Annotated in this window: 55 protein-coding genes, 5 tRNA genes, 1 other RNA gene and 1 pseudogene (2 of these 62 running past the window's edge); 37 read left to right on the top strand and 25 right to left on the bottom strand. The window is 71.7% G+C overall.

Features of this window, described 5'->3' with window-relative positions; all coding sequences use genetic code 11:
- From IE263_RS03225 to IE263_RS03190, 8 genes are all read left to right on the top strand, one after another.
- Positions 1-298, top strand: the 3' portion of a protein-coding gene (locus tag IE263_RS03225) for a histone-like nucleoid-structuring protein Lsr2 (RefSeq protein WP_189931895.1). Its footprint begins 20 nt before the window's first position; the window shows 298 of its 318 coding nt (coding positions 21-318); its start codon lies beyond the left edge, outside the window; the stop codon is at positions 296-298.
- A 148-nt stretch (positions 299-446) separates the two neighbouring features.
- Positions 447-518 (top strand) — tRNA-Gly (locus IE263_RS03220).
- 80 nt (positions 519-598) lie between these two features.
- Positions 599-671: transfer RNA gene (locus IE263_RS03215), tRNA-Gly, on the top strand.
- A gap of 129 nt (positions 672-800) precedes the next feature.
- Positions 801-1,763, top strand: a complete 963-nt coding sequence (locus IE263_RS03210) for an ABC transporter ATP-binding protein (RefSeq protein ID WP_189931893.1) — start codon at positions 801-803, stop codon at positions 1,761-1,763.
- The gene (locus IE263_RS03205) at positions 1,760-2,551 is read left to right on the top strand and encodes an ABC transporter permease (RefSeq protein ID WP_229910770.1); all 792 of its coding nucleotides are present in this window, start codon (positions 1,760-1,762) and stop codon (positions 2,549-2,551) included. Before IE263_RS03210 ends, IE263_RS03205 begins: the two co-directional genes overlap by 4 nt.
- 32 nt (positions 2,552-2,583) lie before the next feature.
- On the top strand, positions 2,584-3,840 hold the full coding sequence (locus tag IE263_RS03200; protein WP_189931891.1) for a sensor histidine kinase: 1,257 nt from the start codon (positions 2,584-2,586) through the stop codon (positions 3,838-3,840).
- Positions 3,837-4,445 (top strand): response regulator transcription factor, encoded by a 609-nt coding sequence (locus tag IE263_RS03195; RefSeq protein ID WP_189931889.1) that lies wholly within the window; start codon positions 3,837-3,839, stop codon positions 4,443-4,445. The genes IE263_RS03200 and IE263_RS03195 overlap by 4 nt, the downstream gene beginning before the upstream one ends.
- 23 nt (positions 4,446-4,468) lie before the next feature.
- Positions 4,469-4,544 (top strand) — tRNA-Gly (locus IE263_RS03190).
- A gap of 67 nt (positions 4,545-4,611) precedes the next feature.
- Here the strand turns inward: IE263_RS03190 and IE263_RS03185 are convergent.
- The 6 genes from IE263_RS03185 to ffs all read right to left on the bottom strand — a co-directional run bounded on the left by IE263_RS03185 (position 4,612) and on the right by ffs (position 14,156).
- Positions 4,612-5,511: a phosphoribosylaminoimidazolesuccinocarboxamide synthase gene (locus tag IE263_RS03185; RefSeq protein WP_189931887.1), complete on the bottom strand. Its 900-nt coding sequence runs from the start codon at positions 5,509-5,511 to the stop codon at positions 4,612-4,614.
- 106 nt (positions 5,512-5,617) lie between these two features.
- Positions 5,618-7,111 carry a N,N-dimethylformamidase beta subunit family domain-containing protein gene (locus IE263_RS03180; protein WP_189931885.1) on the bottom strand — a complete coding sequence of 498 codons (1,494 nt, stop codon included), beginning with the start codon at positions 7,109-7,111 and terminating at the stop codon, positions 5,618-5,620.
- 380 nt (positions 7,112-7,491) lie between these two features.
- Positions 7,492-9,921, bottom strand: coding sequence for a hypothetical protein (locus IE263_RS03175; RefSeq protein WP_189931883.1), 2,430 nt, complete (start codon positions 9,919-9,921; stop codon positions 7,492-7,494).
- Between the two features lie 333 nt (positions 9,922-10,254).
- Positions 10,255-11,505 (bottom strand): phosphoribosylamine--glycine ligase, encoded by a 1,251-nt coding sequence (gene purD, locus IE263_RS03170; protein WP_189931881.1) that lies wholly within the window; start codon positions 11,503-11,505, stop codon positions 10,255-10,257.
- A 134-nt stretch (positions 11,506-11,639) separates the two neighbouring features.
- A complete protein-coding gene (locus IE263_RS03165) occupies positions 11,640-13,955 on the bottom strand; it encodes a DNA polymerase III subunit gamma and tau (protein ID WP_189931879.1) in 2,316 nt (771 codons plus the stop codon).
- Between the two features lie 102 nt (positions 13,956-14,057).
- An RNA gene (ffs, locus tag IE263_RS03160) (signal recognition particle sRNA small type) lies at positions 14,058-14,156 on the bottom strand.
- Between the two features lie 72 nt (positions 14,157-14,228).
- Between ffs and IE263_RS03155 the strand changes: the two genes are divergently transcribed.
- A tRNA-Ser gene (locus tag IE263_RS03155) sits at positions 14,229-14,316 on the top strand.
- A gap of 64 nt (positions 14,317-14,380) precedes the next feature.
- Here the strand turns inward: IE263_RS03155 and IE263_RS49895 are convergent.
- On the bottom strand, positions 14,381-14,671 hold the full coding sequence (locus IE263_RS49895) for a site-specific integrase (protein ID WP_373311850.1): 291 nt from the start codon (positions 14,669-14,671) through the stop codon (positions 14,381-14,383).
- Positions 14,672-15,173: 502 nt separating this feature from the next.
- On the opposite strand from IE263_RS49895, the gene IE263_RS03145 reads away from it, so the two are divergent.
- The 6 genes from IE263_RS03145 (at position 15,174) to IE263_RS03120 (ending at position 18,776) form a co-directional block, all read left to right on the top strand.
- Positions 15,174-15,356, top strand: a complete 183-nt coding sequence (locus IE263_RS03145; protein WP_229910769.1) for a hypothetical protein — start codon at positions 15,174-15,176, stop codon at positions 15,354-15,356.
- A gap of 231 nt (positions 15,357-15,587) precedes the next feature.
- The gene (locus tag IE263_RS03140; RefSeq protein WP_189931874.1) at positions 15,588-16,481 is read left to right on the top strand and encodes a phosphorothioated DNA-binding restriction endonuclease; all 894 of its coding nucleotides are present in this window, start codon (positions 15,588-15,590) and stop codon (positions 16,479-16,481) included.
- Between the two features lie 128 nt (positions 16,482-16,609).
- Positions 16,610-16,888, top strand: coding sequence for a ribbon-helix-helix domain-containing protein (locus IE263_RS03135; RefSeq protein WP_189931873.1), 279 nt, complete (start codon positions 16,610-16,612; stop codon positions 16,886-16,888).
- Positions 16,885-17,310, top strand: a complete 426-nt coding sequence (locus tag IE263_RS03130) for a PIN domain-containing protein (protein WP_189931871.1) — start codon at positions 16,885-16,887, stop codon at positions 17,308-17,310. Before IE263_RS03135 ends, IE263_RS03130 begins: the two co-directional genes overlap by 4 nt.
- A 304-nt stretch (positions 17,311-17,614) precedes the next feature.
- Positions 17,615-17,998, top strand: coding sequence for a hypothetical protein (locus tag IE263_RS03125; protein WP_229910768.1), 384 nt, complete (start codon positions 17,615-17,617; stop codon positions 17,996-17,998).
- 202 nt (positions 17,999-18,200) lie between these two features.
- Entirely contained in the window at positions 18,201-18,776 is a 576-nt protein-coding gene (locus IE263_RS03120) for a hypothetical protein (protein ID WP_189931869.1), read from the top strand.
- A 61-nt stretch (positions 18,777-18,837) separates the two neighbouring features.
- On the opposite strand, the gene IE263_RS03115 is transcribed toward IE263_RS03120, so the two are convergent.
- From IE263_RS03115 to IE263_RS03090, 7 genes and pseudogenes are all read right to left on the bottom strand, one after another.
- Positions 18,838-19,134 (bottom strand): GYD domain-containing protein, encoded by a 297-nt coding sequence (locus tag IE263_RS03115; RefSeq protein WP_189932053.1) that lies wholly within the window; start codon positions 19,132-19,134, stop codon positions 18,838-18,840.
- Positions 19,135-19,810: 676 nt separating this feature from the next.
- Positions 19,811-21,301: pseudogene (locus IE263_RS49890) on the bottom strand (XRE family transcriptional regulator); the annotation flags it as partial.
- A 401-nt stretch (positions 21,302-21,702) separates the two neighbouring features.
- Positions 21,703-23,784: a copper resistance CopC/CopD family protein gene (locus IE263_RS03110; protein ID WP_189932052.1), complete on the bottom strand. Its 2,082-nt coding sequence runs from the start codon at positions 23,782-23,784 to the stop codon at positions 21,703-21,705.
- Positions 23,785-23,975: 191 nt separating this feature from the next.
- Positions 23,976-24,737 (bottom strand): SDR family NAD(P)-dependent oxidoreductase, encoded by a 762-nt coding sequence (locus IE263_RS03105; RefSeq protein WP_189931867.1) that lies wholly within the window; start codon positions 24,735-24,737, stop codon positions 23,976-23,978.
- Positions 24,734-25,228, bottom strand: coding sequence for a cupin domain-containing protein (locus tag IE263_RS03100; RefSeq protein WP_189931864.1), 495 nt, complete (start codon positions 25,226-25,228; stop codon positions 24,734-24,736). The genes IE263_RS03105 and IE263_RS03100 overlap by 4 nt, the downstream gene beginning before the upstream one ends.
- Complete coding sequence (locus IE263_RS03095; protein ID WP_189931862.1) at positions 25,225-25,818, bottom strand: GNAT family N-acetyltransferase; 594 nt, start codon at positions 25,816-25,818, stop codon at positions 25,225-25,227. The genes IE263_RS03100 and IE263_RS03095 overlap by 4 nt, the downstream gene beginning before the upstream one ends.
- The gene (locus tag IE263_RS03090) at positions 25,811-27,892 is read right to left on the bottom strand and encodes a penicillin acylase family protein (RefSeq protein WP_189931859.1); all 2,082 of its coding nucleotides are present in this window, start codon (positions 27,890-27,892) and stop codon (positions 25,811-25,813) included. The genes IE263_RS03095 and IE263_RS03090 overlap by 8 nt, the downstream gene beginning before the upstream one ends.
- A 78-nt stretch (positions 27,893-27,970) precedes the next feature.
- On the opposite strand from IE263_RS03090, the gene IE263_RS03085 reads away from it, so the two are divergent.
- From IE263_RS03085 to IE263_RS03060, 7 genes are all read left to right on the top strand, one after another.
- On the top strand, positions 27,971-28,693 hold the full coding sequence (locus IE263_RS03085; protein WP_189931857.1) for a siderophore-interacting protein: 723 nt from the start codon (positions 27,971-27,973) through the stop codon (positions 28,691-28,693).
- A gap of 139 nt (positions 28,694-28,832) precedes the next feature.
- Positions 28,833-29,429 (top strand): HhH-GPD-type base excision DNA repair protein, encoded by a 597-nt coding sequence (locus IE263_RS03080; RefSeq protein WP_189931855.1) that lies wholly within the window; start codon positions 28,833-28,835, stop codon positions 29,427-29,429.
- Positions 29,430-29,475: 46 nt separating this feature from the next.
- Positions 29,476-30,153: an HdeD family acid-resistance protein gene (locus IE263_RS03075; RefSeq protein ID WP_189931853.1), complete on the top strand. Its 678-nt coding sequence runs from the start codon at positions 29,476-29,478 to the stop codon at positions 30,151-30,153.
- A 66-nt stretch (positions 30,154-30,219) separates the two neighbouring features.
- Positions 30,220-30,531 (top strand): hypothetical protein, encoded by a 312-nt coding sequence (locus tag IE263_RS03070; RefSeq protein ID WP_189931851.1) that lies wholly within the window; start codon positions 30,220-30,222, stop codon positions 30,529-30,531.
- Between the two features lie 71 nt (positions 30,532-30,602).
- Positions 30,603-30,725, top strand: coding sequence for a hypothetical protein (locus IE263_RS49435; protein ID WP_268255993.1), 123 nt, complete (start codon positions 30,603-30,605; stop codon positions 30,723-30,725).
- A 248-nt stretch (positions 30,726-30,973) separates the two neighbouring features.
- On the top strand, positions 30,974-31,270 hold the full coding sequence (locus IE263_RS03065; RefSeq protein WP_004943146.1) for a type II toxin-antitoxin system VapB family antitoxin: 297 nt from the start codon (positions 30,974-30,976) through the stop codon (positions 31,268-31,270).
- 135 nt (positions 31,271-31,405) lie between these two features.
- Positions 31,406-32,032 carry a LytR C-terminal domain-containing protein gene (locus tag IE263_RS03060; RefSeq protein ID WP_189932050.1) on the top strand — a complete coding sequence of 209 codons (627 nt, stop codon included), beginning with the start codon at positions 31,406-31,408 and terminating at the stop codon, positions 32,030-32,032.
- 383 nt (positions 32,033-32,415) lie between these two features.
- Here IE263_RS03060 and upp read toward each other — a convergent pair whose 3' ends face one another.
- The gene (gene upp, locus IE263_RS03055) at positions 32,416-33,051 is read right to left on the bottom strand and encodes a uracil phosphoribosyltransferase (protein ID WP_189931849.1); all 636 of its coding nucleotides are present in this window, start codon (positions 33,049-33,051) and stop codon (positions 32,416-32,418) included.
- A gap of 137 nt (positions 33,052-33,188) precedes the next feature.
- Here upp and IE263_RS03050 point away from each other — a divergent pair, with 137 nt between their 5' ends.
- From IE263_RS03050 to IE263_RS48200, 9 genes are all read left to right on the top strand, one after another.
- Complete coding sequence (locus IE263_RS03050) at positions 33,189-33,383, top strand: hypothetical protein (RefSeq protein ID WP_189931847.1); 195 nt, start codon at positions 33,189-33,191, stop codon at positions 33,381-33,383.
- Positions 33,384-33,697: 314 nt separating this feature from the next.
- Positions 33,698-34,228: a tRNA adenosine deaminase-associated protein gene (locus tag IE263_RS03045; protein ID WP_189932048.1), complete on the top strand. Its 531-nt coding sequence runs from the start codon at positions 33,698-33,700 to the stop codon at positions 34,226-34,228.
- A 74-nt stretch (positions 34,229-34,302) separates the two neighbouring features.
- The gene (gene tadA / locus IE263_RS03040) at positions 34,303-34,734 is read left to right on the top strand and encodes a tRNA adenosine(34) deaminase TadA (RefSeq protein ID WP_189931845.1); all 432 of its coding nucleotides are present in this window, start codon (positions 34,303-34,305) and stop codon (positions 34,732-34,734) included.
- A 99-nt stretch (positions 34,735-34,833) separates the two neighbouring features.
- A tRNA-Ser gene (locus tag IE263_RS03035) sits at positions 34,834-34,918 on the top strand.
- A gap of 160 nt (positions 34,919-35,078) precedes the next feature.
- Positions 35,079-35,255: a hypothetical protein gene (locus IE263_RS03030; protein WP_189931844.1), complete on the top strand. Its 177-nt coding sequence runs from the start codon at positions 35,079-35,081 to the stop codon at positions 35,253-35,255.
- A gap of 43 nt (positions 35,256-35,298) precedes the next feature.
- Complete coding sequence (locus tag IE263_RS03025; RefSeq protein ID WP_189931841.1) at positions 35,299-35,592, top strand: Dabb family protein; 294 nt, start codon at positions 35,299-35,301, stop codon at positions 35,590-35,592.
- A 217-nt stretch (positions 35,593-35,809) separates the two neighbouring features.
- On the top strand, positions 35,810-36,697 hold the full coding sequence (locus IE263_RS03020; RefSeq protein WP_189931839.1) for an RNA polymerase sigma factor SigF: 888 nt from the start codon (positions 35,810-35,812) through the stop codon (positions 36,695-36,697).
- 291 nt (positions 36,698-36,988) lie between these two features.
- Complete coding sequence (locus tag IE263_RS03015; RefSeq protein WP_189931837.1) at positions 36,989-37,900, top strand: RNA polymerase sigma factor SigF; 912 nt, start codon at positions 36,989-36,991, stop codon at positions 37,898-37,900.
- 549 nt (positions 37,901-38,449) lie between these two features.
- Positions 38,450-38,740, top strand: coding sequence for a hypothetical protein (locus tag IE263_RS48200; RefSeq protein ID WP_229910767.1), 291 nt, complete (start codon positions 38,450-38,452; stop codon positions 38,738-38,740).
- A gap of 7 nt (positions 38,741-38,747) precedes the next feature.
- Here the strand turns inward: IE263_RS48200 and IE263_RS03005 are convergent, their stop codons facing one another.
- Positions 38,748-38,945, bottom strand: a complete 198-nt coding sequence (locus IE263_RS03005) for a hypothetical protein (protein WP_189931834.1) — start codon at positions 38,943-38,945, stop codon at positions 38,748-38,750.
- Between the two features lie 77 nt (positions 38,946-39,022).
- A complete protein-coding gene (locus IE263_RS03000; RefSeq protein ID WP_229910766.1) occupies positions 39,023-39,661 on the bottom strand; it encodes a DUF7003 family protein in 639 nt (212 codons plus the stop codon).
- A 170-nt stretch (positions 39,662-39,831) separates the two neighbouring features.
- On the opposite strand from IE263_RS03000, the gene IE263_RS02995 reads away from it, so the two are divergent.
- From IE263_RS02995 to IE263_RS02980, 4 genes are all read left to right on the top strand, one after another.
- Complete coding sequence (locus tag IE263_RS02995) at positions 39,832-40,353, top strand: MarR family winged helix-turn-helix transcriptional regulator (protein WP_189931831.1); 522 nt, start codon at positions 39,832-39,834, stop codon at positions 40,351-40,353.
- 94 nt (positions 40,354-40,447) lie between these two features.
- On the top strand, positions 40,448-42,958 hold the full coding sequence (locus tag IE263_RS02990; protein ID WP_506005091.1) for an MFS transporter: 2,511 nt from the start codon (positions 40,448-40,450) through the stop codon (positions 42,956-42,958).
- Between the two features lie 83 nt (positions 42,959-43,041).
- On the top strand, positions 43,042-43,863 hold the full coding sequence (locus IE263_RS02985) for a YceI family protein (RefSeq protein WP_189931827.1): 822 nt from the start codon (positions 43,042-43,044) through the stop codon (positions 43,861-43,863).
- Positions 43,864-43,912: 49 nt separating this feature from the next.
- Complete coding sequence (locus IE263_RS02980) at positions 43,913-44,383, top strand: PPOX class F420-dependent oxidoreductase (RefSeq protein ID WP_189931825.1); 471 nt, start codon at positions 43,913-43,915, stop codon at positions 44,381-44,383.
- Between the two features lie 23 nt (positions 44,384-44,406).
- Here the strand turns inward: IE263_RS02980 and IE263_RS02975 are convergent, their stop codons facing one another.
- The 8 genes from IE263_RS02975 to IE263_RS48195 all read right to left on the bottom strand — a co-directional run bounded on the left by IE263_RS02975 (position 44,407) and on the right by IE263_RS48195 (position 54,609).
- The gene (locus tag IE263_RS02975) at positions 44,407-45,165 is read right to left on the bottom strand and encodes a TetR/AcrR family transcriptional regulator (protein WP_189931823.1); all 759 of its coding nucleotides are present in this window, start codon (positions 45,163-45,165) and stop codon (positions 44,407-44,409) included.
- 193 nt (positions 45,166-45,358) lie between these two features.
- The gene (locus tag IE263_RS02970) at positions 45,359-46,873 is read right to left on the bottom strand and encodes an MFS transporter (protein WP_189931820.1); all 1,515 of its coding nucleotides are present in this window, start codon (positions 46,871-46,873) and stop codon (positions 45,359-45,361) included.
- A 104-nt stretch (positions 46,874-46,977) separates the two neighbouring features.
- Complete coding sequence (locus IE263_RS02965) at positions 46,978-49,191, bottom strand: ArnT family glycosyltransferase (RefSeq protein ID WP_189931819.1); 2,214 nt, start codon at positions 49,189-49,191, stop codon at positions 46,978-46,980.
- A complete protein-coding gene (locus IE263_RS02960) occupies positions 49,188-50,687 on the bottom strand; it encodes a bifunctional glycosyltransferase family 2/GtrA family protein (protein WP_189931817.1) in 1,500 nt (499 codons plus the stop codon). The genes IE263_RS02965 and IE263_RS02960 overlap by 4 nt, the downstream gene beginning before the upstream one ends.
- Positions 50,688-50,701: 14 nt before the next feature.
- Positions 50,702-52,354 carry a sensor histidine kinase gene (locus IE263_RS02955; RefSeq protein WP_189931814.1) on the bottom strand — a complete coding sequence of 551 codons (1,653 nt, stop codon included), beginning with the start codon at positions 52,352-52,354 and terminating at the stop codon, positions 50,702-50,704.
- Complete coding sequence (locus IE263_RS02950) at positions 52,351-53,091, bottom strand: response regulator transcription factor (protein ID WP_189931812.1); 741 nt, start codon at positions 53,089-53,091, stop codon at positions 52,351-52,353. The genes IE263_RS02955 and IE263_RS02950 overlap by 4 nt, the downstream gene beginning before the upstream one ends.
- A gap of 305 nt (positions 53,092-53,396) precedes the next feature.
- Entirely contained in the window at positions 53,397-54,269 is an 873-nt protein-coding gene (locus IE263_RS02945) for a DUF2797 domain-containing protein (RefSeq protein ID WP_189931810.1), read from the bottom strand.
- Positions 54,190-54,609 (bottom strand): HGxxPAAW family protein, encoded by a 420-nt coding sequence (locus IE263_RS48195; protein WP_229910765.1) that lies wholly within the window; start codon positions 54,607-54,609, stop codon positions 54,190-54,192. Before IE263_RS48195 ends, IE263_RS02945 begins: the two co-directional genes overlap by 80 nt.
- Positions 54,610-54,724: 115 nt before the next feature.
- Between IE263_RS48195 and IE263_RS02940 the strand changes: the two genes are divergently transcribed.
- Positions 54,725-55,216 carry a MarR family winged helix-turn-helix transcriptional regulator gene (locus IE263_RS02940; RefSeq protein ID WP_189931808.1) on the top strand — a complete coding sequence of 164 codons (492 nt, stop codon included), beginning with the start codon at positions 54,725-54,727 and terminating at the stop codon, positions 55,214-55,216.
- Positions 55,217-55,256: 40 nt separating this feature from the next.
- A protein-coding gene (locus tag IE263_RS02935; RefSeq protein ID WP_189931798.1) for a hypothetical protein crosses the window boundary here: on the top strand, positions 55,257-55,298 show its 5' portion. 489 nt of this gene lie beyond the right edge of the window; only the first 42 of its 531 coding nucleotides appear in the window; it begins with the start codon at positions 55,257-55,259; the stop codon falls past the right edge of the window.

The raw sequence follows: 55,298 nt of genomic DNA, 5'->3' as shown, positions 1-55,298 counted from the left end.
CACTCTCTTTGACGACATCGACGGCTCGGAAGCGGCGGAAACGATCGCCTTCGGACTCGACGGCAAGTCGTACGAGATCGACCTGAATGAAACCAATGCCAAGAAACTGCGTAAGGCGCTCGCGCCGTACGTGGAGGCCGGCCGCAAGCGGTCGAGGTCCGGCAAGGCGTTCAAGCAGACGGAGGTCGCCCCCGACCCTGCTGCGGTCCGCGCCTGGGCCCAGGCGAACAAGATGGAGGTGCCCGCACGCGGGCGGATCCCCAAGAAGGTCTACGAGGCGTTCGCCGAGGCGCAGTGATCCCCTCCGCGCCCAGGTCCGCCGGGACGACCCCGGGGCCCCTCAGCGGGCCCTGGGGACAACCGACTTGCGCTACCCCCCTCATGGTCGGCTAATGTCTGGAGCACGCCGCCGGGCGGGGCCGAAAAGCCCAGCTCACGGAGGCCATGCGGGTGTAGTTCAGTAGTAGAACATCCCCCTTCCAGGGGGAAGGCGCAGTGTGCGATTCCTGTCACCCGCTCTGCATCGCCGTCCCGACCACGCTGGTGGATCAGGTAGGCTGGTGCTCGCGCCGATCGGTGAAAGCTGGTCGGAGGCAATGCGGACGTAGCTCAGTTGGTAGAGCGCAACCTTGCCAAGGTTGAGGTCGCGAGTTCGAGCCTCGTCGTCCGCTCGGGAATGAGACCCCGGTCCATTGGACCGGGGTCTTTTCGTGTTCCCGCCGTGACCGTCTGACATTTGTCATACGGAGTGATGACAGTGCGCACTGCTGCCGGCCTGTGTGCGCCGGGACCCTGGAGTCATGGAAGCCAGGGACACGAAAGAACACGTGATTGAGGTCACCGACCTCCGGCGTGTGTACGGGGGCGGGTTCCAAGCGGTCCGTGGGATCTCCTTCCACGTCGACCGTGGGGAGATCTTCGCGCTGCTGGGCACCAACGGGGCCGGCAAGACATCGACGGTGGAACTGCTGGAGGGGCTCGAGCGGCCCGACGGTGGTCGGATCCGGATCCTCGGCCACGACCCGTACACCGAGCGGGCCGTCGTACGGCCGCGCACCGGCGTGATGTTGCAGGAGGGTGGCTTTCCCTCCGAGCTGACCGTCAAGGAGACCGCGCGGATGTGGGCGGGCTGTGTGAGCGGGGCGCGACCGGTCGGGGAGGCGCTGGCGCTGGTCGGACTGGCCGGGAAGGCCGACGTGCGGGTGAAGCAGCTGTCCGGCGGTGAGCGGCGGCGGCTGGATCTGGCGCTGGCGCTGCTCGGGAAGCCGGAGGTGCTGTTCCTCGACGAGCCGACGACCGGTCTGGACGCCGAGGGCCGCCGCGACACCTGGGACCTGGTGCGGGCCCTGCGCGACGCCGGGACGACCGTGCTGCTGACCACGCACTACCTGGAGGAGGCGGAGGGCCTTGCCGACCGGCTGGCCGTCCTGCACCAGGGGCGCATCGCTGCCGCCGGGACGCCTGCCGAGGTGACCGCCGCGCAGCCGTCCCGGATCTCCTTCCAGCTGCCCGAGGGGTACTTCGTGGGTGATCTGCCGCCGCTGGGCGAGCTGGGAGTGTCCGACCACGAGGTCGAAGGGCGCCTCGTACGGCTGCGGACGCGGGAGTTGCAGCGGGCGGCCACCGGGCTGCTGGTGTGGGCCGAGCGGGCCGGTGTCGAACTGAAGGCGCTGGACGTGCGGTCGGCCTCGCTGGAGGAGGCGTTCCTGCAGATCGCCCGGGACGCGTCGGAGCAGGCTTCGGAGCAGGAGGTCGCGGCATGAGCGGCGCCATGGTCAAGGGTTCGGTCACCACCCCGGCGAGCCGGATGGCCGCGCTCGCCCGCGCCGAGCTCACCCTGCTCGGGCGCAGCAAGGCCACGGTCATCTCGGCCGTGCTGGTGCCGCTCGCACTGCCGTTCAGCCTGCGTCCGGTGGTCGACGACATGGACGTCGAGGACTCCGGGCTCACCGTCGGGCTCGTGCTGCTGCCCGCCGCGATCGGGTTCTCGCTGCTGTTCGGTGTGTACGCGGCGCTCACCGCCATCTACACCGCCCGACGCGAGGAACTCGTGCTGAAGCGGCTGCGCACCGGTGAGCTGCGAGACACCGAGATCATCGCCGGATCCGCGCTGCCGGTGTTCACCATGGGGCTGGTGCAGTGCCTGGTGCTGGCGGTGGGCTGTACGGCCTTCCTCGACGTGCCGGCCCCCGAGGCGCCCCATCTCGCCGTTCTGGGCGTGCTGTTGGGGCTGGTGATGTGCGCGGCGCTGGCGGCGGTCACGGCGAGCGTGACCCGGACCGTGGAGAGCGCTCAGGTGACCACCCTGCCGTTCGTCCTGGTCTCGATGGTGGCCTCCGGGGTGACCGTCCCCCTGGAACTGCTGCCCGACCGGGTCGCCTCCGTCTGCGAACTGCTGCCGCTGAGCCCGGTCATCACCCTGGTCCGCAGCGGCTGGACCGGCGACCTGTCGGCGTACGAGGCCCTGGGCTCCCTGGCCACCGCGCTGGCCTGGACCGTGCTGGCGGTGTTTGCTGTGGGACGGTGGTTCCGGTGGGAACCGCGGCGCTGACCACGCCGGGGGCAAGGTACGGGAGGGGAACGATGTTCGGCCGGATACGGGGGTGGCAGCGGCGCCACTGGCGGGACCGCAGCAAGGCCGAACGGGTCGAACTGCAGAGCGTGATCACCTGGTACGCCACGACCTGGTTCTTCTCCCTCGCCTGGCTCGCGATGCCGCTGGTGGGCGGCCTCGACCGCCGTCCTGTGCCGGTGATCGTCGGTGGCCTCCTGCTGCTGGTGGGCACCTTGCAGTGCGCGGAGGCCAACCGGCTCACCCGGCCCGTGCTCGACCACTACCTGGGCCGCGCCGAACTCCCGCCCCGCGCCCTGCGCGGCGCGGCCGTCCTGCTGGCCCTCGGGCTGGCGCTGGATCTGGCGCTCGCCGCGCTGGACGGCACCGACCCGGTGACGATCAGGCTCTCCATCGGCGCCGCCCTGCTGCCCTTCGGACTGCTGTACGGGCTGATGGTCCCCGTCCGGGTGTTCCTGCGCCACTCCGCCGTGCTGACCGTGCTGCTCATGGTCGTGTTCGGCCTGGCCGACCCGGACCCTGTGCGCATCCTCGCGATCGGCGTCGTGACGGCCTTCGGCACGGCGTTCTCCCTGCTCGCCTCGCGCTGCGGCGCCTGGACCCTGGCGGTGTTGTGGGAGGCGGAGCGGGCCCGTGAGGTCGAGGCCCGGCTCGCCGTCGCCGAGGAGCGGCTGCGGTTCGGGCGGGATCTGCACGACGTGATGGGACGGAACCTGGCGGTGATCGCGCTGAAGAGCGAGCTGGCCGTGCAACTGGCCCGGCGGGGCCGGCCGGAGGCCGTGGAGCAGATGATCGAGGTGCAGCGCATCGCGCAGGAGTCGCAGCGCGAGGTGCGGGACGTCGTACGGGGATATCGGGAGGCCGACCTCGGGGTCGAACTCGCCGGTGCGCAAGGGGTGCTGACGGCGGCCGGGATCGAGTGCGAGGTGCGCGGGGAGGCCGCCGGGCTGCCCGCCGAGGTGCAGTCGGCGCTCGGCTGGGTGGTGCGGGAGACGACCACGAATGTGCTGCGGCACGGGGACGCCGGTCGGTGTTCCGTGGGCCTGCGGGTGACGGAGGGGCATGTGGTGCTGACGGTGGAAAACGACGGGGCCGCCGAAGGAGGAGGTGCCGGTGTGAGCGGCGGCTCCGGGCTCGCGGGGCTGCGGGAGCGGCTGGCGGGCGTGGACGGGACCTTGGAGGCGGGGTTCGCCGGGGACGGGGTGTTCCGGGTGGTGGCCGAGGTACCGCTGCGGGAGGCGGCTGTGGTGAGTGAGGTCACCGCATGACCGTGCGCGTGCTGCTCGCCGACGACGAGCATCTGATCCGGGGTGCGCTGGCCGCGCTGCTCTCGCTGGAGGACGACCTGGTGATCGTCGCCGAGGCGGCCACCGGGCCCGAGGCGCTGGCGATGGCGCGGGCGCACGCACCGGACGTCGCCGTCCTGGATCTGCAGATGCCGGGCGCCGACGGTGTGAAGGTCGCCACATCGCTGCGGGCCGAACTGCCTGCCTGCCAGGTGCTGATCGTCACCAGTCACGGCCGGCCCGGGCATCTGAAGCGGGCGCTTGCGGCGGGTGTGCGCGGGTTCGTCCCGAAGACGGTGAGCGCGCAACGGCTCGCGGAGCTCATCCGTACCGTGCACGCCGGAAACCGTTACGTCGACCCCGAGTTGGCCGCCGACGCGATCGCCGCCGGAGACTCGCCGCTGACCTCGCGCGAGGCCGAGGTGCTGGAACTGGCGGCCGACGGGGCGCCCGTCGCGGAGATCGCCGAGCGGGCCGCGCTGTCCCCGGGAACCGTGCGGAACTACCTGTCGTCGGCCGTGTCCAAACTCGGGGCGGAGAATCGACATGCGGCGGTGCGGCTCGCACGCGAGCGGGGTTGGGTATAGTTGCTCTCGCGCCACGGCGCACTGCGGACGTAGCTCAGTTGGTAGAGCGCAACCTTGCCAAGGTTGAGGTCGCGAGTTCGAGCCTCGTCGTCCGCTCCAGCGAAACCCCGGTCCGGTGGACCGGGGTTTTCTCGTGCCCCGGCTTCCCGGGGCCCTTCGCGTGCGGCTACGTCCAGCTGCTGCCCGTCAGGCGCTCGTACGCCTCGACGTACTTGGCGCGGGTCGCCTCCACGATGTCCTGGGGCAGCGCCGGCGGCGGCTGCTCGCTCGCGCGGTCCCAGCCGGACTCGGCCGAGGTCAGCCAGTCGCGCACGAACTGCTTGTCGTACGACGGCTGCGCGCGGCCCGGCTGCCACCGGTCGGCAGGCCAGAAGCGGGAGGAGTCCGGGGTGAGGACCTCGTCGGCGATGACGAGCGTCTCCCCGTCGAAGCCGAACTCGAACTTGGTGTCCGCGAGGATGATGCCCCGGTCGCGGGCGATGTCGCGGGCGCGGCCGTAGACGGCGAGGGTCGTCTGGCGCAGTTGGGCGGCGGTGTCCGCGCCGACCTGGCGGGCGACCTCCTCGTAGGAGACGTTCTCGTCGTGGTCGCCGACGGCGGCCTTGGTGGCCGGAGTGAAGATCGGGGCGGGGAGTTCGCTGCCGTCGACCAGACCCTCGGGAAGGGCGAGGCCGCAGACCGTGCGGGTGTCGTTGTACTCGGCCAGGCCCGAGCCGGTGAGGTAGCCGCGGGCCACGCACTCCACGGGGACCATCTGCAGCGACTTGCAGACCAGGGTGCGGCCGGCCCAGTCGGCGGGGGCCCCGGCGGGCAGGTCGGTGCTGAGGACGTGGTTGGGGACGAGGTCGGCGAGCCGGTCGAACCACCACAGGGAGAGCTGGGTGAGGATGCGGCCCTTGTCGGGGATCTCGGTCGGCAGCACCCAGTCGAAGGCGGACGTGCGGTCGCTGGCGACCATCACGAGGTCGCCCGCCTCGTTCTGGTACAGCTCGCGCACCTTGCCGGTGTGCAGATGCACCAGGCCCGGGACCTCGAGGGGTTCGGGCTTTTCTACGAATCCGGACACGGTTCCTCCCCGTGGTTCTGTCCTATGGGTTGATTGTCCCGTACACCGGGGTTGATCAAGGACAGAGGGTCGGACGAGCCGCAGGCCGGGGGGCTGGGTGGGGTCGTCAGTCCCGTTTGCAGATGCGGTCCAGGAGGTTCGCCGTGGCGCGCTGGATACGGGGGTCGACGTGGCCGGGGCGGTCCAGGGCCGGGGACCACGCGAAGGTGCCGGAGGCGAAGACCAGGGCGCCGGAGGGGGCGCGGTAGAGGGAGGTCTCCTGGTGGCGCAGGACGCCCTCGCTGTCGGTGTACGGGGAGTGGGCGAGGAGGGTGCGCTCCTCGTGGGGCGGGAGCGGGGTGCGCGGGAAGTAGCGGTCGGCCTCGCCCGCGACCAGGCCCTCGATGCCCTCGCCCTCGTGGGCGCCGGTCGCCTCCCACAGCCAGTGGTCGGCGTTGCGGACGATCAACGGGTGCGGTTCGGGGACCCGGCCCGCGTACTGGATGCCGATCAACTGCTGCTCGGCGCGGTCGATCTCGCGCCAGAGGACGGAGCGGCCGGGGCCCTTGCGTTTGCGGCAGGTGAGCAGGCGGCCGGGGACGCCGGACGGGGACGGGCCCAACTCCACCTGCCAGTACAGGGTGTTGGCGGAGAGGAAGACCAGTGAGGTGCCGCTGTCGCGGGCGAGTTCGACGGTGCGGCGCATGGCCTGCGACCAGTACTCGTCATGGCCGGGGAAGACCAGGCCCCGGTAGCGGGTGGGGTCGATCTGGCCGGCGTGCAGGTCGCGGGCGTCGGCGTAGGCGAGGTCGTAGCCGTAGCGCTCCGCCCAGCGGATGAAGTCGTAGGCGTGGCCGACGTGGAGGGGGAGGCCGGCTCCGGCGTACGGGCGGTCGAAGGAGACGGTCGTGGCGGCGTCGGCCTCGCCCAGCAGGCGGCCGTTCTCGTCCCAGGCGTGGTAGAGGCTGGCGCCGGTGCGGCCGTCCTCCGGGTAGAGGTTGTACGCCTGCCAGGTGATGTCGGGGAGCAGCAGAAGCAGGTCGGCCCGGCGGGTGTCGCGGACGGTGAAGGGGATGTGGGAGCGGTAGCCGTCGGCGGTGGTGAGGACGGCGACGTACGCGCCGACGTTCCAGTACGACGGGACCTGCAGGCGCCAGGAGAGCCACCAGTGGTGGCAGGAGACCGTGCGGTCGGCGGTCAGGGGTGGGGGCTGGACGATGCCGGAGAGACGCGGGCTGGTGGTGATCTTGGCTGCGCCGTCGCCGTCGTAGTGGCCGATGCGGTAGATGTCGACGCTGAATTCCTGGGGCGGGTCGACCGTGATGTGGAAGTCGACGGCGTCGCCGGGGGCGACCGCGCCGGTGGAGATGAAGCCCTTGATCTGCCGGCGGACGTCGTCGGCCGAGCGGGGTCCTCCGGCGGTTCGGGGGGAGGGGATCCGGGGGGCTTCCTGGGTGGGGGTGGAGGCCGGGTCGACGTACCAGGGGACGACCTGGCCGACGGCGTCGTCGAAGTACGTCTCGGTGCCGCGCAGCCAGGGAACGGGGCCCTGTCCGAAGGGGTCCGTCACGGCGTGCGCCAGCGCTCCTGACTCCCATCGGCGGATGTGGTTCTGCCCCATGGTGCTCCCCTCCCCTTTGGCCCCCGCGGGTTCGTTGCCCGGGCTGTTGTCTGCGGTGTGCTGGTGACCTGCTGCGATGTGCTGGTGACCTGATGGAACGTGGCGTTCGTGTGTTTGTCCTATGTCGCACGCCCATGCCATGGGCGCGATCGATCCCAGCACATCACATAACGCGCGCAGACAGTCACTATTCGTTGCGAATTGGCTGAAAGTGGAACCGAGTGATCCGGTATGTGCCGGGTGTCGGCGGGACCGTGGCCCTGCGGTCGCGGTGCCGCCCTGTCACGGGGTCGCGGCGGTGCGGGGCCGCGGTGGTGCGGGGCCGCGGTGGTGCGGGGCCACGGTGTCGCGGTGGCGGCCGGCGGGTGCGCCGGGACGCTTCAGCCGAGGCGTACCGGCTTCTCCGGGCGTATCCCGAGCTCCACCAGCCAGCTGCGCAGCGGGGCCGCGTCGCCGTCCTCGACCAGACTGAGGACCCGAGGAGTCAGGTCGGTCACGCGCCGGCCGTCCACGAGCAGGGTCGGGCCGTCGAGCCAGTCGAGGCCCGGGGTGGCTCCCACGGTGTCCATCGCGGCGCAGCAGACCATCGCCGTGACGTGGTCGGTGAGGAGCTCGCGGTCGGTGCGCGGGGGCTGAAGCGGGAAGAGCGGGAGTGTGCCGCCGTCCCAGAGAGGGCCCGCGTCGAGACCCTGACCGGGCGCCGGGGGGCCGACGGGGGCCGAAGGAGCGGCCTCGCTCTCCTCCCGGGCCAGCTCGGCACCGAGACGGGCGGCCAGGGCGGCGCTACGAGGGCTGGGGGCGGGGAGGTCGTTGACGCCACTGGTGCCGTCGGTGTCGTCGACGGAGAGGACAGCGTCTTCGTCGGCCGGGGCGCTGGGGGTTGGGGGCGCTGGGGGTGGGAGTACCGGGGTGTCCTGGGTGTCCTGGGTGTCCGGGGTGTCCTGGGTGTCCGGGGTGTCCTGGGTTTGCGGGGCCGGTGGGGCTATCGGGGCGCTGGAGACCTCCGGGACCTTCAAGCTCTCTGGGGCTTCCGAGGGCTTCAAGGCATCTGACGGCTCCGGGGCTTCCGGGGCTTCCGGGGCTTCCGGAGCTTCCGGAGCTTCCGGAACATTCGGGGCCGCCAAGATCTGCGGAGTTTTTGAGGGCTCCCGGCCCTCCGGGGTTTCCGCAGTGGCCGAGGCTTCCGGGACCTCCGGGGCATTCAAGGTCTCCGAGGCTTCCGGGACCTCCGGGGCATTCAAGGTCTCCGAGGTTTCTGGAGCCTCTGGGGGCTTCGGGGCCCTCGGAAGCTCTGGAGCTTCCGATGTGGTCGGCGTATGAAGGACGGCCTCCGGGATGCCCGGGGACTTGGGAGCCTCCGGGAACTTCGGGGTCTCCGGGAACTTCGCGGGGCCCGGGGCCTCCGGAAGCTCTGGTGCTTCCGTGGTGGCCGGCGTATGCAGGGCTACGCCCTCCGGGAGGAGCGCGGGCGGGTGTGGGTGGTCGTCCCAGGCGGGCGCCGTGGGGGGCGTGCTCCCTGCCGCCGTCAGGTGGTCCAGTACGCGGGCCAGTGTCGGGCCGTCGCAGGCGGGGGTGGCGGGGTCGGGGGTGCGGCGGACGCCCAGGGCGTCGAGGACGCGGTGGAGGCGGGCCGCGTCGGTGCGCCATTTGCGGTCCACGACCTCGTCCGGATACTCCCGCCAGTCCACCGGGGACCAGTCGGAGCCGGTCTCCGCCGGGCCGCCGTGGAAGAGGCGGGCGGCGAGGAGGGAGGCGGCCTCGTCGACCGCGCCGGGCTCTTCGAGGAGGTCGCAGGCGGGGCGCTCGCCGAGGCGGGAGGCGAAGCCCTCGGCCAGCCGGTCGCGTCGGGACAGTTCGGTGAGGGCGGCGACGACGCCCGCGTCCAGCCGGGACGGCCAGCGGCCCATCCGCCAGGCGGGCAGCGCCACGCGCGTGAGGAGGCGGTCCCAGCCCGCGTAGGCCAGGCCCACCTGCTCCTGGGCGACGATCCGCAGGCCGTAATCCACAGCCTGTGCACGCTCGGCGGCCGCCGCGGCCACCCCCCGCTCCATCTCCGCCGCATGGACCTGGCAGCCGCGCAGGAGCAGCCGCGCGACCCAGCCGACGCCGGCGCAGACCAGGCGTATGCCCGGACAGCGGCCGCGGTCGGCGGAGACGGCCACCGCGGCGTCCAGCCCCCGCACGAACCGCCGGGCCGCCGCTATGTCGGGGTGTGCCGAGGGTCCCGTACCTGCGACGACCGGCGCGAGGACGGCGCGCAGCTCGCCCACCCGCATCCACCACAGGAACGGGGAGCCGATGACGAGGACGGGCGCGGCATGCGTACGCCGGTGCGGGTGCCGGGGTGCGGGGCCCGGGCCGGCTATCTCGTCGCCGCGCCGGGGCGTGGGCGGGCCGTGCGCCGGGTGGGTGCGGTCCTCCAGCCAGCTGTCGCAGTCCGGGGTGAGCGCTATCGCGGAGGGCGCGGGAACGTCGAGCCGGTCGGCGAGGTCGCGCACCATCCGGTACAGGTCGGGGGCCGCGCTCTCGGCCAGCGCGACCGTGGGACTGACGGCGGGGCGGGCGCGGGCGACGACCAGGGCGATGACACCGGCGGCGAGCAGGACGAGGAGCGCGAGCGCGAACACGGCCCAGCGGGCGACGTCCCAGCCGGGACCCATGAGGTGCCCGGCGGAACCGCCTGCCAGCAGGATCACGGCGGCCGCCGTGGGCAGCAGCGCGACCGCGAGCGCCCGGTTGCGGATGCGCAGCACACCCAGCGCCCGGGCCCGTGCGGCCTGCGCGCCCGCCTCCATTCCCATACCGGTCACGACCGGACCTCACCCCCTCCCCGCAGTCCTGGATGTCCTGACTCTCCTGGTCTTGCTCACTCCCCCACTGTGGCACCCGCCACTGACATCGCAATGCCGATGGGCCAAGTGCCGGACGCTTGCGCCGCACCCTAGTTGGCCCTGCGACCGCCGTCAGCCGGAAGCGGCACCGCTCACTCGATGGAATGGCTTTGGGGAGAGGTGGATGACGGTGGGCAAGGAAAAGGCCCCGGGTTCCCTGGGGGGTTCCCAGGGGATCCGGGGCCTGTTCAGAAGCCTGCACTTCGGCGACTTACGGGGGGGGCGGCTCACGCGGGCATCCTGCGCGGAGTGTTACGCGCCCGCCGCCTTCGCCGCGATGTCCGTACGGTGCTGGGAGCCGTCGAGGCCGATCCGCGCGACCGAGCGGTACGCCCGCTCACGGGCCTCCGTGAGGTCCTTGCCGGTCGCCGTGACGGACAGGACGCGGCCCCCCGCGCTGACCACCGCGTCGCCGTCGCGCTTCGTGCCGGCGTGCAGGACGTACGCGTGCGGGGCGTCCTGGGCGGCCACCTCGTCCAGACCGGTGATCGGGTCGCCGGTGCGCGGGGTGCCGGGGTAGTTGTGCGAGGCGACGACCACGGTGACGGCCGCCTCGTCGCTCCAGCGCAGGGGAGCGAGGTCGGCGAGGTTGCCGGTGGCGGCGGCCATCAGGAGCCCGGCGAGCGGGGTCTTCAGGCGGGCCAGGACGACCTGGGTCTCCGGGTCGCCGAAGCGGGCGTTGAACTCGATGACCCGCACACCTCGGCTGGTGATCGCGAGTCCGGCGTAGAGCAGGCCGGAGAAGGGGGTGCCGCGGCGGCGCATCTCGTCGACGGTCGGCTGGAGCACGGTCTCCATGACCTCGTCGACCAGCTTCGGGTCGGCCCAGGGCAGCGGGGAGTACGCGCCCATGCCGCCGGTGTTGGGGCCCTCGTCGCCGTCGAGCGCGCGCTTGAAGTCCTGGGCGGGCTGGAGCGGGACGACCGTCTCACCGTCGGTGACCGCGAAGAGGGAGACCTCTGGGCCGTCGAGGAAATCCTCGATGACGACCCGCTCGCAGGCGGCCGCGTGTGCCTTCGCGGCCTCGACGTCGCTGGTCACGACGACGCCCTTGCCGGCGGCCAGGCCGTCGTCCTTGACCACGTACGGGGCGCCGAAGGCGTCGAGGGCCTCGGCCACCTCGTCGGGGGTGGTGCAGACGTAGGAGCGGGCGGTCGGCACACCGGCCGTGGCCATCACGTCCTTGGCGAACGCCTTTGAGCCTTCCAGCTGCGCGGCCTCCTTGGACGGGCCGAACACCGGGATGCCCGCCTCACGCACGGCGTCGGCGACCCCGGCCACAAGGGGAGCCTCCGGGCCTACGACGACGAGGTCGGCGCCGAGCTCCCTGGCCAGCGCGGATACGGCCCCGCCGTCCAGAGCGTCGACCTGGTGCAGCTCGGCGACCTCGGCGATGCCGGCGTTGCCGGGGGCGCAGTGCAGCGCGGTGACGGCGGGGTCGAGGGACAGTGAGCGGCACAGGGCGTGTTCGCGGGCGCCGCTGCCGATGACGAGGACGTTCACGGGGTCAGCCTAACGGGCTGGGCGTGCGGTGTTTTGTGCGGGCTTCCGAAGGGGGCCGGGTCGGGAAGCTGTGCGTTCCTCCAAAGCCGTGCCCTGTGTCGCTGTGGGCGTCGGCCGGACCGGGTGAGCGCCTCCTACTCGTTCGTGAACTCCTCCACCACCGTCGCCCCCAGCTCCCGCACGATCAGTTCGTGGCCGGAAAGTGCGCTCTCGTTGAGGTCGGGGTCGTCGTCCTCGGGGATGTCGTCCTCGGGAGCCACGTGTTCCGGAGCGGAGGAGGGTGCAGGGGTGGGGGTGGAGACGGGGGCGGGGGTCGACGGGGGCGTGGGCCGGGCCGGGGCCGGGGTGGGAGCGGCCGGCGTGGGTGCGGGCGCATGCTGGGATGCCGTACCGCCGCCGCCGTAGCCGCCGGAATTGCCGTAGCCGCCGGCGTTGCCGTAGCCACCGCCCGGGGCGCCGCCTCCGCCGAAGCCGGAGGGGCCGGACGGGCCGGAGGAACCGCCGAAGCCGCCGGTCGGCGGGGGCATCGAGCCGCCGCCGGACGGGTCGACGATCGCCTCGATCTTCCACTGGACGTTGAACTGCTCGGCCAGCGCCTGCCTCAGCACGTCCTCGCTGCCGCTGCTCGCGAAGTTGTCGCGGGCGCCGGCGTTGACGAAGCCGAGTTGGAGGGTGGTGCCGTCGAAGCTCGCGATGTGGGCGTTCTGGCTGAGCAGAATCCAGGTGAAGCGACGGCGGTTCTTGACCGCCTCGAGGATGTTGGGCCAGAGCGTGCGGGGGTCGAGGCCGCCGGCGGGAGGTGCGTAGACGGCGGCAGCCTGGGCGGGAGGGGGAGTGGGAGTGGAGGCAGGGGTGGCCGCCGGGGTCGCCGGAGGGCGGGCGCCGCCGCCCGCGGGTGCGGCCGTGGGCCAGCCGCCGGGCCGGCGTCCGCTGCCCGCGGCGGCGGGGGTGGGCCAGGCGCCGGGGGCGGGAGCCGCGGGGGCGGAAGGGGCGTCGGCCGTCGGCGCGGAGGCCGCGGCAGGAGCAGGGGTCGGCGCGGGGGCGGGAGCAGCGGTCGGCGCGGGGGCGGGAGCAGGGGTCGGCGCGGGGGCGGGAGCCGTAGGGGTGGCAGGGGGCTGGGCGGGCGCAGCGCCCGCAGCCGGGCCCCGTACCGCCGCCCGGGCCGCCGCGGCGCCGCCTCCCGGCGGGATCGGCGCGCCCTCGGCGGGAGCCCCCGCTCCCCCGTGCGCCTCCGGGCCGGGCACGTACCCCATGGCCGGCATCCCGGCGGCGGCTCCGCCCGCGGAGAAGTTGACGCCGCGCTCGATGCGGTCGAGGCGGGCCATGACGGAGCGCTCGTCGCCGTAGGCGGCGGGCAGCAGGACGCGGGCGCAGATCAGCTCGAGCTGGAGGCGGGGCGAGGTGGCGCCCCGCATTTCGGTGAGGCCCTCGTTGACGAGGTCGGCGGCGCGGCTCAGCTCGGCGGCGCCGAAGACGCCGGCCTGGGCCTGCATCCGCTCGATGACGTCGGCGGGGGCGTCGATGAGCCCCTTCTCGGCGGCGTCCGGGACGGCGGCGAGGATCACCAGGTCCCGGAGCCGCTCCAGCAGGTCGGCGACGAAGCGCCGGGGGTCGTTGCCCCCCTCGATGACACGGTCCACGACCTCGAAGGCGGCGGCCCCGTCACCGGTGGCGAACGCCTCGACGACGGAGTCGAGCAGCGAGCCGTCCGTGTACCCGAGCAGGGAGGTGGCCATGGCATACGTCACACCGTCCGCGCCGGCACCGGCGAGCAGCTGGTCCATGACGGACATGGAGTCACGCACGGACCCCGCGCCCGCGCGCACGACGAGCGGCAGCACTCCGTCCTCGACGGGGATGTCCTCCTTCTGGCACACCTCTCCGAGGTATTCCCGCAGGGTGCCCGGCGGGACGAGCCGGAAGGGGTAGTGGTGGGTCCGCGAACGGATCGTCCCGATGACCTTCTCGGGCTCGGTGGTGGCGAAGATGAACTTGAGATGCTCCGGGGGCTCCTCGACGACCTTCAGGAGCGCGTTGAAACCGGCCGACGTGACCATGTGGGCCTCGTCGATGATGTAGATCTTGTAGCGGCTGCGAGCCGGCCCGAAGAAGGCCTTCTCCCGCAGGTCACGGGCGTCGTCCACACCGCCGTGCGAAGCGGCGTCGATCTCGATGACGTCGATGGACCCGGGTCCGTTGCGCGCGAGGTCCCGGCACGACTCGCACTCCCCGCAGGGGGTCGGTGTGGGCCCCTGCTCGCAGTTCAGACACCGGGCCAGGATGCGCGCGCTGGTCGTCTTGCCACACCCACGCGGACCGCTGAACAGGTACGCGTGATTGACCCGGTTGTTGCGCAGCGCCTGCTGCAGCGGGTCGGTGACATGCTCCTGCCCGATGACCTCGGCGAACGACTCCGGGCGATAGCGGCGGTACAGCGCGAGAGACGACACGCATACGAGGTTATAGGCGCCCACTGACAACCGGCCCCGCCCCAGCTCACCCCGGGAACCCGCCCTGGCTCACCCCGGGCAGCAGCCCTGACTCGCCCCGGGAACACAAGCGCCCCCCACGCACCCGCCAGAGCCGACCTACCCTTGCTGCCTTCCGGCCCTGGGGGAGTTCAGTCAGATAGCGCCGCGTGAGGGGCTGCGCCCAGGTTACCCGATGCCAGGGGCAGGGAACGAGTTCGCGAGCACTCCTCTCGGTCATGTAATGTTTCCGGCGGAGGATTCGCCTAGAGGCCTAGGGCGCACGCTTGGAAAGCGTGTTGGGGGCAACCCCTCACGAGTTCGAATCTCGTATCCTCCGCCAGCCCAGAGGGCCGGACCACGAAAGTGGCCCGGCCCTCTGGCGTTCGTCCGTGTCAGTTTCCGTCTCAGTCGGCTTTTCGGCCGGTGGCAGGCGGGCTCGGCGGCTCCCAGAGGGCGTCGCCGGCTTGTTGCGCGACCTTGCGGAGCATGGTCCCCGTCACGTGCATGCAGCGGGCGCGCATGCGTGCCGCTCCCCCGGGCTCCCAACCCATGATCGAGTCGATCACGACGTCCGGGACGCCGAGGATCAGGAGGACGGTCGCGGCGGTGTGGCGAGCGTCATGGAGACGGCCGTCTCGTACGCCCGCGTCCCGGAGGAGCCGCTTCCAGACATGGAAGTCGGGGTTCGGGCTCAGCGGCCCGCCGGTCGGCGAGGCGAAATGTACCCCTTGCCCTCCCAGTCGGCACCGGCCGCGATCCGCTCCCGCTCCTGGGCTTCCTGGTGCAGGCGGAGAATCTTGATCAGCGGGTCAGGCCGGCGACTCGGGGCTGGGTGGGTTCTCCTTCCACCGCCATTCCGCGTCGACCTGGATGCCGGCACGGTGCACATTCGCCGGGCTGGAGGCAGCGGCCAAGAACCGAAGCGCCCCTGACGTACTCCGCCAGACTTCGATGGCACGGGCTCAAGTTCGATGTCACAGGACGCAGTCGACGTCGGTCACGTCCGTGCCAGCCTCATGCCAGATCGTGGGGGGGAACCACGGGGAACACCGGAGAACCGGTCGACCGCCCACCAGGCCCCGCCGCTACTCCGCCGCAGGTCAAGCCTGGAGCAAGCCCTACATACCCTTGGCTTCCCAGGAGATCCGTAAGGCCTCCGGCGACCGGGAGGGCACGCCTCTCGACACCGATCGAGTCGTGACAGGCTGGCCGGCACAAGGCGAGCCGCTCCACCCCGAGATCGTCTTGGGATTTCACGGGCTCTGCCTGGTGAAAGCCGTCAACGATGACGACTGGTACATGGGCAGTCTGAACGACGACGGCAGCGTCACCTGCTGGAGCGCCTACGGCGACCTCTACGAGGCACTGCGCGGCCTCTAGCCCGACGACACCTGTACCGGCTGGACGCCAACGCCCGTCTCGGTTTCCGTCTCATTCAGCGCCGTTCATGGCCGTTCAGACGAGACCCGGAGCCGTACCGGCGCCGACGCCCAGCCGCCCATTGTTCATTTCGATCATTTGGCGCAGATCTCTGCGACTCCGGGCCGCCGTCAGCCGCCTGCTCACGCAAGTCCCGGACGGTGTCCGAGGACGCCACTACGATCGCCGGTCATGGACTGGCTGGAGCGCACCGCGAAGCTGAGGCAGTGGACCAGAAGCGGGACTCGCGCTCCGCACAAGCCGCTGCTGTTTCTGTACGCCCTCGGCCGGTTCCAGCAGGGTGCCGACGACGAGCTGCGGTACAGCGCAGTGGAGGAGGACCTGAAGCGGCTGCTGTCCGAGTACGGGCCGCCCAACAAGACGACGCCCGCCTACCCGTTTCACCACCTGGTCAGTGACGGGGTGTGGGAGGTGCATACCGATCGCGGACCGGGTAGCCCCGGAAGCGGGGTACGAGAGCTGCGGGCCGCGGGAGCGGCAGGGCGCCTGACGCCCGAACTGCGCACGGCGTTGCTGCGTGAGCCATCGCTGCTCGGCCGGATGGCGCGGGTACTGCTCGACCTGAACTTCCCGCCCTCACTTCACGACGAGCTGTGCGAAGCCGTCGGCCTGGAGCTGGAGCAGGCCGAGACCGCCGGGGTCTCGGCCGTGCGGAGGCGCCGGGACCCACGAATGCGGGACCTGGTGCTGATGGCCTACGAGTATCGGTGCGCCTTCTGCGGCTATGACGGCCGGATCGGCGCGGTTCCAGTCGGGCTGGAGGCCGCGCATGTGCGGTGGTGGGCATTCGGCGGTCCTGACGACGTCGACAACGGATTGTGTCTGTGCTCGCTGCACCACAAGCTCTTCGACAAGGGTGTCCTCGGTGTCGGCGACAGCCACCGCATCCTGGTCTCACAACGGTTCGTCGGCCACAGCCGTGCCGCCCACGAACACGTCATAGCGCTCGCGGGCCGTCCGCTCGTCGGCCCTCAGCCGGGCATCCGCTCCATCGCGCCGGCCCATCGCGCCTGGCACGCGAGCCAGGTGTTCCACGGCAGCCCACGCCCCGCCACAGCCGCCTGACCGCCGACTTCGTTTCCGGCCTTCGACGGCCGAACCGGCCAGGGTCGACTTGCGTGCGCAGGCCGCACTCCAGCCTGCCGCAGGGACCGCCTGGTAAGGGATTCGACACTGGGAGTATGGTGCCTTGTATGGCGACCAAGAAGGTGACGGTGACCATCCCTGAGGATCTCCTTGACGAGATCCGTGCGGAGGCGGCGGAGCGGGGTCTGTCGGCATACGTCGCAGAGGCACTGCGCTTCAAGCGTGACCGGGACCGGCTGCGGGAACTCGTGGACTGGCTGCAGGAGGAACACGGTCCCGTTACCGATGACGAACATGCGGAAGCGTTGGAGGAGCTGGCGGACCTCGACGCCGAGCACGAGCGACGCCACGCCGTCGCAAAGCACGACGCCGGAGAGGCCGCGTGAAGAAACGGGCCGGTGAGCACGGGCAGCCGCGGCTGCGCATCTTCGTGCTCGACTGCGAGGCCCTGTCCCTCGCTGTGCGCGGTGACCGGAAGCTGATCGCCTGGCTGGACCTCGCGGCGCGGGGCGAGGCCGAGGTGGTGACATCACCGATGACGCTGGTCGAGGCATACGACGGCAGAACCACCGAGCAGCGCTGGGACTGGGTCCTCTCGCGACTCAAAGTCGCCGAGATCGGAAAGGACGAGGCACGCCAGGCCCGTCGGCTCCTGGCCGACGCCAAGCTGCACGGCCACAAGTATGCGATCGACGCGGTACTTGCCGTCATCGCCCGGCAGCAGAAGGGTCAGGTCACCGTCTTCACCTCGGACGTGGACGACCTGGAACGGCTGGTCCCTGACTCGATCGTCGTCAAAAAGGTCTGACCCGCGGCGCCAGCCGACGAGCTTCGGCGCCGACCTCACGGCCTTTGTCACCGGCACGCCGTCCGCCCGCCTCACCACGCTGCTGGACTCGGTCGCCGACCGCGAAACCGGCGGCACGGCATCGGTGTGGCGGTTCAGCCACTGATGAGCACGGGCACCGTCCTCGGTGTGGGACGGCGCATTGTCGGCTTGACTCGGCGGCGTGGCCGCTAGCATCGGCCCATGACGTCACATCAGGCGGATGCCGCGTAGGTCCCCGCGCGAGGTGAGGGCCACCGTGCCCGACGGGCGAAGCAGTGGTGCGGTGAGCACGCTGCTCATCGGCGCGTGTCCTGGACCGCCGGCGTGTGCTGCCGTTCACACGTACCTCTTCGTCGATGGCCTCGACGTGGTCGCGCGCAGCGACAGCAGAATGGCCGGCCTCGATCCGAGGCGGCTGCTCCGCCCAGGCGGACCGCTCTATCCGACGGATATGCCGTGCACGGTGGATGTGGCAACCCAGGAGCAGCCCGAGCCAGGGCCGGACAGGCTGACCATCCGGGTCCGGCTCCGGGGAGAGACGGTCATCTGGTCCGACCTGATGTACCCGGGCCCCGATGGCAGGCCCATCGGGGAGGTTCGCTTCCGCCTGGGGCAGTACCTGGGCGAGGTCGAGCGAGCATACGCGGCGTTGGAAGACCAGCCCTGATCGCCAATGAGCTGCAACCGGTGGATAGTTGAAGCCTGGATCCGGCGAGGTGGTAGACCCGAGTCGCAGCGTGCTCGTCACGACTGCCAAGGAGCTCGATGAGGATGTACTCCGCGTCCAGGTCGACGTCTACTCAGGTCCTCTGATCCGAGGTTGAGCGGTCCTCAGCTGTTGTCGGTGGGGTCTTCTACTGTCACCCCTCATGGGAAACCACTTTCAAACCGTCGTCGATCTGGATGCCACGCCGGCAGACGCGACAGCACTCGCTGCTCGCGGCCTTGACTGGCTCGTCGAGGAAGGGATAGTCCGCGCCGAGCGCACCGACTGTGTTCTCGGCGCCCCGCTGGGACACCCACCCGGTCCGCTCTGGGCCAAGGCGGTCGGGCAGGAGGACTGGGAGCCCAGCGACGGACTCAACATCGAAACAGGCCGAACCGTCTTCCAGGGCGGCCAGGGCGATGCCATGTACGCCGTTTGCCCTCACTGTGCCGGCCACGTGGACCTGTATACCGATGAGTGGGACTTGATCGAGGGTGCCTGGGAGCCCTTCAGCAAGGCCATCGACATTTGGTACGACACGGGCCGAGCCACCGTTGCCTGCCCGGGCTGCAGTCGAGCCGGTGACCTTACTGCGTGGACCTGGGACGACGACTACTACGCATTCGGCTACCTGGGCTTCGAGTTCTGGGACTGGCCCGAGTTCAGCCCGGGCTTCCTCGAACGATTCGCACGCGTGCTGGGTGGCCATCGCACGGTCCTGGTGGGGGGCAAGCTCTGAGGAACGGTGCTTCCTCGCAGCTCCGGGGGCCGCAGCCGTCCACAGCCAAGGTTGACGTGCCTCAGCCGGCGGCCTTGGCGATGATGCGGTCCATTTCCTCCCGGTCGAAGGCCCGCATGGTCGTGGTGCGGACGTTGCCCACCCCGCCCAGCTGCAGGAGCGCCGCGGTGGCGGTTTCGTCGTCGGGTGCCTCGACGACGGCCACGAGGTCGTACGAACCGACGGTCCAGTAGAGGTTCAGGAGCTTCGCCCCGAGCTTCTGTGTCGCTGCGGCGAAGGCCTCCGCACGCTTCGGGGTGTCCTTGTAGTTCCGGATCCCTTGATCGGTCCAGTTCAGCAACGTGACATATGTCGGCATCGTCTTCCACCTTCGTGAGGGAACCCATCGCGAGGTCAATCCTGGACACGGTGAAAGAAACCTGCACAAGGTGTGCACCCGAATGAGCAACCGCTGAGAGCCTCAGGGCTCTTCCATGGCGCCTCATCCGCACATCCGTCGGTACGCGAAGTCCGGCAGCCGGCTCTGCCAGGTTGGCCGGGTGGGCAGGGTGGGCGCCGTGGCGCACAGGATGTCCGCCGTGTGGGCCGGGTTGGTGAGCCAGCGGCGGGCTGTGGGGCCGCCGGTGGTCCACACGTGGGTTCCGTCGGCGGAGATCGTGGCGTCGGTGAAGGTCTCCCCCGGGCTGTGCAGGGTGTCGCGGACGGTGGGGTGGTCCGGGCGGGTGGTGTCCCACAGGACGGCGGTGCCGTTCTGCGCCGCCGTCAGGAGGGTGTGTCCGTCGGCGGTGAAGGCGAGGCCGACGAGATGGGCGGTGTGGCGGCGCAGTGCGTCGGAGGTGGGGGTGGGGCGGCGTCGTCAGGCCGACGAGGGCGGCGAGTGCGCGGCGCAGGCGGCGCAGCCCCCGTCGTGCCTCACGGGTGCTCGCGGCGAGGAACTCACTCTCGATGTCCTCGACCTGGGTGGGGTGGTCGGCCGCCCACTGTGCGGCGACGGCCAGTCCGGCGCCCTGCAGCAGGAGTTCGGGAGCGCGGCCGGCCGCCGTCCAGGCCCTGGCTGCCTCGGTCAGTCTCTGGTGGGTACGGATGCCGTCCCGGTCGGCGTCGATCCAGCCGGCCAGGCGCGGCCAGGCTCGTAGCAGCGCCTCGTGGGAGATCTCCACCGTGGTGCCGTCGACGGTGAGCAGCCGGGCCTGGGTGAAGGCGGCCAGGGCCCGCTCCTCGTCGGCGCCGAGGTGGTTCCGGTCGGTGCGGCGGCGGGTGTCCGCCCCCTCGTCCCCTACCTGGACCAGACGCAGCATCAGGCGGCGGGCGGCGGCCCGGTCCGCACCGGAGAGGTCCAGATAGGTGCGTTCGGCGGTCTCGGCGACGGCGCCGCGGATGCCGCCGGTGCGGTGGTATCCGGCGATGGTCAGGCGCTTCCCGGTCCGCTGCTGCCAGGTGGCGAGCAGTGCGTGGGAGAGCAGGGGCAGGGCGCCGGGATCGTATCCGTGACCGCCGGGATCGAGGTCGTGCAGGAGTACGTCCACCAGGCCGGGTTCCAGACTCAGCCCGGCGAGTTCGGCCGGCCCGCGGACCGTCTCGGCGAGTTCGCCGCGGCTCATGCCGCCCAGCGCGACGGGGTGGTGCAGAGCGGACACCAGGCCCGGGTGGGTCAGACAGTGGTCGACGAAGTCGGCGCGCACGGCGAGGACGGCGAGCGGTACGGCGCACAGGGCGTCGAGGAAGGCGGTGCGCTCCGCGGTGTCCTCGCAGAGGCTGAACGTCTCCTCCAACTGGTCCACGATCAGCAGGATCCGGTCCGTGCCGGGCAGTGGTGCGCCGGCGCGGATCCGCTCGGCGAGGGTTTCCTCGGTGAGGGGCTCCTCGCGCACGGTTTCCTTGCGCACGGGCTCCTCGCTGACGGAACCCTCGCGCACGGTTTCCTTGCGCACGGGCTCCTCGCTGACGGAGCCCTCGCTGAGGGGCCCCTTGCCGACGGGCCCTTGGCCGACGGTCTCCTCGCTCCCGGTCTCCTCGCCGTCGTGCACGGCTGTGGCCAGCGCGTGGGCGAGGGCGTCGACAGGTCGTGGCCCCGGGGTGACCATCACGCCCTGCCAGTCCCCGCTGCCCAGCGCTCCCTCCGCCGCCCGGCACAGCAGACCGGCCCGCAGCAGTGAGGACTTGCCCGCCCCGGAGGCGCCGACCACCACGACCGGCCCGCCGTCCCGCACCGCCCGCCGCACCCGCTCCGCCAGCAGCGCGGTGACCTTCTCGCGCCCGAAGAACCAGCGGGCGTCGCCCTGCTCGAACGAGGCCAGTCCCCGGTAGGGGCACGGCCCGGTCCGCTGCCCCGGACGGGGTGCGGGCACCTCGCACAGGCGGCGCAGCTCGCCTCCCGCCCGCAGCGCGCGGTCCAGCCGCTCCGCGAGATCGCTGTGCGGACGCTTACGGCCGTGCTCGATGTTCGACAGGTGGCTCTTGCTGTACCGGGTCGCGGCCGCCAGCTCGGCCAGTGACAGTCCGCGTTCGTCGCGCAGGCGGCGCATCGCCCTCGCGAAGTCCTCCGGACCCGTCTCCTGCTGCATGACGTTCTCCCTGCTCACGAGGCGTGTGCCGACCCTCGGGCGGAGGGGATCCGCGGCGCTCCCAGGGTGCCGTGGTGCGGCCGGGCAGGGTGGGGACAGCGGGCCGGATCAACACATCGAGTGACGATCCCGCAGCAGCGACCCGCGCTCCCGTCTCCCTTTGCGGCGCGGCGACGCGCCCTGCGGACTGGTCCGGGAAACGCTGACGGTCGTCCCTGCCGGGGGCGGACGGCGTTGCGCGGATGAGGTGGGCACGCTCGGCGTCCATCCATTCCAGTGCTTCGGCAGCGGGACTGCCGGAGCAACGCACTTCAGCGCAGCCCCAAGCGCCCCACGGCAGGGGGGAGTCGTACGGCCGCGCCTCAGCGCACGATCCGCACCAGCTTCGTCTCACTCACCTGGTCGACCTCCGATGTGCGCACCGTCACCTTCATCTCCCAGTCGCCGGGGATGGGCAGGTTGACGGAGGTGGCGCTCCAGTAGCCGCCGCGGTCGACGAGCTTGGCGTCGAGGGGGCCGACGTCCTGGCTGGGGAGGGTGAAGGACATGCGCAGCTCGGGGATGCTGACGAAGCCGTTGTCGGGGCCGTAGACCACGGCCTGGACGGAGTTCTCGCCGACGCGGCCGGGGTCGAGGGTGATCTGGACCTTGCCCCGGGCGTTGGGGGCGCCAGGAGTGCTCATGTCGAAGGGGACCTCGGTCACGGAGGCGACGGGCAGGCCGCCGGCCTGCTCGGTGGTGGCCGCCTCGGCCTCCGCGCGGGCCGGGAGGGTGCCCGTCAGCACGGTGGTGAGGCCCAGGACCACGACGGAGACGGCGACCTCGGCCAGGACGGAGCGGCGCAGGGCGCGGCGGTGCGCGTGCTCGGCCGGGGTGAGCGGCTGCGGCTCCGCCGGGGTGAGCGGCGGCGCCTCGGCCGGGGTGGGCACCGGGTCCTCGGCCGAGGTGAGCACTGGGTCCTCGGCCGGGGTGAGCGGCGGCGCCTCGGCCAGAGGCTCGTCCGGCAGCGCGGGGCCGCCGACCGGCTGCGGGACCCGTTCCCGTACCGGCGACTGGTTCTTCACGCCGGCGGCCACAGTCACCTCCTGCTTCACACCCTCGTCCGCAGTCGCCTCCGCCTTCACACCCGCCTCCGCGGTCACCTCCGCCTTCACACCCGCCTCCGCGGTCACCTCCGCCTCCGCGGTCACCTCCGCCTTCACACCCGCCTCCGCGGTCACCTCCGCCTTCACACCCGCCTCCGCAGTCGCCTCCTGCTGCACACCTGCCTTCGAAGTCATCTGTTCCTCCGTTCTCACCAGCCGTTCCGTCCACCGTCGCGAGGACAGGCCCGCCAGGAGCAGCAGCGCCACCGCGGCCAGCTTGGCGAGCAGGAGCCGGCCGTAGGGGGTGTCCGTCAGCGCGTCGGGGGAGCCGAGCCCGCGCCAGGCCTGGTAGACGCCCGTCACCGCCAGCACGGCTACCGAGGCGGCGGCCAGCCGGGAGAAGCGGGCGGCCACGCGGGCCGGGAGGGCACCCCCGTGGAGCAGGGTCAGCAGGGCCGTCAGGCCGCCGAGCCAGGCCGCCATCGCCAGCAGGTGCAGCACCGAGGACGTCATCGCGGCCGGGACCTGGATACCGGCCGACGCGTGCTCGGCGGCGGCCCAGGTCAGCGCGATACCCACGGCGATGACGGCACCGACGGCGAGGGACGCGCGCGAGACCTGCTCCCGCCTGCGCTGTCGTACGAGGAGGACGGCGGCCGCCGCCAGCAGCGCCAGCCGGGCCACCAGGGCCAGTCCGGGGCGGCCGGACAACGTGCGGGTGAGGGCGGACGGGTCGAAGGCCTGCGCCGGGCCGCTGCCGGTCTCGTAGGGGGCGCGGAGCAGCAGCAGGAAAACCGTCGAGCTGGCGAGGACCGACCAGGCCACCACCAGCGGCTTGCGCAGGGGGCGGACGTCCGGCGGACGGCAGACGGCGACGAAGAGGGCCGCGCCGATGAGGACGGCCGCCGCGCCGTACGCCAGGTAGCGGCCGATCTTGAAGAGGCCGGCGGTGGCCGGGTTCTCCACGGGACCGTCGGTCAGGACGGCCCTGGTCGCGGACGGCTTGCCCACGGAGAAGGTGAACGCCCCGCCGACCGGGTGACTGTCCGCCGACACCACCCGCCAGGCCACCGTGAACGTGCCGGTGCCGAGCTTCTCGGGCAGGGTGACCCGCACGGCGTCCCCCCGGCCCTCCACATGCCGTGCCTCACCGGTCTTCACCCGCTGGTTGTCGGGGTCGAAGACACGGAAGGAGCCGTCGAGCAGGCCGACGGACTCGGTGAAGGTCAGGGTGATGTCGCGGGGAGCGGTCTTGACGACGGATCCGTCGGCGGGATCGGTGCTGCGGAGGGCGGCGTGGGCCGACGCCTGGCCCGCGCCTGTGAAGAGGAGCAGGACCAGCAGGGTGCCCAGCAGCACCAGCCCTTGAAGTCGTCGGCCGCCGCGTCCTGTGGTACCGATTCGCGTACCGTCCCGTCGTCCGCCATCGCGCCCCTTGCTCACGTCACCGCTCCGTACTTCGGACTCGTGTGCTCGGGGACAGGTACGGACGGCGGCCCGCACACGCTCACCGGGTACTCCTCACCACGCCGTTCTCGACCACGCCGTTCTCACCAGGTCGTCCGCGCCGAGACCCCGCCGTCCACCACCAGGTCGTGGCCGGTGATCCAGGAGGCGAGCGGGGAGGCGAGGAAGACACAGGCGTCGCCGACGTCCTCGGGGCGGCCCAGCCGGCCGACCGCGACCGCCTCCCGCCACCGCCGCACCCCCTCGGGCCAGGCCTCGGCCAGGCCCTCCCGCTCGATCAGGCCGGGCGAGACGGAGTTGACGCGGATGCCGTACGGACCGTACTCGCGGGCCGCCGCACGGGCGTGCAGGACGACCGCCGCCTTGGAGGCGGCGTAGTGGGCGTGGCCCTCGGCGGGCGTCGCGGCCTCGACCGAGGCGATGTGGGTGATGGTGCCACCGCGTTCCCGCATCACCTCTGCCGCCGCCTGTGTGCAGGCGAAGACGCTGGTCAGGTTGGTGTCCACCACCGCCCGCCAGTCCGCCGCCGTCATCCCGGGCAGCGGCTGTACGGGCTGCACGCCCGCGTTGTTGACCAGCGCCGTCAGCCGTCCCTCGCCCCACTCCGCGGCCTCGCGCACGACCCGCCGGCACTCGTCCTCGACGGTCAGGTCGGCCTGGAGGACGACGGCTCGCCCTCCCGACGCCTCGACGGCCACGGCGACTTCACGCGCCACCTCCACTCCCGTACGGCAGTGCAGCGCGACCGCCGCGCCCTCCTGCGCGAACCGCAGGGCGATCCCGCGGCCGAGGCCGCCGCCCGCGCCCGTGATCAGGGCCACCTGGCCCGCCGCCAACGTCGTCATGGACGGCAGAGTTCCGTGATCCGGTCGGCCCGGTCCGGATAACGCGCCGTGAGGTCGGCCGCGTCGCCGTGTTCGTAGTCCCCGTAGGTGAACCCGGGGGCCATCGTGCAGCCGAAGAAGGTCCACGCGCCGCCCGGTGTCACCCGCGCGCCCATCCAGGTGCGCGCCGGGACGGTGAGCTGGACCTGCTGCCCGCCGAGGACGTCGGGGCCGAGCACGGCCGTGCGGGAGGTGCCGTCGGGGGCGAGGAGCAGCAGTTCCAGCGGGTCGCCGAGGTAGAAGTGCCAGACCTCGTCGCTCGGCAGGCGGTGCAGGGCCGAGTAGTCGTCCGCGGTGAGCAGGGCGACGATCGCGGAGCCCTCCGGGCGCCCGTCGGCCCGCTCGGGCCCCGCCCAGGTACGCCGGAACAGCCCGCCCTCACGGGGGATCGGCTCCAGCCCGTAGTGGGCGACGAGGTCTTCGGGGGTCGGCGGGCGGCCTGGGGACGTCACCCGGGGAAGGCTACCTCCCGCCGCAGAAACGCCAGTTGGGCCTTCTTCTCCGGCAGGTACACGTCCGGCAGGTCGATCTCCGGCAGTGTGACGACCGGCCCGGCCTCGAAGCCCTGCCGGAGGAAACGGGCGACCGCCTTCTCGTTGCGCACGTCCGGATCGACCACGACCCGCCGCCGGTCCAGTCCCCGCAGCACGTACGAGGCGAAGGCGCCCATCAGCGCCGACGACCAGCCCGGCCGCGCGCCCTGCTCCCCGGCGGGCGCGAGGAGCACGTGGACGCCGATGTCACCAGGCTCGGCCTCGTAGCACTCGCTGACCCGGTCCTCCGTCGGCTCGTACGTCTGGAGCAGGGCGACCGGGGTGCCGTCCAGCTCGACCAGGAAGGCGTGGTGGGTGTCGAGGCCGGCCATGTGGGCGTAGATCTCGACGACCTGGTCCCGGGTCAGGCCGTTCATGCCCCAGAACGCGGCCCGTTCCTCGCTCACCCAGCCGTGGACGACGTCGGCGTCGCCCTCGGCGTCGAGGGGCCGGATGCCGACGGTGCCGAAACCGTCGGCCGCCTGCTCGTACACATAGGGGTCAGACATCGCTCTCCTTCTTCAGCTGCGCCCAGTCGGTGACGACCGGGGCCAGCTCGCCCGTGAGCCAGAGGGGGAGCTGGTCGTGGTGGTGGGGGCTGTCGGGGTGGCCGCAGGCGCCGTGGGGCACCACCCAGCGGCTGTCCTCGCGGCGGGCCAGGTCCCACACGTAGCGGGCGGCCGGGCCGCGCGCGGCGAGGTCGGTCCAGCCGGGCACGGCCGAGGTGCACAGCACGCAGTCGTGGTCGCCGGAGAGGGCCGGGGCCTCGTACGAGGGGTCGGGCAGGGCCCGCCAGGGGGCGAGGCGGTGGGTGTCGCCCCAGTGGGCGGCCGGCTGCCCGGCGACCTCCTCTAGGGACGCGCGGACGAGCGCGGCCCGGTCGATGCCGTACAGCTCCTCGGCGCGCAGGAGGTGTTCGAGAGCGAAGCCGATACGGGGGAGGAGGGCCAGCCAGGGGAGGAGGACCTCGGGGTAGGCGGGCGGGGCGGTCAGGGCGGCGAAGGCCGGCTCGGCGGCGAGGCGCCGGACGAGCGCGCCGCGCAGCGCCGCGAACCGGGCCGCCTCCTGGCTGCCGGCGTCCATACGGCGGTCCCAGCGCAGGAGGCGGTCGCGCACCTCCCTTGCCTGCTCGCTGAGTTCGTCGAGGTCGGCCAGGTGGTCCAGCAGGGGTGCGGCCGAGGCCAGATACGTGTCCATGTGGATCGCGGGCATGTCGGACGCGGACCACTCCCGGCGCTCCGCCAGCAGCTCGCGGATGCGGTCGGCGCGGTGCGGCGGGGCGAACTCGATGCCGAGGGGGGCGGCGGGGCCGCGCTGGTTGGCCATGACCGCGATGCCGTCGATGAGCCCGGCGCGGGGCATCTCGTGCCAGCCGGTCCACTCGTGGCCGGGTTCCCAGGCGGGGACGAGCCGGGTGCGGTTGGCCTCGGAGCGCACCGGTACACGGCCCGCGACCCGGTGCAGCAGCCCGCCCTCGGTGTCGGCGGCCTGGACGACGTTGACCGGCTCGGCCCAGACGTCGAAGGCGCGGTCGACATCGGCGACCCGGCGGGCGCGCAGGAGCGGGAGCAGGGCACCGAAGCCCAGGTCACCGGTCACCCGGGGCGGGTAGCGCAGGGCGAGCGCGAGCGGGGTGCCGTCGTCGAGGCCCTCCGGACCACCGGCGATCACCGGGCCGCGCTCGGTCTCCAGGACCTCGACCTCGGCGGTCTCCTCCCCCGCGACCCGGACGAGTTCGGTGTGCCGGGCGACCCGCCGCCAGCTGCCGTCCGGGCCGAGGGCCTCGACACCGGCGCCTGTCCGGCGCAGCCGCTCGCGGTAGAGGTCCTGGTAGTCGGCCATGGCGTTGGTGATGGCCCAGGCGACCGTGCCGGTGTGCCCGAAGTGGGCAATGCCGGGGACACCGGGCACGGCGAGCCCGACGACGTCGAACTCGTCGCAGGCCAGCCGGATCTGCTGGTAGACGCCGGGATCCTCGATGAAGCGGTGCGGGTCGCCGGCGATGACGGCCTGCCCGGTACGGGTGCGCTCCCCGCCGACGAGCCAGCCGTTGCTCCCGGACGTCGCGGGCCCGTCGGTGGCGAACAGCCCGACCGCGCCCTCGCCGAGGTGCCGGACGGCCTCCTCACGCCACAGCTTGGCGGGAAAGCCGGCGAACAGGATGTGCGTGGAGAGCCAGACGGCGAGCGGGGTCCAGGGTTCCCAGCGGCCCGGGGCGAGGCCGACGCGGGTGAACTCGGGGGCGGAGGTGCCGTCCAGACCTTCGTTGACGCCGTCGACGTACGATCGCACCCAGTCGGCGGTCTCCGGGTCGCGCTCCTCGAGTGTGGCGAAGCAGCGGCGGGCCGTGTCGTCGAGGCGGGCGCGGCGGACGAAGCGGTCCCAGGAGAGGGCCTCGGGGCCGAGGAAGGACGCGGAGGTGCCGCGGGCGCGGTGCCGTTCGACCTCCAGCTGCCAGGCGCGGTCGCGGGCGGTGACCAGCCCCTGGAGGCGGGCGAGGGCGCGGGCGCTGCCGGCGCGCAGGTGCGGAATGCCCCAGGCGTCCCGGAAGACACCGTCAGGTCTGTCGGTCGCGCTCGTCACCCTGTGACCTCTCTAGGTTTTAGGTTAGCCTTACCTAATCAATCAGTGCACGAATCGTACGCGAGAGGTGAAGAGGACATGGCGCAGGGGCGGGGCTGGGAGGGCGCGGTCCTCAGATTGATGCGGGCGAAGGACTTCACGCTCACGGTGACCGGCGCCGAGGACGTCACCCCCCACTACCGCCGGCTGCACCTCACCGACGGCGGCCTGCTCGCCGCGACCGGCGTCCATCCGACGATGTGGGTCCGGCTCTGGTTCACCAGCGCGGGCAAGCCGCACCAGCGGGCGTACACCCTGGTCGACCCCGACCCGGCGGCCGGGACCTTCTCCCTGGAGTTCGCCCTGCACGAGGGCGCCGCCAGCGACTGGGCGCGGGCGGCGCAGCCCGGCGACACCATCGAGGCGACCGTCCAGGGCACCGGCTTCGACCAGCCCGCGCCCGTCCCCTCCCACGTCCTCGCCATCGGCGACCCGGCCTCGCTCCCGGCGATCAACTCCCTCCTCGACGCCCTGGGCTCCGCCCCGGCCACCATCTGGTTCGAGGGCACCGCCGACGACCTCCCCTTCCGCGCCGACCCGTCCCGGCACGAGATACGGCACGTACCGCGCCGCGACGCCGGCGCCCACCTGGTCGACCGGGTGAAGGCGGAACTGCCGGACCTGCTGACGGCCACCCCGGACCCGTACGTCTGGATCGCCTGCGACACCCGCACCACCCGCACGCTCTCGGCGTACGTACGCAAGGAACTGGGCGTCCCCAAGGACCGCACACACGCGCTGGGGTACTGGCGAGCGGCCTGACCGCGCCCACGCCGAGCGAGGCAGGCAGGCAGGCAGGCAGGGCAGCTCGACCGCGTACGTCCTCACCGCGCACGGCCCGGCAGCCCTCCACCGCCCCACGGACAGGCACCCCACCCCCACACGCGGCATGATCGGGGTCATGGACGTCACCCTTCACCTCGCCCAGGACCCCGAGGCCGACGCGCTCCTCGGGCGCTCCCCGCTCGCCGCGCTGGTCGGAATGCTGCTCGACCAGCAAGTGCCCATGGAGTGGGCGTTCAAGGGACCCCGGACGATCGCCGACCGGCTCGGCGCGGACGACCTGGACGCGCACGAGATCGCCGCGCAGGACCCGGAGGCCTTCGCCGCCCTCCTCTCGGACAAACCGGCCGTGCACCGCTACCCCGGCTCCATGGCCAAGCGCATCCAACAGCTCTGCCAGTACCTCGTCGAGCACTACGACGGCGACGCGAGCGCCGTCTGGGACGGCGTCGGCACCGGCAAGGAGCTGCTCAAGCGGCTGGAGGAGCTGCCCGGCTTCGGCCGGCAGAAGGCCCAGATCTTCCTCGCCCTGCTCGGCAAGCAGCTCGGTGTGCGGCCCACGGGCTGGCGGGAGGCGGCCGGCGCCTACGGCGAGCCCGGGTCCTTCCGCTCCGTCGCCGACATCACCGGCCCGGAGTCGCTGACCAAGGTGCGCGCGCACAAGCAGGAGATGAAGGCGGCGGCCAAGGCCAGGAAGCAGGCCTCAGCCGGTTGACCCGTCCCGGGTGGCGGGCGGCTCCGGCCCGGTCCGAGCATGGATCATGACCGAGCCACCTCCCACCGGTCCCCCCTGGGGCCCGGAGTACGACGACCGCAGGGTCCACGCCCACCACACCCCGGCCGCCCCGCCGCACGGGCACGAACCCGAGCCGCCCCTCGAGGGCCCCCTGCACGCCCTCTCCCGCGCTGCCTGGCAGGTCGTCCTGGTCACCGGGATCGCCTCCCTGGTCCTCGGGATCCTGGTCCTGGCCTGGCCGGGCCCCTCCCTGGTCGCGGTCGGCGTCCTCTTCGGCGTCTACCTCGTGATCAGCGGCGTCTTCCAGCTGGTGTCGGCCTTCGGCACCCACAAGACGACCTCGCTGCGCGTGCTCGCCTTCCTCAGCGGCGCGCTGTCGCTCCTGCTGGGCCTCTTCTGCTTCCGCGGCCCGATGCAGTCGATCCTGCTGCTGGGCCTGTGGATCGGCATCGGCTGGCTGATCCGCGGGATCACCCAGACTTTGGCCGCCGTCTCCGACCGGGGCATGCCCGCGCGCGGCTGGCACATCCTCCTCGGGGCCGTCACCTTCGTCGGCGGGATCGTGCTGATCGACGCACCCTTCGAGTCGGTCGCCGTACTCACTCTCGTAGGCGGCATCTGGCTCGCGGTGGTCGGCGTGGTCGAGATCGCCACCGCCCTGCGCATCCGCGCCCGCGCCCGGCAGCTCCCGCGCACCGTGTGAGCCGAACGGGCGAATCTTGCGCCCGGTGTGCTGAACGCCCAGCGTGTCGCGGGGAGATCACCTCCCATGAGCAGCACACGAAGCCTCCCGCGCGCCCGCGCCTGGCTGCGCGTCGTCGCACTGCTGCTCGCCGTCCTGGCCCCGGTCGTCCCCGCCGAGGCGACCACGGTGCCGCCCGTGGCCGCCGCGGAGACCGTCGAGTACGACTCCCTGGACACGGCCGTACGCCCCACGGGGACCGGCACCCACCGCACGCTCCCCCCGCCCCCACGATCCGTCCCCTGCCCCGCTCCGGAGCCCGGTGTCCCCCAGGGCCGTGCCCTCCCGGCTCCCCCCGCCACGATCTCCGCCCTGCGCACGGTGGTCCTGCGCTGCTGACCGGCCCCACAGAGAGGTCCGTCCACAAAGGTCAGTCAGTCCAACGCAAGGAACATGCGAGGGAAACAGCCATGCCCACCGACCCCTACGCCGTCCTGCGCGCCCTGCTGCGCGCGGAGGCCGCCCGCAGTGCGCCGAAACCGAAGACGAAGAAAGCGTCGCCACAACCGGTGAATCAGGAGAAGCGCGGCTGACCGGGAGCCGGACGCCGGAGGAAGGCGTCCGGCTCACCACCTCGCTGTCTCCGCAGCACCGCAGGCATGCGCGAGACCCGCAGGCATGCGCGCCTGTCTCTTTTCGATCACCTGCGTGGGGAACGCGTCAGCAACCCAGTGAAATCCACCCCGTTTGACCGATATTGGCCGCGATCTGCATGTACTTGCCTCTCGCGTCCCCAGCCGGGAGGCTGCGCCCGGAAGGTCTGGGCCGGTAGGCTTTCCGTGTGATCTTCAAGCGCATCGGAAACGGCCGGCCGTACCCCGACCACGGCCGGGAAAGCACCCGGCAGTGGGCGGACGTCGCGCCGCGCCCGGTCCGCCTCGATCAGCTGGTGACGACGAAGCAGCAGCTCGACCTCGAAACCCTCCTCGCGGAGGACTCCACGTTCTACGGCGACCTCTTCGCCCACGTGGTGAAGTGGCAGGGCGACCTCTACCTGGAGGACGGCCTGCACCGAGCGGTACGAGCAGCACTGCAACAGCGTCAGGTCCTGCACGCCCGGGTGCTGGAACTGGACTGAGGCAACGCCGCACCACCCCGTCGGACACCTGTTGGCCCTTTCGGGTTCTCATGGGCGGCATCGAATGATCATCTAGTAGGCATGGCCGCCCAGGCGCACTACGCTGCGCTCATGAGCATGCTGACTCCCCCGGGCATGGGCGGTAAATACCGGATCACGGGGGACAAGTACCCCCGGATGCGCCCTCCCCGGCGACGCGGGCGGCTGGTGGTCGTGGTCGTCGCGTGTGGTGCCGTGCTCGGTGTGGCCGGCTGGGGCACCCTGCAGCTCATCGACGTCTTCACCGGCGGTGGAGGCACCGCCTCCGCGGCCGGTTCCAAGGACGCCTGCTCGACCAAGGCGAGCCCGGCGGGCACCGCGGCCACCAAGCCGCCCACCGCCCTCCCCAAGCCCGCGCAGATCACCGTGAACGTCTTCAACGCCACCACCCGCAGCGGCCTCGCCAAGACCACCGCGGACGAGCTGAAGAGGCGCGGCTTCAAGATCGGCGAGGTGGGCAACGCGAGCAAGCAGTACGACAAGAAGGTCACCGGCACCGGCGTCCTGCTCGGCCCCGCGTCCTCCCTCAACACCGCACTGCCGGTCCTCGCCACCCAGCTCACCACCGCCGAACGCCGCACCGACGCCGCCCGCACGGGCCCCACGGTCGACCTGATCCTCGGCAACGGCTTCAAGTCGCTGACCAGCCAGGCGGAAGCGACCAAGGCCCTGACCGCCCTGACCGCACCGCAGCCGACACCGACCACCAAGAAGGGCTGCTGAAGCCTGTCCGGCGGACGCAGCCGAGGTACCGCGCGTCGGATCCCGTCGGGCAGGCGAATCCGAGCATGAAGTGCCCACGACCGGCGGCTGCGGCCGCTGGTCACACCTCCTGCGGGCAGGGCCCCGGCACTACCAGCGCGCACGCGGCAGGCGCCGCTCGCCGACACGCCCTGGCCGACGGCGCCCCGAGCCAGGCCCCGCCTCCCCGGCCGACCGGATCACCGGCCCGCCGGACAGCCCCCGCCCCGCGCGACCCACCCAGTCGCCCTCACAGCCGATCCCCCGCATCACCCGACGTCGGGCACGGCCGAGCCGACAGCGGCCCGGCCAGGCCCCGCCTCTCCGTCGGCCGGAGCAGCGGACGGTCCCCGACCCCGCGTGACCTACTCCGCCGCTCCGTACAGCCGGTCCCCCGCGTCGCCCAGGCCCGGGACGATGTAGCCGTGCTCGTTGAGGTGGTCGTCGACCGCGGCCGTCACGACCGTGACCGGTGTGCCCGCCAGTTCGCGTTCCATGATTTCCACGCCCTCGGGGGCGGCCAGCAGGACCACCGCGGTGACGTCGTCCGCGCCGCGCTTGATCAGCTCGCGGATCGCCGCGACCAGCGTGCCGCCGGTGGCCAGCATCGGGTCGAGGACGTAGACCTGACGGCCGGAGAGGTCCTCCGGCATGCGCGTGGCGTACGTGGAGGCCTGGAGCGTCTCCTCGTTGCGGATCATGCCCAGGAAGCCCACCTCGGCGGTCGGCAGCAGCCGGACCATGCCGTCGAGCATGCCGAGGCCGGCCCGCAGGATCGGCACCACCAGCGGGCGCGGATGGGAGAGCTTGACGCCGGTGGTCCCGGCGACCGGCGTGGTGATGTCGACCTGTTCGGTGCGCACGTCACGCGTGGCCTCGTAGGCGAGCAGGGTGACCAGCTCGTCGGCCAGACGGCGGAAGGTCGCGGAGTCCGTGCGGCGGTCGCGCAGCGTGGTGAGCTTGTGGGCGACCAGGGGGTGGTCGACGACGTGGAGACGCATGTCCACAACAGTAACCGGGCCGAACCCGCCCGACGCCCGCACACACAGTGAGCCTCTCCCCCTCGGTTGCTCCGTTCGCTGGTATCAAACCGCCCGTCGGAGGGAAGGTGGTCAGGACGGACCGGGGTGGTGGACCTATGCCTGACCTGCCAGACCGCGAGGAACGAGAGGCGGACGAGGCGCCGGAGACCGAGGCCCAGCGCCGTCGGCGACGCGCCCAGTTCCTGCGCGAACTCGCCGAGGCCCGCGAGCTGCGCGACCGCGTCCAGCCGCGCCGGGCGAAGACCGCCCGACTGCGACACGCGATGCGCATGCGAACGTTTCGCTGGTAGCCCCCCGCCCGTTGCCCGTACGGGGAAGATCGCCGACCTCATGGGCGTTGCGAGGGGTGGGCGTGCGTGAACGCATCGGAAAGCCGCGTACGATCCGCTCGTGGCGGCAACGAGTGCGCTGGTGAGTTGCTTGCGGACGTACGTACCGAACCGCGATCAAAACAGCCGGACACAGGGAGCCGAAGATGTCCCCTGGACGCCTTGTTTCTGCCACGATTCCGAGTGGGTGGGGCTCGGAGCACAGCTCTCTCCGCCCGTAACCTCCGCCGGGGGGACCCCCAACCGGCACGCCTATGACCAGTGGGAGAGTCACGGTGTACTTCGCCGCACTGCTCGCGCGCACCGAAGACGGGTGGGAAGCGAGCGACACAGAGCTCGACGATGTGGAGACCCTGTCGGATCTGGCCGACCTGGCCCGGGAAGCCTCTCCCGACGAGGACACGGTGCTCGTGCTGATCGAGCAGGAGGACTCGTGGTTCGGCGTGGTCCGCGTCGACGGTGAGGACGACCCTCGCATCTACGTCTCCGATGCCGCCGCCGCCGCCCGCAGCTCGTACGGCGAGATCCTGCTCACCGACGAGCTGCTCGGCCGGGACGCGGACGCCGATGACGACCTCGACGCCCTCGACCTCGACGGCACCGAGGACGGCGAGGACGACGCCGACGAGGACGACGAGGACGACGGCACCGCCGCCGAGGCCGTCCCGCACGGCCCGGTCGGTGACGCCGCGATCCTCGACGACCTCGGCGTCACCGAGAAGGAGCTGAAGTCGCTGTCCGAGGACGCGCTCACCGAGATCGCCGAGGCCCTGGGTGCCTCGGAGGTCCTGGAGACCGTCCGCTGACCGGACCCGAACCCGTACCCGACCGCGTACGGGACGCCGTACCCGACCCGGTACGCGACCGCTGGCGGGCCGCGATGCGGCTCGCCCTGGACGAGGCCGTCCTGGCCGCCCGGGGCGGGGACGTCCCCGTCGGCGCCGTCGTGCTGGCCGCCGACGGTACGACCGTCCTCGCGACCGGCCACAACGAACGCGAGGCCGGCGGTGATCCGACGGCCCACGCGGAGGTCCTCGCCCTGCGGAGGGCCGCCGCGAAACTCGGGGAGTGGCGGCTGACCGGCTGCACGCTCGTCGTGACGCTGGAGCCGTGCACGATGTGCGCGGGCGCCCTCGTCCAGTCCCGCGTGGACCGGGTCGTCTACGGCGCCCGCGACGACAAGGCAGGCGCGGCCGGCTCCCTCTGGGACGTCGTCCGCGACCGTCGGCTCAACCACCGGCCCGAGGTGATCGAGGGCGTCCTGGCGGACGAGTGCGCGGGACTCCTCACCGAGTTCTTCCGCTCCCGCTGAGACCGGCACGCCGGAACCGGTCCGGGAAACCGGTCCGCCGATGCCGTCCCCCGAATACCGATTTCAAACCACACCCCGGCGTGCTGTAAGGTCTCCCTCGGTAGCGTGTCCGAGCGGCCGAAGGAGCTCGCCTCGAAAGCGAGTGTGGCGCAAGTCACCGAGGGTTCAAATCCCTCCGCTACCGCTCACATGATGAAGGGCCCGGTCCGTTGGACCGGGCCCTTCATCGTCCAGCGGGTCCTTCATCGTCTTCCGAAGATATGACGGTTACACTCGCGCCCGGCAACAGGGGGCCCGAAGAGCAGCACGCACGCCCCGCAGGCAGCACTCACAGGGAGGCCGCGGTGGCGGTGAACGCAAAAAAGATCGCTGTCTATGTACTCGTGGTCTTCGTGCTCTACGTGATCATCACGGACCCGGCCAACGCCGCGGACTACGTCCAGATAGGGTTCGAGGGCATATCGGACGCCGCCAAGGCCATCGGCGACTTCTTCACCTGGCTCGCCGACGGGGCGCAGTAGCGGCGAAGCAGCCCGAAGCCGCCGCACCACGCTGGGAGTGCCCATGATCCGCCACCTGGTCCTCTTCAAGCTCAACGAGGGCGTCCAGCGCGACGACCCCCGGGTCGTGGCGGGCGAGGCGGCATTCCGGGCCCTGGGCGGCCAGATCGAGGAGCTGCGCTTCTGGGAGCTGGGCTGGAACATCAGCGAGCGCCCCATCGCCTACGACTTCGCGATCAACTCGGCGGTCGAGGACGCGGACGCCCTGAAGCGGTACCTCGAGCACCCGGCCCACCAGGCAGGCGTCGCCCTGTGGCGGGAGTTCGCCACCTGGGTGGTCGCCGACTACGAGTTCTAGGGCGCGCCGCCCCCTCGGACGCACACAGCGACAGACGGAGCCCTCCGCCGGAACGGCGGGGGGTTTTCGCATGTCCCGCCATGCCCGGGAGCCACTGAAATCACCTCAACTTGTCCCTCAACACGGCGTTATCGGGTGCTTGCACACAGTGGACATGTCTTGTGATGCTATGACCGCTTTTGACGGATGATTGACCGATGAAGAGGTGGCGTTGACCGTGTCGGCCAGTACTGCGCCGCCCCAGGAGGAGGCATCCACTCCGGCACCCGCTCCGGCACCCGATACGGTCCCCGATCCGGTCCCCGATCCCGCCCCCGATCCCGCCCCCGTTCCGGAGAAGCGCCGCGGCGCCGACACCCGGGCGCTGACCCAGGTGCTCTTCGCCCAGATGAAGGAGCTCACACCGGGCACACCGGAGCACGACCGGGTGCGCGGGGCGCTCATCGAGGCCAACCTCCCGCTCGTGCGCTACGCGGCCGCCCGCTTCCGCTCCCGCAACGAGCCGATGGAGGACGTCGTCCAGGTCGGCACCATCGGTCTGATCAACGCCATCGACCGCTTCGACCCGGACCGGGGCGTGCAGTTCCCCACCTTCGCGATGCCGACGGTCGTCGGCGAGATCAAGCGGTACTTCCGCGACAACGTCCGCACGGTCCACGTACCGCGCCGGCTGCACGAGCTGTGGGTGCAGGTCAACAGCGCGACCGAGGACCTGACCACCCGCTTCGGCCGCACCCCGACCACCGCCGAGATCGCCGAGCGACTGCGCATCGGCGAGGACGAGGTGCTGTCCTGCATCGAGGCGGGCCGCTCGTACCACGCCACCTCCCTGGAGGCCGCGCAGGAGGGCGACGGGCTGCCCGGCCTGCTGGACCGTCTCGGCTACGAGGACCCGGCTCTGGACGGGGTGGAGCACCGCGACCTGGTCCGCCACCTCCTGGTCCAACTCCCGGAACGCGAACAGCGGATCCTGCTCCTGCGCTACTACAGCAACCTCACCCAGTCACAGATCAGCGCGGAACTCGGCGTCTCCCAGATGCACGTCTCACGGCTACTGGCGCGTAGCTTCCAGCGGTTGCGCTCGGCGAACCGGATCGACGCGTAGGCCATGAGAGGGAGGGTGGGTAACCGGACAAGGATGCGAGCCATCACCGTTGCGAGCGAATCGCTCACCAGGGCGGATCCCGACAGATCTGGGCTGAAAACCCGTCACACCCCTTCTTTCCAGGGCCGATTCGTTACTCAGATGTCGACATGTCACTACAGCGTGTTGCCGACATGTGACATTCTGCGGGAAGCGCGTTTGCCGGGGCTTCGGCGCCGGTATTCAGGTGAAGGCTGACCTTCCTCTCCGGGAGCGTCCGCCGCGACCGTCCCGCGACCCAAAGGGGGTGGCATGTCCGCAGACCAGGGCAGCTCGAAGGTGCTCACGCTCACGAAGAGCGACTCCGCGCCCGCCGAGCCCGTCACGCCCGTCGAGCCCGACCCGCTCGACGACGTCACGGCCCTCGAGGCCGCGCCGGCCCCGGCTCTCCCGGCCACGGGGGCCATCGACACCCGCACCCTGTCCCGCTCCCTGTTCCTGCGGCTGGCCGCCCTCGACGAGAACAGCCCCGAGCGCGCCTACGTCCGTGACACGCTCATCGAGCTCAACCTCCCACTCGTGCGCTACGCCGCGGCCCGCTTCCGCTCGCGCAACGAACCGATGGAGGACATCGTCCAGGTCGGCACCATCGGCCTGATCAAGGCGATCGACCGCTTCGACTGCGAACGGGGCGTGGAGTTCCCGACGTTCGCGATGCCGACGGTCGTGGGCGAGATCAAGCGCTTCTTCCGCGACACCTCGTGGTCGGTGCGGGTGCCGCGCCGGCTCCAGGAGCTGCGTCTGGCCCTCACGAAGGCCAGCGACGAGCTCTCCCAGAAGCTGGACCGGTCCCCGACGGTCGCCGAACTGGCCGCGGTCCTGGGCGTGTCCGAGGAGGACGTCGTCGACGGCCTCGCGGTCGGCAACGCCTACACGGCCTCCTCGCTCGACTCCCCGGCCCCCGAGGACGACGGCGGCGAGGGCTCCCTGGCCGACCGCCTCGGCTACGAGGACACGGCGCTGGAGGGCGTGGAGTACCGCGAGTCCCTGAAGCCGCTCCTGGCCAAGCTCCCGCCCCGCGAGCGCCGCATCATCATGCTGCGCTTCTTCGCCAACATGACCCAGTCGCAGATCGGCGAGGAGGTCGGCATCTCCCAGATGCACGTCTCCCGGCTGCTGACCCGCACCCTGGCCCAGCTCCGCGAGGGCCTGATCTCCGACTAGCCCCGTCCGGGAGTGCCGGGTTCCTGGGGTCCAGGGATCCGGGGGCTTCCTTCCTGACGGACCGTCAGCCACACTGGCGCGATGCGCCGACCGACATGGACACATGGCCGCCGGGGCGCCTTGACGGGCGCGTCGGCGGCCGTCGTCGTGTGTGCGGGCGTCGTGCTGGTGGCGGGCTCAGGCGGCCGCGACGGGGGCTACGTGGCGGTCGGGGCGGCGCCGGGAGCGTCGGGGGCCGCGGTGTCGCCTACCGGCGAGGTGAGACTGGTGCCGCTGGAGGGGGACGCCTCCGGCGCCCGTAGCAGCGGAAGGGACGGGGTACCGGCATCCGGGAGCGGGGCTCCAAGGGCGTCGGCGTCTGCATCGGCGTCGTCCTCGGCTGCGGTGCCGGTGTCCGAGGTGGCCGTCCCCGGCCTCACCGACGGCGGCCCCGCGCCGCAACACACCACGCCCCGGCCGACGCCGCCACCCGCACCGTCACCGACCCCGTCATCGACCGAGTCCCCGACGACTGCGCCGACCCACACTTCCGGACCGGCCGTTCTCAACGTGGGTGACCCTGTACGGACGGCCACGGACCGACGCTGGTGCGAGCAGGTGACGCTCGCGCTGCACAACTCGGGCGGAACGGCGGTGCGTTCAGGCACGGTGACGTTCGAAACGCACGTCGTCGACGCCCTCGGCATCGACTGGGCGACGATCGGGTCGACGGAGGAACTCCCGGCCCCGATCGCCCCCGGCGCCCGCACGCAGGAGACCTGGACGGTCTGTGTGGACGCCTGGCGCGTACCCCTGGGGATGCGGGTGGAGACGCGGGACGTGTCGGTGCGGTGGGAGTGACGGTGCCTTACGCCAGCGCGAGCCAGGCGACCGCGGCCACGATCGCCACCGCCGCGACGATCCCCACGATCAGGCCGATACGGGGACCGGCCGGCGCGGCGGCCTGACGGGACGCCTGCGGGGCGCCCTCGTCGACGAACGCGCGGAACATCTGGGTGCTGCCGGCGGGGTCGTAGTTGCCCTGGGGGCCCTGGGTGTTAGCCATGCCCCGAGACCCTAGCGAAAACGGCGGGGGCGGCCCAAGTGGGGGTGGTCACGCCCCCCTCGACGTCCACAGGGCCCCTACAGCGTCCCCGCGTCCGGCCAGTGGGACCAGTGGGTGTTCGGGGGGAGCGTCGGGCGGTAGCGGGTCGGGTCGCCGGTGGCCAGGACCTCGGCGAGCTGCCGGAAGGTCTCGTGGTCGCCGGGCAGGGTGTCCCAGAAGTCGTCCGGCTGGTTCCACTCGTCGAGCTTCAGCAGCAGCGGCAGGTCGGCGGGGATGCCAGCCCGCAGTTCCGTCTCGTCGGCCAGGAGCAGGTCCCTGTGGTGAGGGACCAGGAGCCGGAACACCTCGTCCAGCGGAGTACCGGCGTGGGCGGCCACGCGCAACGGCGTCCCCCGGACGACCAGCGGGACCGCACCGCCGTACTCCTCGCCGCCCTCCGGCTCGACCTCCTCCATGTTCTCCACCCGGTCCAGGAACTCGCCGAGGCCGGGCTCGCCCCGGGTGAGGCAGTTGCCGTAGCGGTGCAGGACGTCGGTGAGGTTGCCGGCGCGGGGGCTGTAACCCAGCAGTTCGACGACCATGGCCCAGCGGGTGGCGTCGGCGAAGAGGTGGAGGCGGGCGTCGACCGGGTAGTAGTAGCCGTTCTGCAGGTCGGGGAACTCCGCCGACTCCGCGCAGAGGTCGAACTGCCCGAGGATCGAGGACGTCGTCATCATGGCGGCACCCTAGGGCGGCCCCCTGACAAAACCGCCCGACCACCCCACCTGCACGTTTACTCCCGCAATACTTGCCTTTGCCAACTTTTTGCGGCCCTCACGGTCTATTTATTTGCCTGTAGCAACCAAGCGCTTCTATGGTTGCCCTAAGCAACAAATTGGGAGGTGTGATGGCCGGGCAGGCGCCGTACGAGCAGTACGAGGAGCTGGCGCGTCAGCTCAGTGCTGTCGGGGCCGTGAAGCGGGATCTGGGGCGGATCCTGCCGGCCGACTGCTCGGCGGGGGCGGCAGCGGTGCTGGCGCTGCTCGACCGCCACGGTGACCTGCGGATGAGCGCGCTCTCCGAACTGCTCGCCGTCGACATGTCGGTGACCAGCCGGCACGCCGCGCACCTCGCCGAGCGGGGCTGGATCGAGCGCTCCCACGACCCGGCGGACAAGCGCTCCCGCATCCTGCGCCTCACGCCCGAGGGCGAGGCCATGCTCCTCGAACTGTCCCGCCGCAGCGCGGACCTCCTGGCGGAGCGCCTGAGCGACTGGACCGACGCGGAGGTGAGTCAGCTCATCCGGCTGATGACCCGGCTGCGCGCCAGCTTCGGCGACTGCCGGTCGGCCCCGCACCGGCCACCGCCCACGCCCCCACCCGTTCCCGTACGTGAACCGACCACCCGTACACCCGCACAAGCTACGTAAGAGAAGGAAGCCCATGGCAACGACCACACCAGCCGGTGTGCGGGCTCACGCGAAGCACGGCGGAGGGTCCGCCCGCACCGGCGACACCGCTCCGATGACGCACCGGCAGATCATGGAGGCCCTGTCCGGGCTGCTGCTCGGGATGTTCGTGGCGATCCTGTCGTCCACGATCGTCTCCAACGCCCTCCCGGAGATCATCGGCGACCTCGGCGGCGGCCAGTCCGCCTACACCTGGGTCGTCACGGCCACACTGCTGGCGATGACGGCGGCCACTCCCCTGTGGGGCAAGCTCGCCGACCTCTACGACAAGAAGGCGCTCGTCCAGCTGGCCCTGGTCATCTATGTGCTGGGCTCGATGGCCGCCGGTCTGTCGCAGAACGCCGGCATGCTGATCGCCTGCCGCGTGGTCCAGGGCATCGGCGTCGGCGGTCTCTCCGCTCTCGCGCAGATCGTGATGGCCGCCATGATCTCCCCGCGTGAGCGCGGGCGTTACTCCGGCTACCTGGGCGCGACCTTCGCGGTCGCGACCGTCGGCGGTCCGCTGCTCGGCGGTGTCATCACCGACACCAGCTGGCTCGGCTGGCGCTGGTGCTTCTACGTGGGCGTGCCCTTCGCCGTCGTCGCGCTGATCGTGCTGCAGAAGACCCTGCACCTGCCGGTCGTGAAGCGGGACGTGAAGGTCGACTGGGCCGGCGCGTTCTTCATCTCGGCGGCGGTCTCGCTGCTGCTGGTCTGGGTCACCTTCGCCGGTGACAAGTACGACTGGCTGTCCTGGCAGACGTACGCGATGGTCGCGGGCTCGGTCGTGCTGGCGCTGATCTTCATGCTCGTCGAGTCGAAGGCGAGCGAGCCGATCATCCCGCTGCGGCTGTTCCGCAACCGCACCATCACCCTGTCGTCGATCGCCTCGATGTTCGTGGGCGTCGCGATGTTCTCCGGGACGGTCTTCTTCGCGCAGTACTTCCAGCTGGCCCGGGACGAGTCCCCGACGATGTCCGGTGTGCTGACGATCCCGATGATCGGCGGGCTGTTCGTCTCCTCCACGGTCTCCGGGCAGCTCATCACCCGCACCGGCCGGTGGAAGGCCTGGCTGGTCGCCGGCGGTGTGCTGATCACGGCGGGCCTCGGTCTGCTGGGCACCATCCGCTACGACACCCCCTACTGGAAGACGGCCGTCTTCATGGCCCTCCTCGGTCTCGGCGTCGGCATGATGATGCAGAACCTGGTGCTGTCCACGCAGAACCAGGTCGACCCGCGCGACCTCGGCGCGGCCAGCTCCACGGTCACCTTCTTCCGCTCCCTCGGCGGCGCGATGGGCGTCTCCGCGCTGGGCGCCGTCATGGCCGACCGGATCACCGACTACGCCCAGGACGGCATCGCCGGTCTCGGCCCCAAGTACGCCTCGCTGGCGTCCGGTTCGAGCTCCACCGGCGAGATCCCGGACATGGACAAGCTGCCCGCGCCGCTGCGCACGGTCATGGAGAGCGCGTACGGCCACGGCATCGCCGACGTCTTCCTGATCGCGGCCGGCATGGCCCTGCTCGCCTTCCTCATCACGCTGTTCATCAAGGAGGTCCCGCTGAGGACCAAGGGCGCGATGGCGCAGGCGGACACGGCATCCGCCGCGGAGGAGAACCCGGCGGAGACCCCGTCGGAAACTGCGGCGGAATCCCCGGCCGAGGCTCCGGCCGCCGCCGGGACGCGCGAGGAGAGGGTCCCGAGCTGGGCCGTCGCCGCCTCCACCACCTCCCCTGCCTCCCCCACCACCGAGGCCGGTCCCGAGGGCACGCAGCGGCTCGCGGCCGTCGCCACGGTGGCCACGCCCTCCGGTGAGAGCGGCAACGGCGCCGTCCCGGTCCGCGGCTTCGTCCGCGGCGCCGAGAGCGCGCCCGTCCCGCAGGCCGCCGTCACCCTGATCTCCCTCGCGGGCCGCCAGCTCGGCCGGTCGGTCGCGCAGACCGACGGCTCCTACGCGCTGGACGCGCCGGGCACGGGTTCGTACGTCCTGATCGCCTCCGCCGACGGGTTCCAGCCGCAGGCGTCCACGATCGTCGTGAACGGCGAGCCGGTCGCGTACGACATCCTGCTCAGCGGGACCAGCGGGCTCGGCGGTGTCGTGCGGGCGGCGGAGTCGGGGGAGCCGGTCAAGGACGCGATGGTGATCGTGACCGATGTGCGCGGGGATCTGCTGGCCACCGGGACCACCGGTGAGCAGGGCGAGTTCTCCTTCACGGAGCTGGTGCCGGGTGCCGTGACCGTCGCGGTGAACGCCGCCGGGTTCCGGCCGCGGGCGCTGCCCGTCGAGGTCGGTGTGACCGGCGTGACCCGTACGGAGGTCGTCCTCGAGGCCGGGGCGCAGGTCCAGGGCGTCGTCCGGGCGCCGCACGGTCCGCTGGCCGACGCGCGCGTGACGCTGGTGGACGCGGCGGGCAACGTCGTCGGCACGGCCACGACCGGCGCGGACGGGGCGTACGCCTTCACCGATCTCGACGGCGGCGAGTACACGGTCATCGCGGCCGGCTACCCGCCGGTGGCCACCGCGCTGACCGTCGGCGGCACCGGCGTCGACGGCCACGACATCGAGCTCGCCCACCCCGGCGAGTAGGACGACGAGCAGGACGACACGGCACCGGCCCGTGGCGGGTTCGCCTCGCCACGGGCCGGTGCCCTTCCGAGGAGTGACGTGAGATGGGACTGACCGCCAGGATCCGCACCCGTGACGGATGGGCCGTGTCGCACGCGGTCGTCACGGTCACCGACATGACGGGCACGCAGGTGCTGCGCGCCGAGGCCGACGCGGAGGGCGTCGTCCGGGACGCGACGGCGCTGGCGCCGGGGGCGTACACGGTCATCGTCACCGCCGTCGGATACGCGCCCGTCGCCGCCGGCGCGCTCGTCACGGCGAGCGGCCGGGCAGAGGTCGGCACGGTGACGCTGGCCCGGCAGGGCGGCACCGAACTGCCCCCGCCCGGCCCCTGGACCGTCGACCCGGCGCATTCCACGGTCGGCGCGGTCGCCCAGCACCTGGGCATCTCCAGCGTGCGCGGCCGGTTCACCGAGTTCTCGGCGAGCGTCGAGATCGCCCCGGACGACGTCACCAAGTCCCGCGTGGAGGCGGTGATCCGGGCCGCCTCCATCGACACCGGCAACGGCATGCGCGACACCCACCTGCGCTCCGCGGACTTCCTGGACGTCGAGACGTACCCGGAGATCACCTACCGCTCGACCGGCCTGACGGCCGCCGGCCCGGACCGCTGGACGGTCCACGGCGACCTGAGCCTGCGCGGTGTCGTCCGCCCCGTCGACCTGGACCTCGCCTACCTCGGCACCGGCGCCGACCCCTGGGGCGGCACCCGCGCCGCCTTCCGTGCGACGGCGGACCTCCACCGCGAGGACTTCGCCATGAACTACAACCAGGTCGTCCAGGCGGGCATCGCCGCCATCGGTACGACGCTGAGGGTCGAGCTGGACATCCAGGCGGTGCAGGGGGAGTCGCTGCCCCAGGCGTAGGACCGGCAGGGTCAGCCCCGAGGGCCCCTCCTGCGCCTACGCTGGCCCCATGGCACCGAACATCGCGACCAACACCTCCGTCACCCTCGACGAGCTGCTGGACTTCGTACGCCCCCGCCACCGCGCGATCCTCCTCACCCGGCGCGCCGACGGCAGCCCCCAGGGTTCCCCGCTGACCTGCGGCGTCGACGACTCGGGCCGGATCGTCGTCTCCACCTACCCGGAGCGCGCCAAGACGCGCAACGCCAAGCGGGACGAGCGGGTCAGTGTCATCGTCCTGAGCGACGAGTGGAACGGCCCCTGGGTCCAGATCGACGGCACCGCCGAGGTCATCGACACACCCGACTCCGTCGAGCCGCTGGTCGAGTACTACCGCAACATCGCGGGCGAACACCCGGACTGGGACGAGTACCGGCAAGCGATGGTCAAGCAGGGCAAGTCGATCATCCGCGTCACGCCGGAGAGGTGGGGGCCGGTGGCGACCGGAGGGTTCCCGGCCAGGCTCGCACCCCAGGACTGACCGCCGACCGGTAAGCCCTCGGGTCAGCCGCGGGCCACCATCGCCTCGATGCCCGCCACCAGCAGGTCCAGGGCGTAGGTGAAGTCGCGGTCCAGCATCTCGGCGACCGTGTCTCCGCCGCGGGCCGCCATGATGTCCTTGGACTCCTCGATGACCTGGGCGGTCTCCGGGGAGTCGGTCACCGTGCTCATGGCGTGCTGGAAGTACTCGTCCGGGGTCATGCCCGTGTCCGCGACCCGGCCGAAGAAGTGGCCCTCGATCGTGCCGTAGCCGTACACGAACTGGAAGACCGCCGAGATCGCGCTCGTGATGCGGTGGGCGGGCAGGCCGGTGCGGCGGATGACCTGCTGGATCGTGCGGGAGAAGGCGAGCGAGTTCGGGCCGATGTTGAGGTACCGCCCGGCCAGCGGCGACAGCCAGCGGTGGCGCACCAGCAGCGAACGGTACGCCGTGGCCAGTGCGCGCAGCTGCTCGCGCCAGTCCTCGCCGTCGGCCTCCGGATCGGGCAGTTCCAGCTCGCCGAAGGCCGCGTCGAGGGCGAGTTCGAGGAGGTCGTCCTTGGTGTCGACGTACCAGTAGACGGACATCGCCGTCACGTTCAGCTCGGCCGCCAGCCGCCGCATGGAGAACTTGTCCAGCCCCTCGGCGTCCAGCAGCCGTACGGTGACCTCGGTGATCCGCTCCCGGTCGAGCCCGGAAGGCTGCCCGCCACCCCGTCCGCGGCGCGCCCTGCCGTCCAGCCAGACGCTGGCCCGCGCGGCCTCCTTGGCAGCCTTCACCATGGCGCACCTTCCGAGATTCCGGTCACTTACAAGGATGCTAAGCGGCAGCTTGCCCCCACAGGGGCGCGGGACGGTGTCGATAAGCGGCTCCGCCGCGATGGGGGTCCCCCGGGTTCGAGCGAAGCCGAGAACTTGGGGGAGCGACAAGCCACGATGGCCCCACAGCCGCGGCAAGCCCCCGCGCCCCGAGCCGCTAGGCGCCCACCACCCCCGGATCCGCCCGCTCGGCCCGCCGCAGCAACGCCGCCGCGACCAACCCGCCGAGCAGCACGGCCAAGGCTCCGACCAGCTGACTGGTCTCCAGCGCGGAGGAGAACGAGTCGGTGATGCGTGCCCTCTCCTCCGCCGACCCCGCCGCCGCCAAAGCCCCCGGCAGGGAAGCGGCCGCCACGGGAACCAGCGCCGCGAACCGGGAGTTCAGCACGGCCCCGAGCACCGCCACCCCCAGCCCTTGCCCGAACTCGGCCAGCGTGCCGTTGACACCCGCGCCCACGCCCGCCTTCTCCGGCGGGATCGCGCTCATGACGGCGTTGGCCATGGCCGGCATGGCGCAGGCGACGCCGACGCCCATGATGATCAGGCCGGTCAGCATTCCGCCGTAACCGTCCCCGCCGAACAGCGCGATCGCCGCGAGCCCCACCGCCAGGCACGTCATGCCGGACGCGATGGTCAGCGGGGTGCCGAGCCTGGGCAGGAGCCGGGCGCCGACCCCGCTGAGGTTGAGCACGACGATCGTCAGCGCGAACGGCGCCGTCCGCAGCCCCGCCTCCAGCGGGCCGTACCCGAGCACGAACTGGAGGTGCTGGGTGAGCAGGAAGAGCGAGCCGGCCATCCCGAACGCGACGAGGATCGCGCCCGCGACGGCGCCCGTGAACCTCTGGTTGCGGAAGAAGTGCATGTCCAGCATCGGGTACGGGATGCGCAGCTCCCAGGCCACGAACGCGGCCATCACGACGACGCCGATCGCGGCGGAGGTGAGGGTGGGCGTGGAGGTCCAGCCGTGGTCGGGCCCGGAGATGATCGCGTAGACGATGCCCGTCATGCCGATCGTGGAGAGCAGCGCGCCGAGCAGGTCGGGGCGGTCGCCCTGCGGGTTCCTGGACTCGGGGACGAGGGCGAGCACGGCGATCAGGCCGATGACCGCGACCGGGATGTTGATGAGGAAGATCGCTCCCCACCAGAAGTGGTCGAGCATCACGCCGCCGATCAGCGGGCCGGTGGCGAAGCCGAGCGAGTTGACCGTGGCCCACAGGCCGATCGCCTTCACGCGCTCGGTGTCGTCGAAGATCTGGACCACGACGGCGAGCGTGGTGGTCACCAGCAGCGCGCCTCCGACGCCCATGCCGGCGCGGGCAGCGATCAACTGGCCGGTCGAGTCGGCGAGTCCGGCCACCAGCGAGCCCACACCGAACAGGCTCAGACCCGCGACCAGCATCTTCTTGCGCCCGTAGCGGTCGGCGGCACTGCCCGCGGTGAGCAGCAGACCGGACTGCACCAGCGAGTAGGCGTTGATCATCCACTGGATGTCGGAGGTGGCCGCGTCCAGTTCGCGGGTGAGCGAGGGGATCGCCACGTTCAGCACGGTGTTGTCGAGCAGGACCGTGAGCTGCGCGAGGCAGATCACGCCGAGGATCAGCCAGCGCTGGGGGTGGCCCTGGGGCTCCTCCGGCTCCTTGGAATCGAGGGAAGCCTGGGGGGACGTCGTCATGTCATACACCGTAGAACGATCACCATACGCTGTACAACAGAGATACGCGGAAGGGCGGTGGCTTCACGCCACCGCCCTTCTTCGGCGAACCGTCGTCCTGCGTCTCAGCCGCTCGCCTTCTGCGTGAGGTCGTAGAAGGTGGCCGAACTGACCGTGACCTGCTTGAAGTTGGCCTCGACCCACTCGGTGATCTGCGCGGACGTGCCGTTGCTGCCGCCGCCCATGCCGCCGCCGGAGCCGCTGCTGACGAAGTAGTGGATCTTTCCGTCGGCCACGTACTGCTTGAACTGGGCCAGCGTCGGGGACGGGTCGGTGCCGTTGAAGCCGCCGATCGCCATCACCGGCTCGCCGGTGGCCAGTTGGTAGCTCGCCGCGTTCTGGGCGCCGATGGCCGCCGCGACCCAGGTGTACTGGTCCGAGTCGGTCTCCAGGAGCTTCTTGGCCTCGGAGGTGACGCTGGCGCCGTTGAGCAGGCCGCCCATGCCGCCACCGCCGCCGCCCATGCGGCCGCCGTCGCCGTTCGTCCGGCCACCCGGGGTGCCGTTGCCCTGCTGGTTCTGGCCCTGACCCTGCGTGCTGCCGTTGCCGTTCTGCTGGTTCTGCTGGCCGGGCATCCCGCCCCCGAAGCCGCCGGTGCCGCCGCCGGGGAAGCCGTTGCCGTTCTGCTGGCCCTGCTGGCCCTGCTGGCCCTGCTGGTTCTGGCCACCACCAGGGAAGCCACCACCGCCGCCGGGACCGCCACCGCCCGGACCACCGCGTCCGCCCGCGACCGCCGGGCCGGCGGTGATGATCGAACCGGTGTGGCCCTCGTTCAGCGTGGTGAGGGTGTACGCCGTCGGCCCGGCCAGCGCCGCGGCCAGGCCCAGCCCGGCCACGCCCAGGGCCAGCCGGCGGCCCAGCCTGGCCACGAAGATCAGGCCGAGGGCGGCGGCGAGACCGCCGACCAGGACGAGCCACTTCAGCCACGGCAGGTAGTCGGAGGAGCGGTTGAGGAGGACGTACCCCCAGACCGCGGTGGCCGTCGACGCGCCCGCCAGGGTGAGCGACGCCCACGCCTTGTCCCGCAGCTCCCAGAGCTGGGCCGCGCCCATGCCGATCAGCGGCGCGATGTAGGGGGCGAGGGCCACGGTGTAGTACTCGTGGAAGATGCCCTGCATGTAGCTGAAGACCACCATGGTGATCAGCAGCGCACCGCCCCAGACGAGGAAGGATCCGCGCGTCACCGAGGTGCGCCGGGCCCTGCGGGTGGCCACCAGACCGGCGATCAGCAGGATCAGCGCGGCCGGGATCAGCCAGGCGATCTGGCCGCCGATGTTGGAGCCGAAGAGGCGGTCCCAGCCGGTCTCACCCCAGCTGCCGCCGCCGTTTCCGCCGCCACCGCCGCCGACGCTGCCGGTCTCCTCGCCGTTGAGGCGGCCGAGACCGTTGTAGCCGAAGGTCAGCTCCAGGAAGGAGTTGTTCTGCGAGCCGCCGATGTACGGGCGGGAGGAGGCGGGCCACAGCTCGACGATCGCGACCCACCAGCCGCCGGAGACGACCAACGCGACCGTCGCCAGGGCCAGTTGCCCGAAGCGCTTCTTCACCGACACCGGCGCGCAGACCGCGTACACGATCGCCAGCGGCGGCAGGATCAGGAAAGCCTGCAGGGTCTTGGCGAGGAACGCGAAGCCGATCGCGACTCCGGCCCACACCAGCCACTTCGTACGGCCGTCCGCCAGGGCGCGGATCACGAAGTAGCAGGCCACCGCCATCAGCAGCGCCAGCATCGCGTCCGGGTTGTTGAACCGGAACATCAGCGCGGCGACGGGGGTGAGCGCGAGGACCGCGCCCGCGATCAGACCGGCCGCGGGGCTGAAGCGGCGGCGTACGGCCGCGTAGACCACGGCGACCGTGCCGACGGCCATCAGCACCTCGGGGACGAGGATCGCCCACGAGCTCAGGCCGAAGATCCGCACCGACAGCGCCATCGGCCACAGCGAGGCCGGGGGCTTGTCGACGGTGATGGCGTTGGCCGCGTCCAGCGAGCCGAAGAAGAAGGCCTTCCAGGACTCGCTGCCGGCCTGGACCGCCGCCGAGTAGAAGGAGTTGGCGTAGCCGGAGGCGCTGAGGTTGTAGAGGTAGAGGAGGAAGGTGGCGAGCAGCAGGCCGAGGAAGGCCGGGCGCACCCAGCGGGGGTCCTCGGGCCGGCCGCGCCACAGTCTGCGCGCGTAGGGCTGCTTCGGCTCACCCGACTCCGGGGCCGGGACGACCGGTTCCCGCGGGGGAGCGACCGTCTCCGGCGGGCCCCAGGTGGCCGTCTGGTCGAGGTGGGTGGTCATCGGGCGTCCCCCGGGTCGGTGTCGTGGGGGCGCACCGGCTGCAGTCGCATGGTGGCGTCACCCCAGGTGCCGTCCGCGGCTTCGCCGGCGCGGAACTGGGTGGTGTCGTAGGCCGTCGTGTCGTAGGTCGTGGTGTCGTACGGGGTGGTGGGGTGCTGCGGGTGGACGATCCGCCGCTGCGGCAGCGGGGCGGCCGTGCTGTACGTCGCCGAGGACGCGTCGGGGGAGGCGGCCGGCGTCGGCTGCTCCTCGTCCCCCCGCCGGTCCGGGAACACCCACGCGCGGAAGAGCAGGAAGCGCAGGACCGTCGCCGCGAGGTTGGCGGCGACGAGGACGGCCAGCTCGGTGTAGTGCCCGGGGTCGGACGTCGCCGCGTTCAGCGCGACGAGCGAGCCGCTGGTCAGCGCGAGGCCGATGCCGAAGACGACCAGGCCCTGCGCCTGATGGCGGACGGCGCCGCTGCGGCCGCGCACCCCGAAGGTGAGCCGGCGGTTGGCGGCCGTGTTGGCGATCGCCGAGACCAGCAGGGCGAGCGCGTTGGCCACCTGGGAGCCGGAGAACTGCCGGAAGCCGCTGTAGAGCAGCAGGTAGAAGAGGGTCGACAGACCACCGACGACACAGAAGCCGACGAGCTGACGGGCCAGTCCCTTGGGTACGTCCATGATCTCGCGGTCGCGGGGGTCGTCGCCGAACGGCCTGGTCAGCCGGTCCAGCGAAAGCGAACCGGTGGCCAGCGCCTTCCCTACGCGCCACACCCCCTTCAGGTCGTCGGTCGCCGTCTTCACGATGTGCACCGTGGAGTTCGGGTCATCGACCCAGTCGACCGGCACCTCGTGGATACGGAGACCGGCACGTTCGGCGAGCACCAGCATCTCAGTGTCGAAGAACCAGCCCGTGTCTTCCACCAGCGGGAGCAGAACTTGAGCGACGTCACGGCGGATCGCCTTGAAGCCGCACTGGGCGTCCGAGAAGCGGGCCTGGAGCGAGCCGCGCAGGATCAGGTTGTACGAGCGGGAGATGAACTCGCGCTTGGCGCCGCGCACCACACGGGAGCTACGAGCCAGGCGGGAGCCGATCGCCAGGTCGGAGTGGCCGGAGATCAGCGGCGCCACCAGCGGCAGCAGCGCGTTGAGGTCGGTGGACAGGTCCACGTCCATGTACGCGAGGATCGGGGCGTCCGAGGCGGACCAGACGGTCCGCAGCGCACGGCCGCGGCCCTTCTGCTCCAGTCGGAAGGACCTCACCTCGGGGATCCGCGTCTCCAGCAGCAGGGCCACGTCGGGCGTGGTGTCCGTCGACGCGTTGTCCGCGATCGTGATGCGGAACGGGTACGGGAACGTCCGCGTGAGGTGGTCGTGCAGTCTGAGGACGCACGGCTGGAGGTCCTTCTCCTCGTTGTAGACGGGGATCACTACGTCCAGGACAGGCGTACCGGCTGTGGCGGCCGGGAGGTGCTCCCGCGCCGGCAGGGTGCCGGGAGAAGAGTCGGTTCGCATGTCAACGACTTTCGTCAAGCGCCCTGTTGCACCCATGTGCTGGCCCTGTGCTGGTCCTGTGAGTCCAGTTGCCAGTTCGTTTCGGGCGCGGGCTGGGGCACGGCGGGGGCGAGCGCGGGCAGATGCACCGTGAAGACGGTCTGTCCGGGAACGCTGTCGACGGTCACGGCACCGCCGTGCGCGGTCGCCACGGCCTGCACGATGGCGAGGCCCAGGCCCGTCGAGCCGGTGGAGCGGGAGCGCGCGGAGTCGCCGCGGGCGAACCGTTCGAAGACATGCGGGAGCAGGTCGGGCGGGATGCCCTGACCGTTGTCCTGGACGTCCACGCACAGCCACGGCCCGCGCCGCTGCACGCGGGCGGTAACGGTCGTGCCGGGCGGGGTGTGCGTACGGGCGTTGGCCAGCAGGTTCACGAGAACCTGCTGCAGCCGTGCCGCGTCCGCCGACACGAGCGCGGGCTCGTCGGGCAGCTCGAGCCGCCAGACGTGGTCCGGCCCGGCCGCGCGGGCATCGCTGATCGTGTCCACGACCAGCGGTACGAGGTCGGTCTGCTCGAACTGCAACGGCCGGCCCGCGTCGAGGCGGGCGAGCAGGAGCAGATCCTCGACGAGGAGGGTCATACGGCCGGCCTCGGACTCGATACGGCCCAGCGCGTGCCGGGTGTCGGGTCCGACCTGCTCCCTGCCGCGCCGGGTCAGCTCGGCGTACCCGCGGATGGACGCGAGGGGAGTTCTGAGCTCGTGACTGGCGTCCGCGACGAACTGCCGCACCCGCATCTCGCTCTGCTGCCGGGCGTGCAGGGCGCCGTGGACATGGTTCAGCATCCGGTTCAGCGCGGCACCGACCTGCCCGACCTCGGTGTGCGGGTCGGTCTCGGACTCGGGGACACGCTCGCTGAGGTTGACCTCGCCGGTGTGCAGGGGGAGCTCGGAGACCCGGGTGGCGGTGGCGGCGACCTTGCGGAGGGGGCGGGTGGCCACGCCGACCATGACGTAACCGGCGATGCCGGCGGCCACGAGGCCGGCGGCGGTGACGCTGAGTTCGACGAGGATCAGGGTGTTGATGGTGGCGTCGGTGTCCTTGGTGGGGACGGCCACGTAGAAGCTGCCGTTGAGACCGCTGACGTACTTCACGCGGTACTCGCCCAGGCCGGGGAGCTCCACGGTGTGCATCCTGCTGTCCTGGGTGACCTCGTTGAGCGCCTTCTTCTGGGCGTCGGTCAGCGTCACGGCGTTCATGTCGGGGACGCCGTTGCTGTCCTCCGCCTTCTCACCGACCTTGGCGTCGGTGATGGAGCCGTTCTGGACCTTCGCGGCGAGCGTGCCCTCGGGCTGCGGGCCCTTGGAGACGAAGTCGTTGAGGTTGATCTCCTTGGGCTGCTGTTCGGGCAGATCGCCGTTCTTGTCCCCGTCGGGCGGCCCGAAGCCGCCCGACGCACGCTTCGACACCTCGATCAGCCGACCGTCCAACTGCTCGTACAGATGCGACCGCAGCGCCAGGGTCGTCACCGTACCGATCACCGCGCACACCACGGCGATCAGCACCACGGACGCGACGACGAGCCGCGTCCGCAGGGTGCGCGGCTGTCCCTCCCCCACTCTCGGCTTCGCTCGAGCGGGGGGACCCCCACGTCGCTTCTGCGGACGCGGCCGTCGTCGCCCGCTCATGACGCGGCGGGCTTGATCAGGTAGCCGGCGCCACGCCGGGTGTGGATCATCGGCTCCCGCCCCGCGTCGATCTTGCGGCGCAGATACGAGATGTAGAGCTCGACCACATTGGCCTGTCCACCGAAGTCGTACGACCACACACGGTCGAGGATCTGGGCCTTGCTGAGCACGCGCCGCGGGTTGCGCATCAGGAAGCGCAGCAGCTCGAACTCGGTGGCGGTGAGGTGGATGTTCTCGCCCGCGCGGGAGACCTCGTGGCTGTCCTCGTCGAGGGTGAGGTCTCCGACGACGAGCACGGAGTCGGAGCGCCGGTCGGCGGCACCGGAGCGCCGGATGAGCCCCCGCAGCCGGGCGACGACCTCTTCCAGGCTGAACGGCTTGGTGACGTAGTCGTCACCACCGGCGGTCAGGCCCGCGATCCGGTCCTCCACCGCGTCCTTGGCCGTCAGGAACAGCACCGGGACGTCCGGCAGCTCCCGCCGCAGCCGCCCCAGGACGGTCAGTCCGTCCATGTCCGGCAGCATCATGTCCAGTACGACGGCGTCGGGCCGGAACTCCCGCGCGGTCTGGATGGCACCCGTGCCGTCCCCCGCGCTGCGGATCTGCCAGCCCTCGTAGCGGAGGGCCATGGACAGCAGTTCGGTGATCGACATCTCGTCGTCCACCACAAGCACTCGGACGGGGCTCCCGTCCGGCCTCAGCAGTTCGGTGCGCCCCTGGGGCGAGGTCGTGGTCATGGAAGACACCATGTCGGTGTCCTCTGAGAGCACTCTTTCGGCAACCTGTGATTTCCCTGAGAAACTCACAGGTGTCTCTCAGGCATGGCCTGGCAAGCCCTGACCCGACGCTGATCGGCCCCTCATCGCGCCCTCATCCCTGGGGACCGGCCTGCGCGCCGTCCTCGCCGGGGACCTCCCGCTCGAACCCGTGGCTGTGCTCCACCTTGGCAATGTGCAGGGAGTATCGCTGGTACCACTGTGCCCGCCCGTACGGGATCCGTCTGTTCACCCGACCCGTCGGTGGAACGCGCCCCCCGGCCCTCTCAGAACAACCCGTCCTGCACCCGCCGGTCCCTGAACTCCCGCAGCGGCAAGCCAGCTTCACCTCTCCCCTCCGCCGGAACCAGCTCCCACCCCCTCATCAGCCGCGTGTCCAGTACGACGACTCCCTGCTCGGTCGCCAGATGCAGATCGGGCCCGGCGGCCGCCACCAGCTCTCCGCTCACCGCACCCCCGGCGACGAGCTCACTCACCTCCCCGACAGCGGCCGGCGCCCCGTCGAGTCCGAACACCCGGACATGGTCGACGGCGTGGAAAGGCTCCCGCGCGAGCGACTCCGGCCAGCCGCCCAGCTCGAGGGCCCGCGCGTGCAACTCCGCTATCTCCAGGGCGCGTTCCTTCTCCTCACCGGGCAACTCCGCCCGCACGGCCCGCTTCTCGGCGTACGGAATCCGGTCGGGCACGCGCAGGGCGGCCCGCAACAGCTCCTCGGTCCGCCGAGCGGCCATCAGCGGGCCGGTGCCGAGCAGACTGAAGCAGACGGCTCCCTGCTCCAGCAGCCGCGCCGACCCCCGCTCGACCGCCGTGATCCCGACCTTGACCAGCCCCGGCCCGAACCACGCCAGGTAGACGCGGTACGGCCGCGGATCGTCGGCGATCCCGTCGGCGGCGACGGAGTGCGCCCGGTCCAGCCGCGCACACTCCTCGCACCGAGCGCCCGTACTCCTCCCCGGCACGACCGCCCGCACCGGACACGGATTCCCCCTAGCCCCCGCACACCCGCGCACTCCCCCTTCCGTGACCCCGAAGGCCACCCGCTTACCCCATGACAGCGGGCTACGACGCCCCCCGTCCCACATCAGCACGGGTCCCCGCTCCGACCACCGCAGCCCCGCGCACTTCCACGCCTGTGCCATCACCCACAACGCTAGACCCCACCACTGACAACGCCCCCTCGCTCCGCCGCCCCCGCCCCGCGAGCCGGCACCCCAGACACCCCGGATGCCCGCTCCGCGCGTGCACGTCCCGCACCCGCATGCTCCATTCCGCCCGCGGCCGCACCCCGGGCGGCTTGCCCCACCCGGCCAGGTGCAGCGCCCAGGTGACCAGCGCGCTCACGCCCACGATCACCAGCCCCACCGCCACGAGCACCCCGGAGCCGGCACACACGCCCACCCCCGCCACGGAGCCCCCGACGGTCACGATGGCGACGCCGGTCCAGCCGGCGACCGTATGCCCTTCGTCGTACAGAGACATTAAACCCTCACTATCTAAGAGATTGATGAGATGAACCTCTTACAAGGTAAGAGAAATGGAAAGCAGATAACAAGGGACCCAGCACGAACCGAACGGAGAGGGAGCAGCCCCCGCGATGACAGCCCAGCCACCCCGTCCCGCCGCCACCCCCGCCCAAGCGCTCTCGGCGATGGACGACCTCATCGCGGCCCATCTCGTCGGCCAGCAGGAGATGGCCCAGCGCCTGGGCCTGAACGTCACCGACCTCACCTGCTTCGCCTACGTCCTCCAGGCCGGCGAGAACCTCCTCACCGCGGGCGACCTCGCCACCCGCGTCCACGTCACGACGGGCGCGGTGACCGGCATCCTCAACCGCCTCGAACGCGCCGGCTACGTCACCCGCCGCCCCGACCCCCAGGACCGCCGCCGAGTCCGCGTGGCCGCGCAACCCGACGCCGTGGCCCGCGCGTACGCCCTCTACGAGCCGTACTACGGCCGTCTCAACACCCTCTTCGCCGACTACTCCCCCGACGAGATCGCCGTCCTCACGGACTGGTTCACCCGCGCGACGGCACTGGCGAACGCCTACCGCGAGGAACTCCGCGGCCAGGACGAGACGAGCGATTAAAGCCGAGCGGCGCACGCCTCCCCCTGTCAGGATGCCGCCCATGGGGAACACACGTGCGTGGCCCGTCCTGCACACCACGGAC

The sequence above is a fragment of the Streptomyces aurantiogriseus genome (genome assembly GCF_014649375.1).
GTDB classification, from domain to species: Bacteria; Actinomycetota; Actinomycetes; order Streptomycetales; family Streptomycetaceae; genus Streptomyces; species Streptomyces aurantiogriseus.
This window is presented reverse-complemented; position numbering and strand designations above follow the sequence as displayed.

What these genes read in the sequence shown, in the direction of transcription:
- IE263_RS03210 (WP_189931893.1), top strand. Translation starts at nt 801, where the DNA reads ATGGAAGCCAGGGACACGAAAGAACACGTGATTGAGGTCACCGACCTC.
- IE263_RS48195 (WP_229910765.1), bottom strand. Translation starts at nt 54,609, where the DNA reads ATGTCTCTGTACGACGAAGGGCATACGGTCGCCGGCTGGACCGGCGTC.
- IE263_RS49435 (WP_268255993.1), top strand. Translation starts at nt 30,603, where the DNA reads ATGCCCACCGACCCCTACGCCGTCCTGCGCGCCCTGCTGCGCGCGGAG.
- IE263_RS03085 (WP_189931857.1), top strand. Translation starts at nt 27,971, where the DNA reads ATGGCGCAGGGGCGGGGCTGGGAGGGCGCGGTCCTCAGATTGATGCGG.
- IE263_RS02970 (WP_189931820.1), bottom strand. Translation starts at nt 46,873, where the DNA reads ATGACGACGTCCCCCCAGGCTTCCCTCGATTCCAAGGAGCCGGAGGAG.
- IE263_RS02975 (WP_189931823.1), bottom strand. Translation starts at nt 45,165, where the DNA reads ATGGTGAAGGCTGCCAAGGAGGCCGCGCGGGCCAGCGTCTGGCTGGAC.
- IE263_RS02995 (WP_189931831.1), top strand. Translation starts at nt 39,832, where the DNA reads ATGGCCGGGCAGGCGCCGTACGAGCAGTACGAGGAGCTGGCGCGTCAG.
- IE263_RS02990 (WP_506005091.1), top strand. Translation starts at nt 40,448, where the DNA reads ATGACGCACCGGCAGATCATGGAGGCCCTGTCCGGGCTGCTGCTCGGG.
- IE263_RS03080 (WP_189931855.1), top strand. Translation starts at nt 28,833, where the DNA reads ATGGACGTCACCCTTCACCTCGCCCAGGACCCCGAGGCCGACGCGCTC.
- IE263_RS02940 (WP_189931808.1), top strand. Translation starts at nt 54,725, where the DNA reads ATGACAGCCCAGCCACCCCGTCCCGCCGCCACCCCCGCCCAAGCGCTC.
- IE263_RS02960 (WP_189931817.1), bottom strand. Translation starts at nt 50,687, where the DNA reads ATGCGAACCGACTCTTCTCCCGGCACCCTGCCGGCGCGGGAGCACCTC.
- IE263_RS03140 (WP_189931874.1), top strand. Translation starts at nt 15,588, where the DNA reads ATGGACTGGCTGGAGCGCACCGCGAAGCTGAGGCAGTGGACCAGAAGC.
- IE263_RS03180 (WP_189931885.1), bottom strand. Translation starts at nt 7,111, where the DNA reads ATGGGGCAGAACCACATCCGCCGATGGGAGTCAGGAGCGCTGGCGCAC.
- IE263_RS02985 (WP_189931827.1), top strand. Translation starts at nt 43,042, where the DNA reads ATGGGACTGACCGCCAGGATCCGCACCCGTGACGGATGGGCCGTGTCG.
- IE263_RS03095 (WP_189931862.1), bottom strand. Translation starts at nt 25,818, where the DNA reads ATGTCTGACCCCTATGTGTACGAGCAGGCGGCCGACGGTTTCGGCACC.
- IE263_RS03200 (WP_189931891.1), top strand. Translation starts at nt 2,584, where the DNA reads ATGTTCGGCCGGATACGGGGGTGGCAGCGGCGCCACTGGCGGGACCGC.
- IE263_RS03135 (WP_189931873.1), top strand. Translation starts at nt 16,610, where the DNA reads ATGGCGACCAAGAAGGTGACGGTGACCATCCCTGAGGATCTCCTTGAC.
- IE263_RS03205 (WP_229910770.1), top strand. Translation starts at nt 1,760, where the DNA reads ATGAGCGGCGCCATGGTCAAGGGTTCGGTCACCACCCCGGCGAGCCGG.
- IE263_RS02980 (WP_189931825.1), top strand. Translation starts at nt 43,913, where the DNA reads ATGGCACCGAACATCGCGACCAACACCTCCGTCACCCTCGACGAGCTG.
- IE263_RS03070 (WP_189931851.1), top strand. Translation starts at nt 30,220, where the DNA reads ATGAGCAGCACACGAAGCCTCCCGCGCGCCCGCGCCTGGCTGCGCGTC.
- IE263_RS03015 (WP_189931837.1), top strand. Translation starts at nt 36,989, where the DNA reads ATGTCCGCAGACCAGGGCAGCTCGAAGGTGCTCACGCTCACGAAGAGC.
- IE263_RS03075 (WP_189931853.1), top strand. Translation starts at nt 29,476, where the DNA reads ATGACCGAGCCACCTCCCACCGGTCCCCCCTGGGGCCCGGAGTACGAC.
- IE263_RS02950 (WP_189931812.1), bottom strand. Translation starts at nt 53,091, where the DNA reads ATGACCACGACCTCGCCCCAGGGGCGCACCGAACTGCTGAGGCCGGAC.
- IE263_RS03050 (WP_189931847.1), top strand. Translation starts at nt 33,189, where the DNA reads ATGCCTGACCTGCCAGACCGCGAGGAACGAGAGGCGGACGAGGCGCCG.
- IE263_RS03060 (WP_189932050.1), top strand. Translation starts at nt 31,406, where the DNA reads ATGGGCGGTAAATACCGGATCACGGGGGACAAGTACCCCCGGATGCGC.
- IE263_RS03005 (WP_189931834.1), bottom strand. Translation starts at nt 38,945, where the DNA reads ATGGCTAACACCCAGGGCCCCCAGGGCAACTACGACCCCGCCGGCAGC.
- IE263_RS02945 (WP_189931810.1), bottom strand. Translation starts at nt 54,269, where the DNA reads ATGGCACAGGCGTGGAAGTGCGCGGGGCTGCGGTGGTCGGAGCGGGGA.
- IE263_RS03195 (WP_189931889.1), top strand. Translation starts at nt 3,837, where the DNA reads ATGACCGTGCGCGTGCTGCTCGCCGACGACGAGCATCTGATCCGGGGT.
- upp (WP_189931849.1), bottom strand. Translation starts at nt 33,051, where the DNA reads ATGCGTCTCCACGTCGTCGACCACCCCCTGGTCGCCCACAAGCTCACC.
- IE263_RS02955 (WP_189931814.1), bottom strand. Translation starts at nt 52,354, where the DNA reads ATGAGCGGGCGACGACGGCCGCGTCCGCAGAAGCGACGTGGGGGTCCC.
- IE263_RS03000 (WP_229910766.1), bottom strand. Translation starts at nt 39,661, where the DNA reads ATGATGACGACGTCCTCGATCCTCGGGCAGTTCGACCTCTGCGCGGAG.
- IE263_RS02965 (WP_189931819.1), bottom strand. Translation starts at nt 49,191, where the DNA reads ATGACCACCCACCTCGACCAGACGGCCACCTGGGGCCCGCCGGAGACG.
- IE263_RS03115 (WP_189932053.1), bottom strand. Translation starts at nt 19,134, where the DNA reads ATGCCGACATATGTCACGTTGCTGAACTGGACCGATCAAGGGATCCGG.
- IE263_RS03025 (WP_189931841.1), top strand. Translation starts at nt 35,299, where the DNA reads ATGATCCGCCACCTGGTCCTCTTCAAGCTCAACGAGGGCGTCCAGCGC.
- IE263_RS03120 (WP_189931869.1), top strand. Translation starts at nt 18,201, where the DNA reads ATGGGAAACCACTTTCAAACCGTCGTCGATCTGGATGCCACGCCGGCA.
- IE263_RS03105 (WP_189931867.1), bottom strand. Translation starts at nt 24,737, where the DNA reads ATGACGACGTTGGCGGCGGGCCAGGTGGCCCTGATCACGGGCGCGGGC.
- tadA (WP_189931845.1), top strand. Translation starts at nt 34,303, where the DNA reads ATGCGGCTCGCCCTGGACGAGGCCGTCCTGGCCGCCCGGGGCGGGGAC.